Origin of the sequence: Dactylosporangium sp. NPDC049525 (assembly GCF_040676755.1) — a bacterium.
Classification (GTDB): Bacteria; Actinomycetota; Actinomycetes; order Mycobacteriales; family Micromonosporaceae; genus Dactylosporangium.
In genome coordinates this window covers 55,310-111,701 of sequence record NZ_JBFAPO010000029.1, presented here as the reverse complement: position 1 = coordinate 111,701, position 56,392 = coordinate 55,310, and the positions used below count along the sequence as shown (strand labels likewise).

General features: G+C 72.9%; 55 protein-coding genes and 1 pseudogene (2 of these 56 cut by a window edge). 43 read left to right on the top strand and 13 right to left on the bottom strand.

The window, feature by feature from the left end; all coding sequences use genetic code 11:
- The 4 genes from AB0K00_RS33870 to AB0K00_RS33855 form a co-directional block, all read right to left on the bottom strand.
- Nucleotides 1-1,193: the 5' portion of a TIR domain-containing protein gene (locus AB0K00_RS33870; RefSeq protein WP_363528864.1), read on the bottom strand. Its footprint begins 637 nt before the window's first position; 1,193 of the gene's 1,830 nt are visible here — the first part of the coding sequence; its start codon is at nt 1,191-1,193; its stop codon lies off the left edge, out of view.
- 81 nt (nt 1,194-1,274) lie between these two features.
- Nucleotides 1,275-1,967 carry a hypothetical protein gene (locus tag AB0K00_RS33865; RefSeq protein ID WP_363528861.1) on the bottom strand — a complete coding sequence of 231 codons (693 nt, stop codon included), beginning with the start codon at nt 1,965-1,967 and terminating at the stop codon, nt 1,275-1,277.
- Nucleotides 1,968-2,024: 57 nt separating this feature from the next.
- Nucleotides 2,025-3,173, bottom strand: a complete 1,149-nt coding sequence (locus tag AB0K00_RS33860) for a hypothetical protein (protein ID WP_363528859.1) — start codon at nt 3,171-3,173, stop codon at nt 2,025-2,027.
- Nucleotides 3,160-3,699 (bottom strand): SigE family RNA polymerase sigma factor, encoded by a 540-nt coding sequence (locus AB0K00_RS33855; protein ID WP_363528856.1) that lies wholly within the window; start codon nt 3,697-3,699, stop codon nt 3,160-3,162. Before AB0K00_RS33855 ends, AB0K00_RS33860 begins: the two co-directional genes overlap by 14 nt.
- A gap of 181 nt (nt 3,700-3,880) precedes the next feature.
- Here AB0K00_RS33855 and AB0K00_RS33850 point away from each other — a divergent pair, with 181 nt between their 5' ends.
- Nucleotides 3,881-5,059 (top strand): MFS transporter, encoded by a 1,179-nt coding sequence (locus AB0K00_RS33850; RefSeq protein ID WP_363528853.1) that lies wholly within the window; start codon nt 3,881-3,883, stop codon nt 5,057-5,059.
- Between the two features lie 141 nt (nt 5,060-5,200).
- Entirely contained in the window at nt 5,201-5,359 is a 159-nt protein-coding gene (locus AB0K00_RS33845; protein WP_363528850.1) for a hypothetical protein, read from the top strand.
- Nucleotides 5,360-5,372: 13 nt separating this feature from the next.
- Here the strand turns inward: AB0K00_RS33845 and AB0K00_RS33840 are convergent, their stop codons facing one another.
- Complete coding sequence (locus AB0K00_RS33840) at nt 5,373-5,867, bottom strand: MarR family winged helix-turn-helix transcriptional regulator (RefSeq protein WP_363528847.1); 495 nt, start codon at nt 5,865-5,867, stop codon at nt 5,373-5,375.
- A 78-nt stretch (nt 5,868-5,945) separates the two neighbouring features.
- Here AB0K00_RS33840 and AB0K00_RS33835 point away from each other — a divergent pair.
- The 7 genes and pseudogenes from AB0K00_RS33835 to AB0K00_RS33805 form a co-directional block, all read left to right on the top strand.
- Nucleotides 5,946-6,241 (top strand): annotated as a pseudogene (locus tag AB0K00_RS33835) (hypothetical protein); the annotation flags it as partial.
- Nucleotides 6,238-7,059, top strand: a complete 822-nt coding sequence (locus AB0K00_RS33830; protein ID WP_363528844.1) for an LLM class flavin-dependent oxidoreductase — start codon at nt 6,238-6,240, stop codon at nt 7,057-7,059. The pseudogene AB0K00_RS33835 and the gene AB0K00_RS33830, both read left to right, overlap by 4 nt.
- Before the next feature lie 209 nt (nt 7,060-7,268).
- Nucleotides 7,269-8,486, top strand: coding sequence for an ABC transporter substrate-binding protein (locus AB0K00_RS33825; protein WP_363528841.1), 1,218 nt, complete (start codon nt 7,269-7,271; stop codon nt 8,484-8,486).
- A 39-nt stretch (nt 8,487-8,525) separates the two neighbouring features.
- Nucleotides 8,526-9,401: a branched-chain amino acid ABC transporter permease gene (locus tag AB0K00_RS33820; protein WP_363528838.1), complete on the top strand. Its 876-nt coding sequence runs from the start codon at nt 8,526-8,528 to the stop codon at nt 9,399-9,401.
- On the top strand, nt 9,398-10,348 hold the full coding sequence (locus tag AB0K00_RS33815; RefSeq protein ID WP_363528835.1) for a branched-chain amino acid ABC transporter permease: 951 nt from the start codon (nt 9,398-9,400) through the stop codon (nt 10,346-10,348). Before AB0K00_RS33820 ends, AB0K00_RS33815 begins: the two co-directional genes overlap by 4 nt.
- A complete protein-coding gene (locus AB0K00_RS33810; protein ID WP_363528832.1) occupies nt 10,341-11,165 on the top strand; it encodes an ATP-binding cassette domain-containing protein in 825 nt (274 codons plus the stop codon). Before AB0K00_RS33815 ends, AB0K00_RS33810 begins: the two co-directional genes overlap by 8 nt.
- Nucleotides 11,152-11,871 (top strand): ATP-binding cassette domain-containing protein, encoded by a 720-nt coding sequence (locus AB0K00_RS33805; protein ID WP_363528829.1) that lies wholly within the window; start codon nt 11,152-11,154, stop codon nt 11,869-11,871. Before AB0K00_RS33810 ends, AB0K00_RS33805 begins: the two co-directional genes overlap by 14 nt.
- A 125-nt stretch (nt 11,872-11,996) precedes the next feature.
- On the opposite strand, the gene AB0K00_RS33800 is transcribed toward AB0K00_RS33805, so the two are convergent.
- The gene (locus AB0K00_RS33800) at nt 11,997-12,590 is read right to left on the bottom strand and encodes a TetR/AcrR family transcriptional regulator (RefSeq protein WP_363528826.1); all 594 of its coding nucleotides are present in this window, start codon (nt 12,588-12,590) and stop codon (nt 11,997-11,999) included.
- 179 nt (nt 12,591-12,769) lie between these two features.
- Here AB0K00_RS33800 and AB0K00_RS33795 point away from each other — a divergent pair, with 179 nt between their 5' ends.
- The 3 genes from AB0K00_RS33795 to AB0K00_RS33785 are packed head-to-tail and all read left to right on the top strand — an operon-like array spanning nt 12,770 to nt 16,244.
- Complete coding sequence (locus tag AB0K00_RS33795; protein ID WP_363528823.1) at nt 12,770-13,564, top strand: SDR family oxidoreductase; 795 nt, start codon at nt 12,770-12,772, stop codon at nt 13,562-13,564.
- 2 nt (nt 13,565-13,566) lie between these two features.
- Entirely contained in the window at nt 13,567-14,694 is a 1,128-nt protein-coding gene (locus AB0K00_RS33790) for a DUF5938 domain-containing protein (RefSeq protein ID WP_363528820.1), read from the top strand.
- A 5-nt stretch (nt 14,695-14,699) separates the two neighbouring features.
- Nucleotides 14,700-16,244 (top strand): AMP-binding protein, encoded by a 1,545-nt coding sequence (locus tag AB0K00_RS33785; RefSeq protein ID WP_363528817.1) that lies wholly within the window; start codon nt 14,700-14,702, stop codon nt 16,242-16,244.
- 53 nt (nt 16,245-16,297) lie between these two features.
- On the opposite strand, the gene AB0K00_RS33780 is transcribed toward AB0K00_RS33785, so the two are convergent.
- Entirely contained in the window at nt 16,298-17,041 is a 744-nt protein-coding gene (locus tag AB0K00_RS33780; protein ID WP_363528814.1) for an SDR family oxidoreductase, read from the bottom strand.
- Between the two features lie 41 nt (nt 17,042-17,082).
- Here AB0K00_RS33780 and AB0K00_RS33775 point away from each other — a divergent pair, with 41 nt between their 5' ends.
- Genes AB0K00_RS33775 through AB0K00_RS33750 form a run of 6 tightly spaced genes read left to right on the top strand, consistent with a single transcriptional unit; the run spans nt 17,083 to nt 24,126 of the window.
- A complete protein-coding gene (locus AB0K00_RS33775; protein WP_363528811.1) occupies nt 17,083-17,949 on the top strand; it encodes an LLM class F420-dependent oxidoreductase in 867 nt (288 codons plus the stop codon).
- The gene (locus AB0K00_RS33770; protein WP_363528809.1) at nt 17,946-18,791 is read left to right on the top strand and encodes an SDR family oxidoreductase; all 846 of its coding nucleotides are present in this window, start codon (nt 17,946-17,948) and stop codon (nt 18,789-18,791) included. Before AB0K00_RS33775 ends, AB0K00_RS33770 begins: the two co-directional genes overlap by 4 nt.
- On the top strand, nt 18,781-19,941 hold the full coding sequence (locus AB0K00_RS33765; protein ID WP_363528806.1) for an acyl-CoA dehydrogenase family protein: 1,161 nt from the start codon (nt 18,781-18,783) through the stop codon (nt 19,939-19,941). Before AB0K00_RS33770 ends, AB0K00_RS33765 begins: the two co-directional genes overlap by 11 nt.
- Nucleotides 19,938-20,921, top strand: coding sequence for an acyl-CoA dehydrogenase family protein (locus tag AB0K00_RS33760; protein ID WP_363528803.1), 984 nt, complete (start codon nt 19,938-19,940; stop codon nt 20,919-20,921). Before AB0K00_RS33765 ends, AB0K00_RS33760 begins: the two co-directional genes overlap by 4 nt.
- 58 nt (nt 20,922-20,979) lie before the next feature.
- Nucleotides 20,980-23,364: a hypothetical protein gene (locus AB0K00_RS33755; RefSeq protein ID WP_363528800.1), complete on the top strand. Its 2,385-nt coding sequence runs from the start codon at nt 20,980-20,982 to the stop codon at nt 23,362-23,364.
- Nucleotides 23,365-23,409: 45 nt separating this feature from the next.
- A complete protein-coding gene (locus AB0K00_RS33750) occupies nt 23,410-24,126 on the top strand; it encodes a permease-like cell division protein FtsX (protein ID WP_363528797.1) in 717 nt (238 codons plus the stop codon).
- A 16-nt stretch (nt 24,127-24,142) separates the two neighbouring features.
- On the opposite strand, the gene AB0K00_RS33745 is transcribed toward AB0K00_RS33750, so the two are convergent.
- Entirely contained in the window at nt 24,143-26,269 is a 2,127-nt protein-coding gene (locus AB0K00_RS33745) for an MMPL family transporter (RefSeq protein WP_363528794.1), read from the bottom strand.
- A 122-nt stretch (nt 26,270-26,391) separates the two neighbouring features.
- Between AB0K00_RS33745 and AB0K00_RS33740 the strand changes: the two genes are divergently transcribed.
- On the top strand, nt 26,392-27,117 hold the full coding sequence (locus AB0K00_RS33740; protein ID WP_363528791.1) for a TetR/AcrR family transcriptional regulator: 726 nt from the start codon (nt 26,392-26,394) through the stop codon (nt 27,115-27,117).
- Between the two features lie 10 nt (nt 27,118-27,127).
- On the opposite strand, the gene AB0K00_RS33735 is transcribed toward AB0K00_RS33740, so the two are convergent.
- Together AB0K00_RS33735 and AB0K00_RS33730 are read right to left on the bottom strand one after the other, a co-directional pair.
- Nucleotides 27,128-27,895, bottom strand: coding sequence for an SDR family oxidoreductase (locus AB0K00_RS33735; protein WP_363528788.1), 768 nt, complete (start codon nt 27,893-27,895; stop codon nt 27,128-27,130).
- Nucleotides 27,870-29,021: an acetyl-CoA C-acetyltransferase gene (locus AB0K00_RS33730; protein ID WP_363528785.1), complete on the bottom strand. Its 1,152-nt coding sequence runs from the start codon at nt 29,019-29,021 to the stop codon at nt 27,870-27,872. The genes AB0K00_RS33735 and AB0K00_RS33730 overlap by 26 nt, the downstream gene beginning before the upstream one ends.
- A gap of 46 nt (nt 29,022-29,067) precedes the next feature.
- Here AB0K00_RS33730 and AB0K00_RS33725 point away from each other — a divergent pair, with 46 nt between their 5' ends.
- Genes AB0K00_RS33725 through AB0K00_RS33710 form a run of 4 tightly spaced genes read left to right on the top strand, consistent with a single transcriptional unit; the run spans nt 29,068 to nt 33,274 of the window.
- On the top strand, nt 29,068-30,558 hold the full coding sequence (locus tag AB0K00_RS33725) for a FadD3 family acyl-CoA ligase (protein ID WP_363528782.1): 1,491 nt from the start codon (nt 29,068-29,070) through the stop codon (nt 30,556-30,558).
- Nucleotides 30,555-31,217, top strand: a complete 663-nt coding sequence (locus AB0K00_RS33720) for an SDR family oxidoreductase (protein ID WP_363528780.1) — start codon at nt 30,555-30,557, stop codon at nt 31,215-31,217. Before AB0K00_RS33725 ends, AB0K00_RS33720 begins: the two co-directional genes overlap by 4 nt.
- A 9-nt stretch (nt 31,218-31,226) precedes the next feature.
- Nucleotides 31,227-32,420 (top strand): acetyl-CoA C-acetyltransferase, encoded by a 1,194-nt coding sequence (locus AB0K00_RS33715; protein WP_363528777.1) that lies wholly within the window; start codon nt 31,227-31,229, stop codon nt 32,418-32,420.
- Nucleotides 32,420-33,274, top strand: coding sequence for an SDR family oxidoreductase (locus AB0K00_RS33710; protein WP_363528774.1), 855 nt, complete (start codon nt 32,420-32,422; stop codon nt 33,272-33,274). Before AB0K00_RS33715 ends, AB0K00_RS33710 begins: the two co-directional genes overlap by 1 nt.
- Nucleotides 33,275-33,331: 57 nt before the next feature.
- On the opposite strand, the gene AB0K00_RS33705 is transcribed toward AB0K00_RS33710, so the two are convergent.
- Nucleotides 33,332-33,721, bottom strand: coding sequence for a hypothetical protein (locus AB0K00_RS33705; RefSeq protein WP_363528919.1), 390 nt, complete (start codon nt 33,719-33,721; stop codon nt 33,332-33,334).
- Nucleotides 33,722-33,783: 62 nt separating this feature from the next.
- Nucleotides 33,784-34,188, bottom strand: a complete 405-nt coding sequence (locus AB0K00_RS33700; RefSeq protein ID WP_363528771.1) for a RidA family protein — start codon at nt 34,186-34,188, stop codon at nt 33,784-33,786.
- 273 nt (nt 34,189-34,461) lie between these two features.
- Between AB0K00_RS33700 and AB0K00_RS33695 the strand changes: the two genes are divergently transcribed.
- A complete protein-coding gene (locus AB0K00_RS33695; RefSeq protein WP_363528768.1) occupies nt 34,462-36,261 on the top strand; it encodes an Hsp70 family protein in 1,800 nt (599 codons plus the stop codon).
- 6 nt (nt 36,262-36,267) lie between these two features.
- Here AB0K00_RS33695 and AB0K00_RS33690 read toward each other — a convergent pair whose 3' ends face one another.
- Complete coding sequence (locus AB0K00_RS33690) at nt 36,268-36,858, bottom strand: TetR/AcrR family transcriptional regulator (RefSeq protein WP_363528765.1); 591 nt, start codon at nt 36,856-36,858, stop codon at nt 36,268-36,270.
- Nucleotides 36,859-37,029: 171 nt separating this feature from the next.
- On the opposite strand from AB0K00_RS33690, the gene AB0K00_RS33685 reads away from it, so the two are divergent.
- The 19 genes from AB0K00_RS33685 to AB0K00_RS33595 form a co-directional block, all read left to right on the top strand.
- Entirely contained in the window at nt 37,030-37,845 is an 816-nt protein-coding gene (locus AB0K00_RS33685; RefSeq protein WP_363528762.1) for a CoA-transferase, read from the top strand.
- Nucleotides 37,842-38,594 carry a CoA-transferase gene (locus tag AB0K00_RS33680; protein WP_363528759.1) on the top strand — a complete coding sequence of 251 codons (753 nt, stop codon included), beginning with the start codon at nt 37,842-37,844 and terminating at the stop codon, nt 38,592-38,594. The genes AB0K00_RS33685 and AB0K00_RS33680 overlap by 4 nt, the downstream gene beginning before the upstream one ends.
- Nucleotides 38,591-39,640, top strand: a complete 1,050-nt coding sequence (locus AB0K00_RS33675; RefSeq protein WP_363528757.1) for a nitronate monooxygenase family protein — start codon at nt 38,591-38,593, stop codon at nt 39,638-39,640. The genes AB0K00_RS33680 and AB0K00_RS33675 overlap by 4 nt, the downstream gene beginning before the upstream one ends.
- Nucleotides 39,640-40,281: a gamma carbonic anhydrase family protein gene (locus AB0K00_RS33670; RefSeq protein WP_363528754.1), complete on the top strand. Its 642-nt coding sequence runs from the start codon at nt 39,640-39,642 to the stop codon at nt 40,279-40,281. The genes AB0K00_RS33675 and AB0K00_RS33670 overlap by 1 nt, the downstream gene beginning before the upstream one ends.
- A 2-nt stretch (nt 40,282-40,283) precedes the next feature.
- Nucleotides 40,284-41,039, top strand: a complete 756-nt coding sequence (locus AB0K00_RS33665) for an SDR family oxidoreductase (RefSeq protein WP_363528751.1) — start codon at nt 40,284-40,286, stop codon at nt 41,037-41,039.
- A gap of 9 nt (nt 41,040-41,048) precedes the next feature.
- Nucleotides 41,049-41,474: a MaoC family dehydratase N-terminal domain-containing protein gene (locus AB0K00_RS33660; RefSeq protein ID WP_363528749.1), complete on the top strand. Its 426-nt coding sequence runs from the start codon at nt 41,049-41,051 to the stop codon at nt 41,472-41,474.
- The gene (locus AB0K00_RS33655; protein WP_363528746.1) at nt 41,471-41,845 is read left to right on the top strand and encodes a MaoC/PaaZ C-terminal domain-containing protein; all 375 of its coding nucleotides are present in this window, start codon (nt 41,471-41,473) and stop codon (nt 41,843-41,845) included. Before AB0K00_RS33660 ends, AB0K00_RS33655 begins: the two co-directional genes overlap by 4 nt.
- A complete protein-coding gene (locus AB0K00_RS33650; RefSeq protein WP_363528744.1) occupies nt 41,842-42,576 on the top strand; it encodes an enoyl-CoA hydratase family protein in 735 nt (244 codons plus the stop codon). Before AB0K00_RS33655 ends, AB0K00_RS33650 begins: the two co-directional genes overlap by 4 nt.
- A 74-nt stretch (nt 42,577-42,650) precedes the next feature.
- Nucleotides 42,651-43,784 (top strand): acyl-CoA dehydrogenase family protein, encoded by a 1,134-nt coding sequence (locus AB0K00_RS33645; protein ID WP_363528916.1) that lies wholly within the window; start codon nt 42,651-42,653, stop codon nt 43,782-43,784.
- Between the two features lie 10 nt (nt 43,785-43,794).
- On the top strand, nt 43,795-44,673 hold the full coding sequence (locus AB0K00_RS33640) for an acyl-CoA dehydrogenase family protein (protein WP_363528741.1): 879 nt from the start codon (nt 43,795-43,797) through the stop codon (nt 44,671-44,673).
- The gene (locus tag AB0K00_RS33635) at nt 44,670-45,515 is read left to right on the top strand and encodes an enoyl-CoA hydratase (protein WP_363528738.1); all 846 of its coding nucleotides are present in this window, start codon (nt 44,670-44,672) and stop codon (nt 45,513-45,515) included. Before AB0K00_RS33640 ends, AB0K00_RS33635 begins: the two co-directional genes overlap by 4 nt.
- A complete protein-coding gene (locus AB0K00_RS33630; RefSeq protein WP_363528735.1) occupies nt 45,515-46,240 on the top strand; it encodes an SDR family NAD(P)-dependent oxidoreductase in 726 nt (241 codons plus the stop codon). Before AB0K00_RS33635 ends, AB0K00_RS33630 begins: the two co-directional genes overlap by 1 nt.
- Nucleotides 46,233-47,771, top strand: a complete 1,539-nt coding sequence (locus AB0K00_RS33625) for a class I adenylate-forming enzyme family protein (RefSeq protein ID WP_363528732.1) — start codon at nt 46,233-46,235, stop codon at nt 47,769-47,771. Before AB0K00_RS33630 ends, AB0K00_RS33625 begins: the two co-directional genes overlap by 8 nt.
- 96 nt (nt 47,772-47,867) lie before the next feature.
- Nucleotides 47,868-48,647, top strand: a complete 780-nt coding sequence (locus tag AB0K00_RS33620; protein ID WP_363528729.1) for an MBL fold metallo-hydrolase — start codon at nt 47,868-47,870, stop codon at nt 48,645-48,647.
- A gap of 162 nt (nt 48,648-48,809) precedes the next feature.
- Nucleotides 48,810-49,619: an alpha/beta hydrolase gene (locus tag AB0K00_RS33615; protein ID WP_363528727.1), complete on the top strand. Its 810-nt coding sequence runs from the start codon at nt 48,810-48,812 to the stop codon at nt 49,617-49,619.
- Between the two features lie 89 nt (nt 49,620-49,708).
- Entirely contained in the window at nt 49,709-50,506 is a 798-nt protein-coding gene (locus tag AB0K00_RS33610; RefSeq protein ID WP_363528725.1) for an alpha/beta hydrolase, read from the top strand.
- Between the two features lie 96 nt (nt 50,507-50,602).
- Nucleotides 50,603-53,365, top strand: a complete 2,763-nt coding sequence (locus tag AB0K00_RS33605) for an AAA family ATPase (RefSeq protein ID WP_363528722.1) — start codon at nt 50,603-50,605, stop codon at nt 53,363-53,365.
- A gap of 96 nt (nt 53,366-53,461) precedes the next feature.
- Nucleotides 53,462-56,218 (top strand): AAA family ATPase, encoded by a 2,757-nt coding sequence (locus tag AB0K00_RS33600; RefSeq protein ID WP_363528720.1) that lies wholly within the window; start codon nt 53,462-53,464, stop codon nt 56,216-56,218.
- A 9-nt stretch (nt 56,219-56,227) separates the two neighbouring features.
- On the top strand, nt 56,228-56,392 hold the 5' end (the start) of the coding sequence (locus AB0K00_RS33595) for a lanthionine synthetase LanC family protein (protein WP_363528717.1). Its footprint extends 1,146 nt past the window's final position; only the first 165 of its 1,311 coding nucleotides appear in the window; the start codon lies at nt 56,228-56,230; its stop codon lies beyond the right edge, outside the window.

Here is a 56,392-nt window from a genome sequence, read left to right as displayed (position 1 = left end):
CCGCCCACCAGGAAGGCGGTGACAGGGGCGCTGCCGACGCGCGCCTCCTGCAGCAGGTCGTCGCATACACGCCGGACCAGCCGGACGATCGGGTCGATGACCTCGTCGAGCAGCGCCTGGGTATCCTGGGCGGTGAGCATCAGCGTCCGGGGATCGCCGTCGGCCTCCTCAATCAGCCGGCGCCGCACCGCCGCCGGCACCATCGGCCACAGCCGGGTGAGATCCAGGTAGACGGGACTGACGACCTCCGGCCGGCCACCGCTGCCAGGAGCGACCGCGACGAACGGTCTGGCCTTCTCCCACTGGCCTTCCAGCTCGCTGACCAGATCGCGGTATTCCCGCTCCAGGTGTTCGACCAGGGTCGGGCTGAGCCGCCGGGGCAGCAGCCGTGTCCGGAAGGCGCGGTTGACGTCCGGCGCGCCGAGCGCCACACCGGCGCCGCCGGCGCCGATCTCGGCCAGCCGCACCTTCCCGTCGTCGAAGACGCCGCTGAACGCGGAGATCTCGGTGGTGGCGCCACAGTCGACGACCATGAACCGGTGCTCGCCGATCCGAGACACCGCGCGGGCGCTGCCCTTGTCGGCGTCCAGGATGCCGTACACGGCGGCGGCCTCCGGCTCGGTCACGACGAAGATCGTGTCGGCGGCGCCGAGCCCGGCCTCCTCGGCGGCCCGGCGCAGGCCCAGCTTCTGAGCATCGGTCCAGACCGCCGGCACCGTGAGACACCACCGGATGTCCTCCGCGGTCAGACGGAGGTCGAGCGCCCCGAGCGCCGCCACCGTCTGATCCCGCATGTACCGCAGGATCGACGGGATCAACCTGCCCAGCGTCCGATCCGACCCGAGGTCGACGATGCCCTCGCTGCGGGCCATCGCGCGGAGCTCTGCGCGGCTGCTCAACGCCGCCTTGAACGCGGACGCGTAGCCGTGCAGGCCAAGGTCCTCCCGCCGGGCCGGGGAGTTCAACTGCCACAGCTCAGCGGCCTCGTAGCCCCACGCAACCGGCTGCAGGTCCCGGTCGACGACCACCGCGGAGAGGGTCTTGGCCCCCCGTACGGGCGCCTTCGGCCAGTCGTACCGCGAGACCATCTGCCGCGTGCGCGGGTCGTCGTTGTCGGGGGTGACGAGCGTGTACGCGAACCCGGTGCCGTGTGTGCCGAAGTCGATCGCGGCAACCACCTTCGACGCCCTCATCGAGCCCATTGTTACGGCCCGACGCTCCTCAGGCGAGCCCCCACACGGCCAGAACCGCGCCGGGCGCGGCAGCGGCCCGGGTCAGTCGGTGCTGGTGTCGTAGGGCAGGCTCTTCGATCCGGGCGCCGCGAACCGCACCCCGAAGGCCCAATGGTCCGGGTTCGCCGGATCGTCCGGGTAGTTGATCCCGAGCCGTTTCCAGAAGTCGACGAAGACCCACGGATCGTCGAGGTGGAACTGGTCGTCGGGCCACGCCTTGACGCCGTGCGGCGGTGCTCCGAGCAGCCTGGCCCATACCCGCCGCAGTGGTCGGGGCCGGGCGAAGTACGGCGCGATCTCCTCCGTGCGCCGCTCGAACACCGCCGCCACGACCGCGGCGTCGCCGGCCCACCGGTGTCTCGCCTCGGCCAGGGTGGTCAGTTCGGAGGTCTGGCCGTCGGGGTCGGAGGCGTACCGGTCCCGCACCTCACCGCAGTCGAACGCCATGTGGTTCCAGTCGTCGCCGTCGTAGTACTCGGCCAGGCTGGCCACCACGCCCAGCTCCCCGGACAGCCACCGGGTCGCCTTGGCCGGCCCGGCGAAGGAGCGCGGCCAGTCCACGACCGACCAGCCGTCGTCCGGGTGCCCCACCGAGGCGACGTCCGACCTGTCGCCCGCGCCGGTCGGGACCACCTCGGCCGGGACACCATGACCGGCGGCATACCGGACGACGGCGTCCGCGACGGCCCGCGAATCGGTGCACCGCAGCGCGGCGATGTGGATGAACCCGCCCATGATCATGACGGTACGCCCGCATCCGGCGCCGCGTTGAGCAACCGCCGGTTCGTCGGCCTACCCCGGTCTGCCCAGCAGGTGGTCGAGGACGCCGTCGAGCTCGGTGGAGGGCGGGGCGCCGTCGAAGTCGAAGGTCACCACCGGGCAGGTGTCGCGGGTGGCGCGCACCTCGCGGGTCTCGCCGAGCACGTCGCGCAGCAGCAGCACGTCCACCGTCCTCGGCTCGGCCGAGCAGTGCAGGTACGGGACCTCGCCGAGCGCTTTCTTCGACACCGCCTCGACCGCCGTGGCCGCGTCGGCCGCGACGCCGCGGTCGGTGACTTCGCGGGTGCGGTCCCAGGTGCCGTCGGCGCCGCGCACGTACCGGCATGCGGTGACGACCGCCAGCGGCACCGGCAGGTAGCGGTGATCCTGCCCGTGGGAGTAGACCCAGACGTCGGAGACCGGCTGCGGGTCGTACCGCGCGTTGGCCGGGCCGGTGGTGAGCCGCTGGACGCAACTGGCCGCGGGCACGTCGGCCGGCCTCGCCACCGCGAGCTCCTGCGCCGTGTACCGGACGTCGAACGCCTCGACCGCGGTGCCGCCCTGGTAGCGGGTGACCGCGCCGCGCCGGACGAACCCGCAGCCGTTGGAGAGCTCGACCGCCGCCTTCGTGCCGTCGCTGTACTCCAGGGTGAGGTAGCCGCCGCCGTCGCCGCCCGTGAAGCAGGGGTCGATGTCGCTGGTCGGCAGGCCGTTGAGCACGGTGATCAGACCGGCGACGTCGCGGGTCAGGACGAGCCGCCGCGGCGGCCCGGGGCGTTCGGTGTTCAGCTCGGGCACCGGGTTGTAGCGGCACAGGACCGCGCGGACCGCGCCGGGCGGGGCCACGTCGCCGGGCGCGGTGGACGGCAGCGCCCAGTTGCCGCCCTCGAACAGCGGCGGCGCCGCCGGGCAGTCGCCGGCCTCCGGCCGGTTCGGTCCGGCCGTGCCGGTGGTGTCCGGTCCGGCGATCTCGTGCGCGTCCGGGCGGGTGGTGGCGACCACGGCGGCGCCGCCGGTCAGGATGAGGGCCACGGCCGCCGCGGTCAGCGCGCCGGTCAGGACCCGCCGGCGACGCACCCGCCGGCCGACCGCGGCCAGCCGGTCCGGTGGCGTCGCGAGGTCGGGCACCAGCGCGTCGAGGAGCCTGCCGATGTCACGGCCGTCGCCGTCAGGATGCGTCATGGTGCTCGACTCCCTCGTCGGTGAGCAGCGCCCGCACGGCGGCGTCCGCCCGCAGCGCCTGCAGGGCCCGGAAGGCCAGGGTCTTCACGGTGCCCTCGGAGCACCCGAGCAGTTCGGCCGTTTCGGCGACGGTGCGGTCCTCGACGTACCGCAGCACGACGACCGCCCGTTGCCGCCCGGTGAGGCGGGCGAGCGCACGGCGCAACCCGTCGCGTCCGGCCGAGTCGGCGGCGACGTCCTCGCTGCTGGCCCGCTCCGGCGGCGCCGCGCTGGGCAGTTCACCCCGCCAGTGCCGCCGCCACCAGCTCGAGTACGTGGTGAACAGCACCCGCCGGACGTACCCCTCCGGATTGCTGCCTCCGGCGATCCTGTCCCAATGCTGCCAGCTGCGGGCGAGGGCGGTCTGCAGGAGGTCCTCGGCCCGCCCGGCGTCACCGGTCAACAGCCACGCGGCGCGCAGGAGCACGTGGGAACGCGCGGCCACGAACTCGGCGAAGCCTTCGGGTGGTGCGGGTGCTCGGGTCATCCGGTTCCTCCTGCCAGTACAACCGGATGGGCCCCGCCGTCGGTTGACAGGCTCGCTGTTACGTTCGCGGTGCGGTGCGTCGCAGTTGGCGCCGCGAGCAGCTCGTGGTGAAGGTCGGCGGTCCAGGCGTTCGCGGCGGCGTGGGTCTTCGGTGCTGCCCGCGGGGGTGGCAGGAGGTTTCGTGACTTCGTCCTCGACGGCGCCGCCGGCCCGGCGGATGTGGCCGCTGTATGCAGCGGGCTTCACCACGGCGTTCGGCGCGCACAGCATCGCCGCGAACCTCGGCGGGTTCTCGGCGGACGCGGTCACGTCGCTGCTGGTGCTGGGCGGGCTGCTGGCGGTGTATGACGGCGCCGAGGTGTTGCTGAAGCCGGTCTTCGGCAGCCTGGCCGATCGGGTCGGTGCCCGCCCGGTGCTGCTCGGTGGGTTGATCGCGTTCGCGGCCGCGTCGGCGGTGTACGTGGTCGCGGACAGTCCGAGCTGGCTGTGGGCGGCGCGGCTGGGGCAGGGCGCGGCGGCGTCGGCGTTCTCGCCCGCGGCGTCGGCGCTCGTCGTCCGGCTCAACCCGGCGGCGAGGCACGGGCGGGCGTTCGGCTCCTACGGCTTCTACAAGTCGATCGGCTACACGCTCGGCCCGCTGCTCGGCGGGTTGGTGGTGTGGGTGGGTGGGCTGCGGTTGCTGTTCGCGGTCCTCATGGTGCTGGGCGCGGCGGTGGCGCTGTGGGCGGTGGTCGCGGTGCCGGTGGTCGTGCCGTTGCCGAAGGCGCGGCAGACGGTGCTGGATCTCGTGCGGCGGCTGACCGATCGGGCGTTCCTGGCCCCGACCGGTGCTCTGGCGGCGGCGACGGCGGCACTGTCGGTCGGGGTGGGGTTCCTGCCCGTTTTCGGCCGGGCGGCCGGGTTGGGCACGGTCGCCACCGGCGCTGCGGTGTCGGTGCTGGCCGCGTGCGCCGCCCTCGTCCAGCCGGCGGCCGGCCGCGCTCTCGACGACGGGCGGCTCACGTCGCGCACGGGCCTCGGTGCGGGGCTGGCGGTCACGGCCGCTGGGCTGGGGTCTGCGCTGCTCCCGGGCCTGCTCGGGGTGCTGGTCGCCGCGGTGCTGATCGGGGCGGGGACGGGGTTGATCACGCCGCTGGGGTTCGCGGCGCTGGCCGCGAGGACCCCGCCGGAGCGGCTTGGGCAGACGATGGGGTCGGCGGAGCTCGGCCGGGAGCTCGGCGACGCGGGCGGGCCGCTGTTCGTGGCTGCCGTCGCGTCCGCCGCTACCCTCAGCGCCGGGTTCGCGGCCCTCGCGGTGGTGCTGGCGTTCGGTGCGGCGACGGCGTTCGCCGTGCGTGACGCCCCGGCGCCGAGGTCTTGACCGGGGCATTTACGTGGCGGTGGCGACGGCGATCGGCGGGCGATCAGTAGTCGCGGGCGGTTCCTCGTGGAGTGGCGTCAGCGTCTGCTGTCGACCGATGAGGTCCTGGTGGACGGCTTCTCGATCGCAAGGTCGGACTTCTTGGACGAAATGCTCTACCGCGGGTCGTACTCCTTCTCGCTGGCGAGCGACGGCGTCCCGGTCAAGTTTCGCCTGACGATCAGAAAGCGGCCGTTCTACCGCGGCCTCGCCTCGTTCGTGCTCGCCACTGCCGACGGCGAGGTCTACAAGGAGCCGTGAGGCCGGGCCGCGGTCAGGTGGGCTTGCGGCGGCGTGGGGGAGTCGGGGGAGTCGCCTCGGTCAGGTGGGCGAGGACCTTGTCGGCGATGCGGCCGAGGGCGGCCACGTCGTGCTCGTCGAGGACGTCGATGAAGTGCCGGCGGACCGAGGCGACGTGATGGATCGCCGCCGCCTGGACGATCTCCCAGCCGGCGTCGGTCAGCGCCACCGTCGCGCCGCGGCCGTCGTCGGCGGAGCCGCCGCGGGCCACCAGGCCGCGCTGCTCCATCCGGCTGACCTGATGTGACAGCCGGCTCACCGACCAGCGGATCGACGCGGCCAGCTCGCCGAGGCGCAGCTGCCGGCCGGGAGCCTCCGACACGGACGTGAGCACGTCGTAGTCGGCGTCGGACAGGCCGGAGTCGGCGCCGAGGTCGCGGGTCAGCTGCAGGTCGAGCAGGTTGCGCATGCGGCGGTACCCGCGCCAGGTGTGCATCTCGGCGTCGGTGAGCCAGCGCGGTTCGGTCATGCGCCAAGCGTACGAGATCTGTTTGACATGTCAAGCAGAACGGACGTAGCGTGTTTGACATGTCAAGCAAGCACGGAAGGCTGCGTCGCCAACGCGGTCGCCACCGGGCTCTACGTCGGCGCCGGGCTCGGACCCGGGCCGCGGGACGGGCTCATGACCGGGCTCGCCGCTCGCGGTCACTCGCTGCGACTGGTCCGCACCCTGATCGAGGTGGCGGTGCTCGGCGCCGGCTGGCTGCTCGGCGGCACCGTCGGCCTCGGCACGTTGCGTACGCCCTCGCCATCGGCCCGCTCGTGGGCTGGTTCATGCCACGGCTCAAGGTCCGTGTTCCCGTCGAAAAAGCCACCATAGCCATACAGAAGGAGCGAACATGACCATCTTCGGAATCGACATCCCCGCCTCGACGACCGTGGACCCGGTCGCCGCCGCCCGCGCCGCGGAGGACCTCGGCTACGACTTCGTCTCCACCTCCGATCACCCCAGCGGCACCGACCCGAGCAACGAGACCTGGACGATGCTCACCTGGATGGCGGCGCACACGTCCCGGATCGGCGTCATGCCGCGGGTGCTCGGCGTGCCGTACCGCAATCCCGCGATGGTCGCCAAGATGGCCGAGACCCTCGACCGGCTCTCCGGCGGCCGGCTGATCCTCGGCCTGGGTGGCGGCGCGTCCGACGAGGAGTTCCGCGCGTTCGGCATCGCCGTGCCGTCGCCACGGGACAAGGTCGACGGGCTGGCCGAGGCCATCGAGCTCGTCCGCGGGCTGTGGACGGAGCCGGCGCTCACGTACCCGGGGCGCCTGCACCACGCGGTGGCCGCGCCGCTGGAGCCGAAGCCCGCCCGGCGGATCCCGATCTGGGTCGGCACGTTCGGCCCGCGCGCCCTGGCCGTCACCGGCCGCCTGGCCGACGGGTGGATGCCGTCGCTCGGGTACGCACCCCTGGACGAGCTGCCGCGGATGCGGGACCGCATCGCCGCCGCGGCGGAGAGCGCCGGCCGCGACCCGGGCGACATCACCTACGCCCTGAACGTCGAGGTGCCCGCCGACGAAACGCCGGAGCGGGTCGCCGAACGGCTGTGCGGGCTCACCCGGATGGGCTTCACCGTGCTCAACCTGAAGCCGTCCGGCCCCAGCCGGGACGAGTTGGTCGAACGCCTGGCCCGTGAGGTCCTGCCGGCCGTGAAGGAGTAGGAGCGGCCCGCCGATTTTGACGGTTCTGTTACGCCCGTGCGTCCCCTGTGTTCTTGACACCCACCGCGCCCGTGGCCAAGATGTATAAACCAAGCGCTTGTTAGGTTTATGACGACGACCACAGTACGAGGCCACACGGCCGGGCGGCGTTCGCCACGAACACTCCTCCTGAGGCTGACGATTCGTATAATTCCGTGACAGGGGTACAAATGGGCGTTTCATCGACGATTCGCATCGTCAGCTGTCTCGCGCTGGCGGCGCTGACCGTCGCCGGCTGCGGCAACAAGGCGGGGGACGACAAGCCGAGCAACGGCACCGCCTCCGGCGCTCCGATCATCATCGGTCTCGACGAGGACAGCACCGGCTCGGGCGCCTCCTACAGCACCATCGCCGGCAAGACGATCCGGCTGGCGATCCAGGACGTCAACGACAAGGGTGGCGTGCTCGGCCGCCCGCTGCAACTGGTGGTCGAGAACGACGAGTCGGACCCGACCAAGGTGCCGGCCGTCCTGCAGAAGCTCGCCAGCCAGGGCGCCAAGGCCCTCTTCCTGCAGAGCGGCAGCGCCGCCATCCTCCAGGCGAAGTCGACGCTCACCCAGCTCGGCCTGCCCGCCATCGCGCCCACCGGCGTCACCGCCACGCTCGTCTCACCGCCGGACAACGAGCTCATCTACATGCTCGCCAACACCACGACGGACTGGGCCTCCGTCTACTGCGGCGCCTTCAAGGCCGCCAACATCACCAAGATCGGCGTGCTCACCGACGACACCACCACCATCGCCGCGCTTGACAAGGCGCTGCTGCCGGCGCTGTCGTGCGTGCAGATCGTGGCCACCGAGAAGGGCGCGGCCAACGCCTCCGACCTGTCCGCGCAGGTCGCCCGGCTCAAGAACGCCAACCCCGACGCGGTCCTGGTGACCAGCGTCGGCGGTGCCTTCGAGGTGCTCGCCCAGAACACCCTGGGCAGCCAGATGAAGGCCACGAAGCGCTTCTCGCTCGCGTCCATCGGCAACCAGCCCTCGTCGTGGAAGCTGGCCGCCCCGGGCGCCCTGGAGGGCCTCATCTTCATGGGCTCCATCAACACGGCCAACCCGCGCACCCAGACGCTCGTCAAGCTGCTTCAGGACAAGTACGGCAAGGACTACGACATCACCGCCTACGACGCCCAGGCCTGGGACTCGGTGCAGGTGCTCAAGCAGGCGATCGAGAAGGCCGGCGGGGTCGACGACTCCAAGAAGCTCAACGAGGCCATCCAGAGCATCAAGGGCTACCCGGCCACCTTCGGCCAGGCCAACTTCACCCTGTCCTTCGGCGCCGACAAGCACCTGGGCGCGGACGGGCCGTGCGGTCTGTCGCTGATCGAGTTCGGCGCGGACAACAAGCCCAAGGGCCCCTGGGCCACCTTCCAGCCGCCGTGCGCAAAGTAAGCCACCGAAGCAAGCAACGGCAGTAGGGAGGTAACAGGTATGGGCCAGCTGCAGCTGTGGTTGTCCGCCCTCGAGATGGGGTGTTTCTTCGGCCTGCTCGCGCTGGCCTACTACCTGGTCCTTGTGGGCGCCGGGTTCTTCAACTTCGCGATTGGGCCGTATGCGATGGTCGGCGGCCTTTGCACGTCGTACCTGGTGCTCTACGAGGACATGAACGTGTGGGTGGCCGCGGCGGTGGCGATCACCGCCGCCGCGGGGCTCGCCGTCGTCACCGAGCTGGTGGTGGTCCGCCCGGTGCAACGGCGCTCCGGCGGCGGCGAACTGCCCGCGCTGGTCGCCGTCGCGGCGGTGCTCTTCGCGATCCAGCAGCTCGGCGGGTACCTGTTCGGCTACACCACGTTGCCCGGGCAGAACGTGTTGACGTTCGACCCGGTGACCGTCGGCGACACGGTGATCCAGCCCAGTACGCTGGTGCTGATCGCGTTCACCGTCGTCGCGTTCGCCGGGCTGGCGGTGTGGATCCGCAGCACCCGCTCCGGCCGGCTGCTGCGCGCCGTCGGGGACAGCACCCACGCCGCCCGGCTGCTCGGCCTGCCCGTCAACCGGGTGCGGCTGATCGCGTTCGTGCTGTCGGGCCTGCTCGCCGGGATCACTGGGCTGCTGTTCGCGCCGAAGGCCGGCGTCAGCTCCCTGTCGGGGCTCAGCTGGGCCCTGTCGGGCTTCCTCGCCATGGTCGTCGGCGGCACCGGCTCGGTGTGGGCGCCGCTCGTCGGCGGGCTGCTGCTCGGCGCGGTCGAGGTCTTCGTCCCCTACTACTTCGGCGGCCAGTCGCACGTGTACGGGCTGCTGATCGTCGCCCTGGTGTTCTTCGCCCTCAAACCGAGCGGCCTGTTCGTGCGGAGGGTACGAGCATGAAACGCATCCCCGGCTCCTTCGGCCTGCTGGGCGGTGTCATCGGCGCGGTGCTGATCCTGCTCTGGGTCGGCGCCGATGGCTACAAGCAGACCCTGGTCACCACGACCGCCACCTACGCGCTGATCGCACTCGGCATGTACGTGCCCTACCTGATGGCCGGGTCGCTGTCGATGGCCTACGGCGCCTACGCCGGCATCGGCGGCTACGCGGTCGGGCTGATCTCCAGCAAGAGCGGCCTGCCGCTGGTCGTCGCGTGGATCGTCGGGCCGATCGTCGCGGCCGCCGTTGCCGTGCTGCTCGGGCTGGCCACCCGGCGGTTGTCCGGCTTCTTCCTCGCCGCGGTGACGCTGCTGTTCGGCATGGCGTTCACCGCCTGGCTGGTGGACGCCGAGGGCATCTCCGGCGGCTCGGCCGGCCTCGGCAGCCTCCGCAAGCTCAACATCCTCGGCTGGCAGCCCGACCACTACGACGTCGTCGTCGGCTCCACCGTGGTCGTGTGCGTCATCGCGTTCCTGCTCGACCGGCTGCGGATGTCGCCGTGGGGCGTGATCGTGCGGACCATGCGCGACGCGCCCCGCGCGGTGGAGGCCGCCGGCGTGCGGGTGCCGGTGATGAACCTGGTGTCCCTCGCCATCGGCGCCGCCATCGCGGCGGTCGGCGGCGGCCTGTTCACCTACTCCGCCGGCAGCGTCACCCCGGACACGTTCACCCTCAACCTGGTGTTCCTGGCCATCTTCATGCCGCTCATCGGCGGCTCGGCCACCCCGTGGGGCGCCGTCCTCGGCGCGGTCATCGCGGTCGAGCTCACCTTGAACTTCCCCGCCGTGGAGACCAGCGGCACGCTGATCCTCGCCCTCGGGGTCCTCGTCATCCTGCTCGTCGCACCGCAGGGCGTGATCGGATATGCGAGCAAACTCGCCAAACTCGCGGGAGGACGCCGTGGCTGAGACGCTCCTCGTCGGAACCGGCCTCACCAAACGCTACGGCGGGGTCACCGCCCTGCAGGACGTGTCGTTCTCGCTCACCGCCGGCGAGGTCCTCGGCCTCGTGGGGCCCAACGGCGCCGGCAAGACGACCCTGGTCGACCTCATCTCCGGCGCGCAGCCGGCCACCGAGGGCTCCCTGACGCTGCGCGGGCAGCGCCTCGCCGGCCCCGCGTCCCGGCGCGCCAAGGCCGGGCTGGCCCGCACCTTCCAGTACCCGCAGCTCGCCCTCGAGCTCACCGTCGCGGAGAACCTGCTGCTCGGCCGGGTCGCCCGGAGGCACGGCACCATCTGGCAGATGATCGCCGGCTCGTTCAGCGGGGCGCTGCGTCCCTATCCGGCCGCCGACACCGCCGCTGTCGCCGCGATCGCCGAGGAGCTCGGCATCGACCGCCTCGACCGGCCCGCCGGCGACCTGTCCCTGGGCGAGCAGCGCCTCGTCGAGGTCGGCCGCGCCCTCGGCCAGGACCCCCTCGTGCTGCTGCTCGACGAGCCGTTCGCCGGCTCCGACGCGGCCGGCGTCACCGGCATCTCCGAGGTCGTGCGCACCGTGCAGCGCCGCGGCCACGCGGTCATCCTCGTCGACCACAACGTCGACCTCGTCGCCGGCCTGGTCGACCGGATCATGCTGCTGGACCGCGGGCAGTCGGTGTTCGACGGCTCGCCCCGCGAATGCCTCGACAGCCCGCAGATGCAGCAGGTGTACTTCGGCGTCACCGAAGAAGCGCCCGAAAGCACTGTTGAAGACGCTCCTGAGGAGGTCGACCGTGTCGGCTCATGAGCTGCGCCTGGAAGGGCTGACCGTCCGGTACGGGCACGCCAGCGCCGTCGCCGGCGTGGACGTCGTCGCGCCCGGCGGCGTGATCACGGCCCTGGTCGGGCCGAACGGCGCCGGCAAGAGCAGCGCCCTGCTCGCCGCGTACGGCTCCGTCGCCGCGACCGGCCGGGTGTTCCTCGACGGCGAGGACGTCAGCAAGCTCAAGCCCGCCGCCCGGGCCCGCGCCGGGATCGCCGTCGTGCCCCAGGGCCGCCAGCTGTTCCCGAAGCTCAACGTCGTGGACAACCTGCAGGTCATGGCGGAGCTGCTGCGGCTGCCGCGCAGCGCGGTGCAGACCGCGATCGACCGCTTCCCGATCCTGCGGACCCGGATGAAGAGCCTCGTCGGCGTGCTGTCCGGCGGCGAGCAGCAGATGCTCGTCGTGTCCCGGGCACTGATGGGCTCGCCGCGGGTGCTGCTGCTGGACGAGATGATGACCGGGCTCGCTCCGCTCGTCGTGCAGGAGCTGCTGCGCACCGTCACCCAGCTCGCCGGCGAGGGCGTCGCGGTGCTCATGGCGGAGCCCGCCCTCGGCGCGGTCCGCGGCGCCGTCGACCGCGGCTACGTCCTGGTCCGCGGCGAGGTCGTCGCGACCCGCGAGGACGGCGGCGCGGCCCTCGACGACGAGTACCGCACCCGCATGGGCGTGCTGAAAACGGCGGCGCACTGACCGCTGTACCCTCCTGCGCGTGGGCGCGGACGCCGAGGTATAGCCGCCGCTACCGGCACACGGTGGTGCCCGGCCCGATCGACCTGATCGGCGGCGCCGGGCCCACCCCGTGGTAGTTCGGCTGCTCAGCGTTTGAGCATGAGCGGCATCACCGCGTGGACCTGGTCGACGAGGGTGGCGAGCGACTCGGGGTGCCCGCCGACGTGTTCCAGCAGCGCCTGCTGGAACAGCCCGTCCAGCATGCCGTAGGCGACCTGAGGTTCCAGCGCCGCCGGTCGGTCGGCGAGTTCGGCATACCGGCTCACGACCCGCCAGATCATCTCCTGGAGCGTCCTGTCGATCGAGGTGACGGCCTCGCGGAGCTGCTCCTCGAACATGCTCTGGGTGCGCAGGTCATACCAGAGGCGGTGCATCGGTGCCTCGTCGCGGATCGTCTCGGCGAGCTTGTCCGCGAACGCGTCGAGCAGGCCGTCCGCGGTGGTGGCGTCGGCGATGACGGAGTCGTAGCGGGTGACGCAGCGTGCCTTGTAGTAGCGGACGCTGTGGATGACCAGCTCCAGCTTGTCCTGGAAGTAGTAGTGCACGACACCGTGGCTGAACGGGGAGTTGTTCGCGATCTCCCGCAGGGTGGTGCGCGCATACCCGAGCTCGCCCAGGGTCTTGAGCGCCGACTCGGCGAGCTGGTCACGACGCGCGTCGAACTTGTCCACGGCGCGCATGGCGCCTCGGCGCGCGGTCTGAGCTGGGGCCACCCCCGCATCCTAGGCGTTCGATCCGGGTTCTGGCCACCTGTCCAACTTTCGTTGGACACACGTCAAGGTTTCTCTTGACAAGCGTCAAGACGCGGGACTGTGATGGGGGTCTCAACCCCGCCGCACACCCCCTGGGAGAGCACCCCATGACCCAACTTGATCTGAACGGACGCAGGGCACTGGTGACGGGCGCCGCCCAGGGCCTGGGTGAGGGCATGGCCCGGGCGCTGGCCGCCGCCGGCGCGAAGGTCGTCGTCGCCGACCTGCAACAGGACCTGGGCCCGAAGGTGGCCGAGTCGCTCGGCGAAGGGCACGGCTTCGTGCACCTCGACGTCACCGACGACGCCGGCTGGGAGAGCGCCGTCGCTCAGGCCACCGAGCTGCTCGGCGGCCTGGACATCCTCGTCAACAACGCCGGCATCGAGATCACCAGCCTGCTCGTCGACCTGGACGCCGCGGCCGCCCGCAGGCAGCTCGAGGTGAACCTGCTCGGCACGGCGCTCGGCATCAAGCACGCGTTCCGCACTATGCGCCCGGGCGGCCCGGCCGGCTCCGGCGGCGTGGTCATCAACGTGGCCTCGGTCGCCGCGACCATCGCGTTCCCCGGCATCGGCGTGTACTCGGCCACCAAGTCCGGCGTCGACCGGCTCACCCGCGTCGCCGCGATGGAGTCCGGCAAGCTCGGCTACGGCGTGCGGGTCAACTGCGTCTACCCCGGCCTGGTCCCGACCGCGATGGGCGCCGGGCTGGCCAACGACGTCGCCCGCATCGGCCTGTTCGGCTCGCCGGAGGAGGCGGTCGGCGCGGTCATCGGACTCACCCCGTCGGGCCGGCTCGGCGAGGTCGCCGACATGGCCGCCGCGGTGGTCTTCCTGGCCTCCGACGCGGCGAGCTTCATCAACGGGGTCGGCCTGCCCGTCGACGGCGGAATGGGGATGTGACCATGGGAAACAAGCCCGTCGTCGTCTACGGCGCGTCCGGCTACACCGGCCGGCTGATCTGCGAATACCTGCGCGAGTACAACGTCCCGTTCATCGCCGCCGGCCGCAACGCGGGCAAGCTCAAGGCCGCGATGGAGGCGAACGTGGCCGGCATCGAGACGGCCGACTACGAGATCGTCGAGGTCGGGCACGACGCCGAGGCGCTGCGGGACCTCTTCGCCGGCGCCGAGGTCGTGTGCAACACCGTCGGCCCGTTCGCCAAGCTCGGCCCCTCGGTGGTCGAGGCGTGCCTGGCCACCGGCACCCACTACCTCGACACCACCGGTGAGCAGGACTGGCTCATCACCTGCGACGAGCAGTACGGCGCCGCCTTCGCCGCCGCCGGCCTGCTGCTGGCACCCGGCGTCGCCCACATGTACACCACCGGCGAGATCGCGGCGGAGCTGTGCCTGGAGCGGCCCGGCCTGGACACCCTCGACATCGCGGTGTTCTGGGGCGGCAGCCCGACGGTCGCGTCGACCCTCACGATCCTCGTCAACGCCGCGCTCGCCGGCGCCTTCCACCTCGAACAGAACCGGTACGTCCCGTGGGACCCGGACGCCGGGCTCTACCAGCTCGTCATTCCCGGCCAGCACGAGCTCGCGCTGGCCCTGCCCTGGGGCGGCACGTCGCATCCGGTCTGGTACCGGCGCGACCCGCGGGTCGCCAACGTCAAGGTGCTCGGCGGCGTGTTCAACCGGCCGCTGATGCTGGGCGTCCCGCAGATCGTGGCCGCCGCCGTCGAGGCGACGAAGGACCTGCCGCCCGACGAGCAGTACGCCGCGCTGACGGCCACCGCCGCGCAGGTGATGAACCAGATGCCGCCCCGGGAGAACCCGCGGGTCAACAAGTCCCTGGACTCGGTGCACGCATCCGGGCCGCTCGGCCGGGCGCACTGCGTGATCCACGGCAACTCCAACTACAAGCAGACCGGCCTGCTGCAGGCGTACGCGGCGTACTCGCTGCTGCAGCGCGCGCCGAAACGCACCGGCTTCGCCTCGGGCTGCCAGGCGTTCGGGCACCGCGAGCTGCTCGGCGTGCTCAGCAGCTTCGGGCTGGTCCGCGAACCCGTCGTCACCGTCGGGAGCTGATCGCCGTGCGGCTGGTCGACTACCTGGACAAGGGCGCGTCGCTCGACGCCGGCGCGCCCTGCCTGACCACCGACGGGCGGAGCCGCTCCTACGCCGAGGTGCAGCAGCTCAGCCGAAGGATCGCGGGCGCCCTGGCGGCGCGGGGCGTGCGCCCCGGCGACCGGGTCGCGATCCTGTCGGCCAACGATCCGACGGCCTTCAGCTGCGTGTTCGGCATCAGCCGGGCCGGTGCCGTGTGGTGCCCGATCAACCCGCGCAACGAGGCGGCCGAGAACCGCGAACTGCTCGACCTGTTCGGCTGTGTCGCGCTGATCTTCCAGGGGAAGTTCGCCGCGCTGGTCGGGCAGATCCGCGCCGACCTGCCGGACCTCACCACGCTGGTCTGCCTCGACGGCGCGGTCGACGCGGACGGCGCGGTCGAGGGCGCGCTGGGCTGGGAGGAGTTCCTCGCCCTCGGCGGCACGCCCGTGGACGAGCCGGCCCATGACGACCTGGCGATGATCGTCGGGACCGGCGGGACCACCGGGCGGCCCAAGGGCGTCGAGTTGACCGCGACGAACATCGAGACGATGACGGCCATCACGCTGATGAGCTACCCGTTCGACGGCCGCCCGGTCTACCTCGCCCTCGCGCCGCTCACCCACGCCGCGGGCGTGCTGTGCTTCCCGGTGCTGGCACTGGGTGGCGAGATCGTCGTGATGCGCGGCCCCGGGATCGGCGTCTTCCTGGACCTGATCCAGACCCATCGGGTCACGCACACGTTCCTGCCGCCCACGCTGATCTACATGCTGCTCGCCCACGAGTGCCTCGACGACACGGACCTGTCGTCGCTGCAGTGCTTCTGGTACGGCGCCGCGCCGATCTCGCCCGCCCGCCTCGAGGAAGCGCTCCGGCGGATCGGCCCGGTCATGGCGCAGCTGTTCGGTCAGACCGAGGCACCCATGATGATCTCCACCATGGCACCGCGGGACCATTTCCGCCCCGACGGCACGATCGCCACCGAGCGGCTCGCCTCCGCCGGCCGGCCCACACCGCTGGTCACGGTCGCGATCATGGGGGACGACGGCGCGCTGAAGGGCCGGCGGGAGACCGGCGAGATCGTCGTGCGCGGCTCGCTGGTCATGCGCGGGTACCACCACGACCCGGCGGCCACCGCGGCGGCGTCGGCGCACGGCTGGCACCACACCGGCGACATCGGCTACCTGGATGAGGACAACTACCTGTTCATCGTCGACCGCGCCAAGGACATGGTGATCACCGGCGGCTTCAACGTCTACTCCACCGAGGTCGAGCAGGCGATCATGCGGCATCCCGCCGTGCAGGACTGCGCCGTCGTCGGGCTGCCGGACGACAAGTGGGGCGAACGGGTCACCGCCGTGGTCCAGCTGCGCGCCGGGCACTCCGCCGATCCGTCGGAGATCGGGTCGTTCGTCCGCGAGCGGATCGGCGCGGTGAAGACCCCCAAGCAGATCGAGATCTGGCCGGACCTGCCCCGGTCCAAGGTCGGCAAGGTCCTGAAACGCGACATCAAGGCCACCCTGACGTCCTGATCGTGCGAGCGGCTGTTGAAAGGTCGTACGAGCCGGCTGTGGAAAGGGCGCCGTCAGGCGGCGTAACCGCCGTCGACGTCGAGCTTCTGGCCGGTGATGAACCGGGCCCGGTCGCTGGCGAGGAAGCACACCGCCTCGGCCACGTCCGCGGCCGTGCCGAACATCCGCAGCGGGATGTTGGCCCGCGTCACCTCCAGGGCGCGCTCGTCCAGGTCGCCGTCGGCGATGAGCCGGACCGCCATGCCGTCGGTGAGCATGCCCGGTCCCACGCAGTTCGCCCGCACACCGAAGCGTCCCTCCTCGGCGGCGATCCCGCGTACCAACGCCTCCACCGCCGCCTTCGGGGCCGCGGAAAGGCCGTCGCGGACGGGAAACCGGCGGGTGGCGGCGGTGGTGACCGCGACCAGGCTGCCCCGCGACTCGCGCAGCCGGGGCAGTGTGGCGGCGAGGATGTTGAAGAACCCGGCCACGTCGTCGGTGAGCTGTGCGGAGAACCGCTCCGGCGCGACCCGGCTCAGGTGCAGCATCGGTACATGAGGACCGGCGGCATGCACGAGCGTGTGCACGACCGGTGCGGCGTCGATCAGCGCCGCGCACGACGCCGGGTCGCTCAGCTCGACCCGGTGCGCGGTCGCGTCCGGAAGTTCGGCGGCGAGGGCCTCTGCCGCTGCGGCGTTGCCCCGGTACGCCAGCAGCACGCGGCTGCCCCGGGCGGCGAGGAGGCGGGCGACGGCGGTGCCGATGCCACCCGTGGCACCGGTGACGACGGCGACGCCCTTGCGGAACCTGAAATCCATGCGCTTACGCTACCAAGCAAGCGTTTGGTAGAGTACCCGTCGTGGAGCTGAAACTCGGGATCATGCCCGTTCTCGGCGGCACCGGCGCCGCCGATCCCGCCACCACCGCCCGCTTCGTCCGGCTCATCGAGGACCTCGGCTGCGAGTCGGTCTGGGCCGTCGAACACGTCGTGGTGCCCGACGACTACACCTCCGCCTACCCCTACGACCCGGGCGGCCGGATGAGCCTCGGCGCCGGCGACGACATCCCCGACCCGCTGCACTGGCTCACCTTCGCCGCCGCGCACACCACCAGGCTGCGCCTGGGCACCGCCATGCTCATCCTGCCCGAGCACCACCCCGTCGACCTCGCGAAACGCCTCGCCACCGTCGACGTGCTCAGCGGCGGGCGGCTCCTGGCCGGCATCGGCGTCGGCTGGCTGCGCGAGGAGTACGACGCCGTCGGCGTGCCGTTCGAGGAGCGCGGCGCCCGCGCCGACGACTACCTCGCCGCCATGCAGGCCCTGTGGACCCAGGCGCCGGCCAGCCACACCGGCCGGTTCGTGTCGTTCCAGGGCGTGCACAGCCGCCCCCGGCCCACCCGCCCCGGCGGCGTGCCGATCGTCGTCGGCGGGCACTCCATGGCCGCCGTGCGCCGCGCCGCCCGCTTCGGCAGCGGCTGGTATCCCCTCGGCGTCACCGGCGACCGGTTCGCCGAACTGCGCACCGCCCTCGCCGCCGAGTGCACCGCCGCCGGCCGCACCATCGACGACGTCGAGATCACCATGCGGGCCCCCGGCAACGTGGGGGACCTGGAGACGCTGCGCTCCCTCGGCGTCGCCCGGGTCGTCATCCGCGCGGACCCGAACGACCCCGTCGGCGTCCGCGACAAGGTCCGCCGCTACCAACGAGAGGTGCTGCGCGTATGAGGTCCGTCATCATCACCGGCGCCGCCCAGGGCCTCGGCCGCGCGCACGCCCTCGCGTTCGCCGAGGCCGGCGCCCAGCTGGTCCTCAACGACCTGGACGCCGACGCCCTCGCCGCCGTCGCCGACGAGACCGGCGCGGTGGCGTTCCCCGGCGACATCGCCGACTGGGACTTCGCCGCCGCCCTCATCGGCAAGGCCGTCGCCGAACACGGCCGCCTCGACGCCCTCGTCAACAACGCCGGCCTGGCCCGCGACCGGATGGTCGTCAACCTCGCCGAGGACGAGTGGGACGCCGTCATGCGGGTCAACCTCAAGGGCACCGCCGCCCCGCTGCGGCACGCCGCCGCGCACTGGCGGGCCCGGTCCAAGGCCGGCGAGGACGTCGCCGCCCGGGTCGTCAACACCACCTCCGGCGCCGGGCTCATGGGCAGCGTCGGGCAGGCCAGCTACAGCGCCGCCAAGGCCGGGATCGCCGCACTGACCCAGGTCGCCGCCGCAGAACTGGCCCGCTACGGCGTCACCGTCAACGCCATCGCCCCCAGCGCCCGCACCGCCATGACCGAGGTCGTGTTCGCCGACGCCATGCGCGCCCCCGACGACGGCTTCGACGCGATGGCCCCGGACAACGTGTCCCCCCTCGTCGTCTGGCTCGCCGGCGCCGACAGCGGCGACGTGACCGGCCGCGTCTTCGAGATCTCCGGCGGCAGCGTCAGCGTCGCCGGCGGCTGGCAGCACGGCGAGACCCGCGACGCCGGCCGCCGCTGGCACCCCGACGAGCTCGGCCCCGTCGTGCGCGACCTGCTGTCGCGCGCCCCAGCCCCGGTGGCCGTCTATGGCGCCTGAGATCTCCCTGCGCGCGGCCGACATCCGCGCGTGGCTGCGCGAGCACCTGACCGGCGAGTTCGCCCCGCTCGTCGGCACCGGCGGCCCCGGCCGCGAACACGAACACCTCGACCTGCGCGCCAAGTGGGAGCGGGTGCTGGGCGCCGCCGGCTGGATCGGCCTCGGCTGGCCCGCACCGTACGGCCGCGGCGCCAGCATCGCCGAGCAGGTGGTGTTCTTCGAGGAGTACGCCCGCGCCGGCGGCCCCGGCCGGCTCAGCCACATCGGCGAATACCTGCTCGCGCCGACCCTCATCGCGCACGGCACCGACGCGCAGCGGGACCGGTTCCTGCCGCCGATCGCCCGCGCCGAGGAGCTGTGGTGCCAGGGCTACTCCGAGCCCGGCGCCGGCTCCGACCTCGCCGGCGTGCGCACCCGCGCGACCCTCGCCGACGGCCGGTGGCGGGTCACCGGCCAGAAGGTGTGGACGTCCCTCGCGCACGTCGCCGACTGGTGCTTCGTCCTCGCCCGCACCGACCCCGCCGCGGCCCGCAAGGCCGGCCTGTCCTACCTGCTGGTGCCGATGCGGCAACCCGGGGTGGAGGTGCGGCCCATCATGCAGCTGACGGGCACGTCGGAGTTCAACGAGGTCTTCTTCGACGGCGCCGTCACCGACGCCGACCTGGTCGTCGGCGCGCCGGGCGACGGCTGGCGGGTCGCCACCAGCACCCTGTCCTACGAACGCGGCGTCGCCACCCTCGGCCAGCAGCTCGGCTTCGCCCGGGAACTCGCCGCCGTCGTGGCCACCGCCCGCGCCAACGGCACCTTCGACGACCCCGTCGTCGCGGACCGCATCGCCGACGCCTGGGCCGGGCTGCAGGGCCTGCGCCACCACGCGCTGCGGGCACTGTCGGGCACCGCACCGGACCCGACCGGCGCATCGGTGGCGAAACTCCTGTGGGCCGGCTGGCACCAGCGCCTCGGCGAGCTCGCCATGGACGTCGGCGGCGCCGCCTCCACGGTTGCTGCGGCGGCGCCGTACGAGCTGACCGACGCCCAGCGCCTGTTCCTGTTCACCCGCGCCGACACCATCTACGGCGGCTCCGACGAGATCCAGCGCAACATCGTCGCCGACCAGATCCTCGGCCGAGTCCCGCGAGGCATCCGATGACCGACCAGCCGTCCACAATGGACGCCGAACACGCCGCCCTGCGCGACAGCGTCGCCGCGTTCTTCGGTACCGGCGCCGACTGGGAACGGCTCACCGGCGAACTGGGCCTCACCGCGCTCGCGATCGCGGAGGAACACGGCGGGTTCGGCGCGTCACTGGTCGAGCTCGGCATCGTCCTGGAGGAGGCCGGCGCCGCGCTGCTCACCCTGCCGCTGCTGTCCACCACCGTCGCCGCCCTCGCCCTCGACCCGCACCTGCCGGCCGCCGCGGCGCTGCTGCCCGCCCTCGCCGCCGGCGACCTGATCGGCACCCTCGCCCTCGACGGCGACTGCACCGCCCGCCCCGACGGCGACGGGTTCGTCCTGGACGGCTCGTTCACCCACGTCCTGGACGCCGACACGGCAGGGGTCGTCCTGGTGTCCGACGGGACCGCGCTGTACGCCGTCACCGACCCCGACGTGCGCCCGCAACCCACCCTGGACCAGACCCGCGGCCAGGGCACCCTCGTGCTGTGGCAGGCACCCGCCCGCCTCGTGTCCCACGACGCCGCGCACGCCCGGGACCTGCTGCACGCCGCCCTCGCCGCCGAGTCCGTCGGCGTCGCCCGCGCCTCCCTGCGCCTCACCGTCGAGCACCTGCGCACCCGCGAACAGTTCGGCGTGCCCCTGGCCACCTTCCAGGCGCTGCGGCACCGCGTCGCCGACCTGCACGTCCAGCTCGAACAGGCCGTGTCATCCGTCTGGTACGCCCTGCGCGCCGCCGGCACTCCCGACTTCCCGACCGCCGCACCCCTGGCAAAACTCATCGCCACGGAAGCCGCGTGGACCGTGGCCCGCGCATCGATCCAGCTGCTCGGCGGCATCGGCTTCACCTGGGAGCACGACGCCCACCGCTACCTGAAGCGCGCCACCACCAACCGCCTCCTCGCCGACGACCCCACCACCCTCCGCCGCCTCCTCCTGACCCGCGCCGACCTGTGAGTTGACACCGCCATTTGCCGTCTGCGGTAATCGATAGGTGACTGAGCGTCGAGAAGGCATGCTCCTGCGGGCGCTCGACGTTTCGAACGTACTGGGGACGACCGTCCTGATCACCTGGCTCCCGGCGGTGGTCGTCGGCGGCATCACGGGGGAATCGTCGCCGTGGCCCTCGGTGCTGATGCTGGTCCTCGGGCCGGTATACCTGGTCGTGATGGCCGGGCTGTACCGGCAGAACGAGGCGCCGGTGACGTCGCGGCTGCTGGCCCGGGTGCGGCACGAGATGCCGACGGGCAACCACGAGTACGTCCTGTATCTGCGTTCCTTCCTCGTCGACCGGGTGCTGGCCGGGCAGGACCCGGTCGGTGGCGCGAACTTCATGACGACCCTGGCCAGCTACTTCGGCATCCGCCACCCCCGTCGGCTCGAAAATCCGTGGGAAAGCCGCATCACCGACCTGCTCGGGCGGCTCGGGCCGGTGGTGGCGGTCGGCCGCCCCGGCGAGCCCCTGCCGCCGCTGGGCGCGAAGCGCGTCTACCTGCGCCCGCCGGCCGGCCGGACCTGGAAGGACGAGGTCAGCGAGGCCATCCGATCCGCCCGGCTGGTCGCCATCGTTGCGGCGGTCAGCGAGGATCCCGGCACCGCGGAAGGCACGCTGTGGGAGTACACCGAAGCCCTGCGCCTCCTCCCGCCTGAGCAGGTGGTCCTGGTCGCCTGTGGTGGCCGGGAAGCCTACGAGCGCTTCCGCGTGAGAGCCGCCGAGTATCACCGCAAGCGGGCTGGGGCGCTGCCGCCGTTGCCGGTGCTTCCGGACTGGCCGGAGCCACGGCGACCCGGGAAGGCGCGAGCCGGCTTCCCGTTCCATGGGGTCGTGCGTTTCCGCACCGGCTGGGCCGCCGAGTTCGTGCACTTCGACACCACCACGGTGCGCGGTCCCACCCCCTTCGCGCGCTGGCGCAAGGCGGAGCGGACCTCGGTGGAGCCCTGGCTGGAAGACTGCGAGCAACGGCTGCCTGGGACCGCCGTGCGTCCCATGAAGATCCGTTTGCATTGGAATCTCAAGGTCCTGCTGGCACTTCCCTTCGTCGTGCTCGGGTCCGTCCTGGCCTTGCGCTCGGATGACATGTCTGCGGCAACCGTGGCAACGGGATGCGTCGCGTTCATCTACATGGCGCTCACCGTGGTGAGGATCGCCGCGACGATCCGGGACGCAGGCCGCAGCGATGTGCGAGTCCGGTTGCCGGCCGACGTGAGCGACGTCGGCGTTGACAGTTCCGTCGCGAGCTATCTCGTGGTCGGATTCACGTTGCGCTGGCCCGGGCGTTCCGGGCTTGGTCTGGCCGATTTCGCCTTCTACCGTGACATGGACCGCCGGGAGGTCGACGCGCCGCGTGGCCCGTTCTGGCGCGTGAAGACGTTGCAGCGGCCGGTGCCCTTTCTCGATGATCCGGAGCAGGTCGCCGTCCATTCCGTGCAGGGTCGCCAGGTTTTTGTCGTTCATCCCGTGCGGTTGGCGGTTGTCGCCGAACGCGACGCGGCCGTGACGAGCGACCAGTTCATCCAACGGGTCATGAACCGCACTGCCGGCACCGTCGGCGTGGTGGTGGGGTATCCCGTGGCCATCATCTTCCAGGCTCACACGCTCGGCATACGTCTCGCCCTCGGCGCGCTCGGTGTGCTCAGCCTGGTGAGCATGCGAGCCGGCCGGCGCCGGACGCTGCGCAGGCTCGGCCAGATACGCTGGCGCCCCCGCATTCCCGCTGATCTGTACCGGGACCCGTGCGTGCTCTACCTTCGACCGCACACCGACGACCCCGACCTGGATCTCGACCTCAACGAGATCCTGTCCTCCGTGGGCCTGTTCCGGGTCGGATACCGGCAGGACACCCCACCGCCGCGGAGGAACCTGGGCTGGCTGCCGCTTCCCGAGGACGGCCGGCTGCTCACGACGGCGCTGCCGAACTGCAAGCTGGTCGTGGTGCTCACGACCGGAACGGATCCGGCGACGCTTCAGCAGGTGACCGAGGCCGTCCGCCAGCTCGAACCGTCCCGTCTGCTGCTGTTCATCCCGTCGGCGACATCCGACGAGGAGTACACCCGCTTCCGCGACGCCACCGCAGACGCGTTCGCGGAACGCGGCGCCGCACTTCCCGGGAACCTACCGCCCCAGGCACCGCCCGGCGCCGAGCCGCCCATCCGCGGGGTGATCCACTTCACCGACGACTGGTCACCCACCGTCGTGAGCCTGGTGCCCCAGTCCACCGACGTCCCCCGCGGGGCGCAGTTGCTCAGCATCCAGGCGAAACTGCGACCGATCCTTGCGGGGCTACCGGCCGAGACGCCGGTCCACCTGCCGGAGCCCCGCACAGCCGACGACGACCGGCCGGTCGGAGCGGACCAGAGCGGTGCTGCCGTGCCCTCCTCGCCGCTCGCCCACGACGCCTGAGGCGAGGGGCAGCGGGCGGGCCGCCGTCGATCTACTGTGGCCGGCGTGTTCCGCAACTTCGCGACCGTGGTCGTGCTCGTCCTGTTCGCCGTGCCGGTGTCCGCCTGCAGCGGCGATGACCCTGATCCGTTGCCCGTCAGCGTCTCCGCCTACCTGAAGGGCGACGCGGAGCCGGCGGCGGTCGAGGCGCGCATCCGCGCGGTGCCGACGGTGACGAGCGTTGCGTTCGTCAGCAGGCAGGAGGCATACGAGCAGTTCACGAAGACCTTCAAGGACGACCCGGACCTGATCGCCTCCACGAAGCCGGAGGTCATGCCGCAGTACTTCACCGTGGTCGTCACCGAGGGGTCGGTCGGCGAGGCGGTGCAGCTGGTGATCGGCACGCTCGACGGGGTCGAGCAGACCTCACTCGCCAGCGGCGCCGGTGACGTCGACCGGCTCGAGCAGGCGGGGGTCCTGGTGCGGCTGACCGCCGGGGTCACCGACGAGCAGCGCGCCGCCGTCGAGAACCTGGTTCGGAGGCTGCCGCGGACGGAGCCGGCCAGGTACGAGACCGGCGAGCAGACCAAGGCCCGGCTCCTGCAACGGTGCAAGGGCAAGGGCGACCTGGCCGCGTCGCTGGAACGGGTCCCCGCCGGCGACATCCCCGCCTCGTTCCGGTTCCGCGTCGGCCTGCACGGCGGCAAGATCCCGCAGCTGTCAGACCTGCAGCACCTCGCCGGGGTGGCGGCGATGCTCATCGTGCCCGTCGAGGTGGTCTGAGCAAGGCGACGAGTGGTCACGGTGTGGCTGAGCGGGCCGGTTCGCGGTCCACCGGGGTGGTCGTCGGTGCGGGGGAGGACTCGCGGATGCCGAAGCGGCGGTAGACGCGCAGCAGCGGCGCCGGCAGCCACCAGTTGGCGCGGCCGAGCAGGCGCATCGTTGCCGGCACCAGCAGGGCCCGCACGATGGTCGCGTCGACCACCAGGGCGATGATCATGCCGACACCGATCATCTTGATGAACGAGATGCCGCCGGTGGCGAAGCCGCCGACCACGACGATGAGCAGCAGGGCGGCCGAGGTGATGATGGCGCCGGTGCGCTGCAGGCCGGTGGCGACCGCCGCGGTGTTGTCGCCGGTGCGGTCCCACTCCTCGCGGACCCGTGACAGCAGGAACACCTCGTAGTCGGTGGACAGTCCGAAGAGGACGGCGAGGATGAGCACGAGCTGGCTCGCCTCCAGATCGCCGGTCGCGGTGAAGCCCAGGACGTCGCTGAGGTGCCCGTCCTGGAAGATCCAGACGATGGCGCCGAACGAGGCGCCGATCGACACCAGGTTCATGAGCACGGCCTTGATCGGCAGGACGAGCGAGCCGAACGCGAGGAACAGCAGCAGCATCGTGCCGGCCGCGGCGACGAGGGCCATGTACGGCAGCCGGCCGCCCAGGCTGTGCAGGCGGTCCTCGACCTCGGCCGCCGCGCCGCCGACCAGCACCTGGGCGCCGGGCGGTGCCGGCAGCGCCCGGACGTCCACGACCAGGCGCCGGTTCAGGGGGCCGGCGTAGCCGACCGAGATGACCGACGACGCGCCCTTGGTGGCGGTGACGGTCGCCCGCGTCACCCCGTCGAGGCGGCCGACGTCGCCGGCGAACGCGTCCGCGGCGGCCCGGTCGGCGCCGCTGACCAGCACGGTGAGGGTGCCCTCGCCGCCGCCCGGGAACTCAGCGTCGAGGCGTTCGGACACCACCCGGCTGGAGGTGCCCGCCGGTAGGACGCGTTCGTCGGCGGCGCCGAACTCCGCGCGCAGGAACGGCGACGCGAGGATGCCGAGCACGGCGACGACGGCCACGATGACCGGGACGGGACGGCGCATGACGGCGTGCGCGATGCGGGCCCACACGCCACCGGTGGTGCTGCGGTCCCGTTGCGGCAGCGGTACCCGCAGCGCGTTGATCCGGGTGCCCAAAATCGCCAGGACGGCGGGCAGGACGGTGAGCGCGACGAGCATCCCGACCAGGACCGCGGCCATCCCGCCCAGGCCCATGGACCGCAGGAACGCCTGTGGGAACAGCAGCAGGCTGGACAGCGCGAACGCCACGGTGAGCCCGGACACCAGCACCGTGCGCCCGGCCGTGGCGAGGGTGCGGGCGATCGCCTGCGGAACGGCGTGGCCGGCGGCGAGCTCCTCGCGGAAGCGGCTGACCACGAACAGCGCATAGTCCACGGCCATGCCGAGGCCCATCAGCGTGATGATGTTCAGCGCGAAAACGGACACCTCGGTGACGGAGGCGAGCAGGCGGGTGACGATGAAGGCGCCGAGGATCGCGAGCCCGCCGACCAGCAGTGGCATCATCGCCGCCACCACGCTGCGGAAGACCAGGATCAGCAGGACCAGCAGGATCGGCATGGACAGCAGCTCGGCGTGGCCGATGTCCTTGCCGACCTGGTCGCTGACGTCGGCGAAGATCGCGGTGTGCCCGCCGACCTCGGTGTCGATGCCGGCGCCGGTCGCGCGCAGGTCGGGGCGGATCGCCTTGAAGTCCTCGTCGTTGTCGGCGGTCCGCATCGTGATCGCGGCGTAGGTCGCGTGCCGGTCGGCGGAGACCAGCGCGGGGCTGCCGGTGTCGTAGAACGACACCACCCGGGCGACCTCGGCGCGCTGGCGGACCCTGGCCAGGGCGTCCTGCACCGCGCCCTGGAACCGCGGGTCGTCCACCGTGAGGTCCGCCGACGTGTACAGCGCGACGACGTCGGCGTCCTGCCGGCCGATCTCGGCGACGATCCGCTCGCGGGCGCGCACCGACTCGCTGCCGGGGTCGTCGAACCCGTTGCTGCTCAGCGTGCCGAGGACGCCGGTGCCCCAGAGCGCGCCGAGGACCGCGAGCGCGATCCCGGCGGCGAGCACCGCCCAGCGTGTACGCACCACGTTCCGGCCCCACCATGCGAGCATGTCTTCCCCCAGCTCCGCCGTACGATGGACACGATGTCCACTTCAGTGAACACCGTTCACTCTGTCACTGGCGTTCGCGCTAGTCAACGGGAGAAACATTGACGACACCGCCCACCCGCCGGGAACGGGTCCGCGCGGCGACGGTCGAGGAGATCAAGCAGACCGCCCGGGCGCTGCTCGTGAAGGACGGCGTTGCCGGCCTGTCGCTGCGGGCGATCGCGCGCGAGATGGGCATGGTGCCGGCCGCGCTCTACCGGTACTTCCCGAGCATGGAAGCCCTGATGGAGGCCGTCACCGGCGACCTGTACGACGACACCCGCAACCACCTGGAGCGGGCCCGGGACGCCGCGCCCTCCGACGATCCCGGCGCCCGGCTCGACGCGGTGTGCCGGGCGCTGCGCCGCTGGGCTCTCGAGCATCCCGCCGAGTTCGGCATCATCTTCGGCACGCCGCTGCCGCTCACCGGCGACGCGCACCTGGACCCCACCCACGTCGACAGCCCGGCGCACCAGGCCGGCGACCGGTTCGCCACCGTGTTCAGCACGCTGTTCGCCGAGATCTGGATGCGGGCGCCGTTTCCCGCGCCGGCACCCGATGAGGTCCCGCCGGCGCTGCGCGCCCAGCTGCAGGCCTACGTGGACCGGATGCCGGTGCCGGTGCCGGTCGGCGCCGCCCAGGTGGCGCTGTCGTGCTGGATCCGCCTCTACGGGATGATCGCCCTCGAGGCGTACGGGCATCTGCACTTCGCCCTGACCGACCCCGAGCCGATGTTCGAGCTCGAGCTCGCCTCCGGGCTGCGCCGCCTCGGCGTCGTCGCGAGCTGATCCGCGAGGGTCAGGGCGTCTCGGGGCGGGCGGCGTCGGCGTAGCGGGGCAGCTGCCCGCCGCCGTCCACGAGGAGGCTCGCCCCGGTCAGGTATGCCGCGAGGGGCGAGGCCAGCAGCAGCACCGCGTCCGCGATGTCGGCCGGGGTCGCCATGCGGCCCATCGGGACGGTCGCGGCAACCGCGGCGAGGGCGGCCTCGTCGCCGTAGTGCGCGGCGTTGTCGTCGGTGCGCACCACGCCGGCGGTGACGGTGTTGACTCGGACCTTCGGCGCCCACTCCAGGGCCAGGGCGCGGGTGAGGGTCTCGAGGCCGGCCTTGGCGGCGGCGTACGCGGCGGTGCCCGGCGCGGGCCGCAGCGCGGAGACGCTGCCGATGTTGACGATGAGCCCGCCGCCGGGCTGGGCCTGCATGACCGCGTTCGCGGCCTGCGAGACGAAGAACGGCGCGAGCAGGTTGAGCCGGACCACGGCGGTCACCAGGTTCGGCGACACCGTCGCGGCCGGTACGGCGGGGGAGCCGCCCGCGTTGTTGACGAGCAGGTCGAGGCGGCCGAACCGGTCGACGGCGGCCGTGACGACGGCGGCGGCCTCGGCCGGCTCGCGCACGTCGGCGGCGGCGAAGACCACCCCGGGCGGCAGGTCGGTGGGTTCGCGGCGGCCGCAGACCAGGACCTGATAGCCGGCGGCGGCCAGCCGCGCGGCGATCTCCCGCCCGATGCCGCGGGTCCCGCCGGTGACCAGCGCGGCGGGTTCAGAGCCGTTCGACGATGGTGACATTGGCCGTCCCCCCGCCCTCGCACATGGTCTGCAGCCCGTACCGGCCGCCGGTGTCCTCCAAGGCGTGCAGCAGCGTCGTCATCAGCCGGGCACCGGTCGCGCCGAGCGGGTGCCCGAGCGCGACGGCGCCGCCGTGTACGTTGACGCGCGACGGGTCGGCGCCGGTCTCCCGCTGCCAGGCGAGGACCACCGGCACGAACGCCTCGTTGATCTCGACCAGGTCGATGTCGTCGATGGTGAGGCCGCTGCGCCGCAGGGCGTGCGCGGTCGCCGGGATCGGGCCGGTGAGCATGTACACGGGGTCGTCGGCACGGACGCTGAGGTGGTGGACGCGGGCGCGGGGGCGCAGGCCGTGGGTGCGCACCGCGTCCGCCGAGGCGACCAGCAGCGCCGCGGCGCCGTCGGAGATCTGGCTGGCGAGGGCCGCGGTGACGACCCCACCGGGGGTGAGCGTCGGCAGGCCCGCCATCTTCTCCAGGGAGGTGTCCGGGCGTGGCCCCTCGTCGGCGGTCACGTCGCCGAGCGGCACCGTCTCGCGCGTGAACCGGCCCGCGGCCCGGGCGGCGACCGCCTTGCGATGGCTGTCCAGGGCGTACACCTCCATCTCCGAGCGCCCGAGGGACCATTTCGCGGCGATCAGCTCCGCGGCCCGGAACTGGCTGATCTCCTGGTCACCGTAGCGGCGCTGCCAGCCGGCGGAGCCGCGGAACGGGTCGTCGAAGCCGTACGCCCGGCCGGCCAGCATCGCGGCGGAGATCGGGATCGCGCTCATGTTCTGCACGCCGCCGGCGACGACGAGGTCGGCGGTGCCCGACATGACTGCCTGGGCGGCGAAGTGCAGCGCCTGCTGGGAGGAGCCGCACTGCCGGTCGACCGTGACGCCGGGGACCGCGTCGGGCAGGCCGGCGGCGAGCCAGGAGGTGCGGGCGATGTTGCCGGCCTGCGGGCCGATCGCGTCGACGCAGCCGAAGATGACGTCGTCGACGGCGGCCGGGTCGACGCCGCTGCGGTCCATGAGCGCGGTCAGCACGTGCGCGCCGAGGTCGGCGGGGTGCACGCCGGCGAGGCCGCCACCCCGCCGGCCGACCGGGGTGCGCACCGCTTCGACCAGGTAAGCCTCCGTCATGCTCGACACCTTACCAAGCGAGCGCTTGGTTGGTAAGGTGCGTGGCATGGAACCGTTGAGTGCCCGGACGCTGCCGGACCTGGTGCGGGCCGGCGCCGAGCACCACCGCGACCGCGAGGCGATCGTCGACGGAGCGGTCCGGCTCACCTACGCCGGGCTGGCCGAGGAGGTCGCACGGTTCGCCGGGGCCCTTGCCGCCAGAGGTGTCGGCAAGGGCGACCGGGTCGCGCTGTGGGCACCGAACTCGTGGCGGTGGATCGTGGCCGCGCTCGGCGTCGTCACCGCCGGCGGCGTCCTGGTGCCGCTGAACACCCGCTTCAAGGGCCCCGAGGCCGGTTACATCCTGGCCCGCAGCGGCGCCCGGCTGCTGCTGGTCGACGACGGGTTCCTCGGCAACCGCTATGTCGACTCCCTGGTCGGTCAGGATCTTCCGGATTTGTCGGACATCGTAATCCTGGGCGAATGGGACGCATTCGTCAGCCGTACCGCCGAGGTCGCCGCCGATGTGCGGCCCGATGACCTGTCGGACCTGTTCTTCACCTCCGGCACCACCGGGCGGCCCAAGGGTGCCATGCTCACGCACCGGCAGAGCACCCAGGTGTACGTCGCCTGGAGCGAGCTCGCCGACCTGCGCGCCGGGGACCGGTACCTGCTGGTCAACCCGTGCTTCAACACCTTCGGCTACAAGGCCGGCGTGATCGCCTGCCTGCTGCGCGGCGCCACCATCGTGCCGCAGCCGGTGTTCGACGTCGCAGCTTCGCTGCGGCTGATCGAGCAGGAGCGGATCACCGTGCTGCCCGGCCCGCCCACCCTGTACACCTCGATGCTGGACCATCCGGACCGGCCCTTGCGCGACCTGTCCAGCCTCCGGGTCGCCGTCACCGGCGCCACGACGGTCCCGGTGGTCATGATCGAGCGGCTCCGTGAGGAGCTGAAGCTCGGCACCGTCCTCACCGCCTACGGGCTCACCGAGTCCTGCGGCACCGCGACGATGTGCCGCCCCGACGACGATGCCGTCACCGTGTCGACCACCTGCGGCGCCGCGATCGACGGCGTCGAGGTCGCCGTCGACCCGGTCAGCTCCGAGGTGCTCGTGCGCGGGTACAACGTGATGCTCGGCTACTGGCAGGACCCGGCGGCGACCGCCGACGCGATCGACGCCGACGGCTGGCTGCACACCGGCGACATCGGCGCCCTCGACGACCGCGGCTACCTGCGCATCACCGACCGGCTCAAGGACCTGTTCATCGTCGGCGGCTTCAACGTCTACCCGGCCGAGATCGAGCAGGTCCTGGCCCGGCACGAGGCGGTGGGCGAGGTCGCGGTCATCGGCGTGCCCGACGAGCGCCTCGGCGAGGTCGCCCGCGCCTACATCGTCCCGCGACCCGGCCATCTCGCGTCGGAGGAGGAACTCGCCGTGTACTGCAAGGAACGGCTCGCCAACTACAAGCTGCCCCGCTCCTACGTGTTCCTGGAAGCGTTGCCGCGCAACGCCAGCGGCAAGGTGCTCAAGACGGCCCTGCGCGGTGCGGCATGACGGACTCCGTCATCGTCACCGGTGGGGCCAGCGGGATCGGCGCCGCGATCGTCCGCCTCGCGGCGTCGCAGGGGCTGCGGCCGGTCGTGTGGGACCTCACCCCGACCGACGGCGGGTTCGTCGTCGACGTCCGCGATCCTTCCGCGGTCGCTGCCGCGCTCGAGGCGAGCGGGCCGGCGCGGTACCTCGTCAACAATGCCGGCCCGGCCAGCGGCGGCGCGCCACTCGGCTTCGTCGAGGGCGTCACCGCGACCGTCGGCAGCGTCGAGGCGGTCACCGCCGCCTGGCTGGCGACCGGCCCGCCCGCGGACGCCGCACTGGTCAACGTCGCCTCCGTCGCCGGGAACCTCGTCGGCACCGACTCGGCGTGGTACTCCGCCGGCAAGGCCGCCATCGCCGGCTACACCCGCCACCTCGCGACGCGGCTGGCGCCCGCGGTCCGTGCGAACGCCGTCGCACCCGGGTTCATCGACACACCGCGGATGGCGGGCTTCGGCGAGACGGCGCTCGGCCGGGACCTCATCGCCCGCAACCCGATGCGCCGCGCCGGACGCCCCGAGGACGTTGCCGCCGCCGTGCTGTTCCTGCTCTCCCCGTCCGCCGCTTACATCAACGGCGTCCTGCTGCCCGTCGACGGTGGCTGGACCGTGTCCCAGTAGAGGAAGGCCATGCCAGAAGCCGTCATTGTCTCGGCCGTGCGCTCGCCGATCGGCCGCGCCTACAAGGGAACGCTCACCGGCGTGCGCGCCGACGACCTCGCCGCGCAGATCGTGCGCCTGGCCCTGGACCGCGTCCCTGCCCTGGACCCGAGCACGCTGGACGACCTGATCCTCGGCTGCGCGCAACCGGCCGGCGAGCAGGGGTACAACCTCGGCCGGCAGGTCGCCATGCACCTCGGCTACGACATGGTGCCCGGGACCACCGTCAACCGGTACTGCGCCTCGTCGCTGCAGGCGATCCGGATGGCCTTCCACGCGATCAAGGCAGGGGAGGGGCACGCGTTCGTCGCCGCCGGCGTCGAGGTCGTCTCGCACTACCCCGCGGGCAAGGCCGACGGCATGCCCGGCACCCGCAACCCACGCTTCGACGGCCTCGTCGGCTCCCGGCCGTGGTCCGACCCGCGGTCGCGCGGCGAACTGCCCGACGTGTACATGGCCATGGGGGAGACCGCCGAGAACGTCGCCGAGCTGTGCGGGATCACCCGCGGGGAGCAGGACGAGTTCGCGGTGCGCAGCCAGAACAACGCCGAGAAGGCCCTCGCCGACGGCTTCTGGGACCGCGACATCACCCCGGTCACTCTGCCCGACGGCACCGTGCTGCGCTCCGACGACGGCCCGCGCGCCGGCGTGACGCTGGAGAAGGTCTCGGCGCTGCAGCCGGCGTTCCGCCCCGACGGCACCGTCACCGCCGCCAACTGCTGCCCGCTCAACGACGGCGCCGCCGCCCTGGTCGTGATGAGTTCCTCCCGCGCCGCTGAGCTCGGGCTGACCCCTCTGGCCAGGATCGTCAGCACCGGCGTGTCCGCGCTCAGCCCCGAGATCATGGGCCTCGGCCCGGTCGAGGCGACCCGCCGCGCCCTCGCGAACGCGGGCATGACCATCGGCGACATCGACCTGGTCGAGATCAACGAGGCGTTCGCCGCGCAGGTGATCCCGGCGTACCGCCAGATGGGCGCCCCGCTCGACCGGGTGAACGTGCACGGCGGCGCGATCGCGGTCGGGCATCCGTTCGGCATGACCGGCGCCCGCATCGCCACCACCCTGCTCAACGGCCTCGTGCACCGGGACGCCCAGTTCGGCCTGGAAACCATGTGCACCGCCGGCGGCCAGGGCATGGCCATGGTGATCGAGCGGCTCGCCTGATGGGCGCCCTGTCCGGCAAAGCAGTCGTCGTCACCGGCGCGGGCCGGGGCCTCGGCGCCGCCTACGCCCGCCTCGCCGCAGCTGAGGGGGCGGCGGTGCTCGTCAACGACGTCGACGCCGACCTCGCTCAGGCGGTCGCGGCGGAGATCACCGCCGCCGGCGGCGAGGCCCTCGCGGCGGCCGGCACCATCGGCACCTGGGACGGCGCCGGCGACGTGGTCGCCCGGTGCGTCTCGGCGTTCGGCGCGATCGACGGCCTGGTCAACAACGCCGGGATCTTCCGCCTCGCCCACCCGGCGGTGCAGGACCCGGACGAGTTCCGCGCCGTGGTGGAGGTGAACCTGCTGGGCACGGCGTACTGCGGCCTGCACGCGATCCGGGCGATGCTGGCGCAGGGCGGCGGGTCCGTGGTGAACGTGACGTCGGGTGCGCACGCGGGGTCGGCGGCGATGGGCGCGTACGGGGCCAGCAAGGGCGGCGTCGCGTCGCTCACCTACTGCTGGGCGGCAGACCTGATCGGCACCGGCGTGCGGGTCAACGCCGTCTCCCCGAACGCGCACACCCGCATGGCCGACACGTTCGAGGCGTACCTGGGCGCCGACGCTCAGGGCCAGAACGTGCACAAGCCACCGTCGCAGAACGCCCCGGCGGTCATCTACCTGCTCTCCGACGCGGCGGCGGGCCTGCACGGCCAGGTGGTCCGCATCGACGGCGACGAACTGTCGATGATCGCCCACCCCGTCGTGCAGGGCACCGGCGCCCAGGACCCCGAATGGACAGTGGAGAAGGTCGCGGCGGCGTTCGCGGCCGGCGCCGTCGGCCCGATCAGCCCCGTCGGCCTCCACCGCGCCTGATCCGACGGGGGCACGGGAGTGGCTGGTCGCGTGGCTGAAGCGGTCGCCGGCGTGACGTCACCAGTCGCGCCACTCGCCGGCCGCCTCGTCGACGCCACGGCGTTGGAGCAGCGCCTCGAGGTCGATGCCCGCGTCGGTGAGCACGTCCTCGATGTACTCGCTCAGCTCCTCCCGGCTGATGGTCTCGATGGGGTGGCCGTGATCTGCGTCGATGTCGTTGAGCGCCAGCACGACCCGCTCGACCGCGGCCCACACGGCCTCGTCCGTCGGCGGGTCCAGGCTCGCGACCTCCAGCTCGTATGCCTCCAACGCCACGTCGACCGCGGCGACGAAGGCCGGCGGGAACGCCTGCAGCGCGTACGCCTCGTCCCGCGACAACGTCCCTTCGGCGACCGCCGCCTCCTGCTCCACCGTCTCCCGCCGCCACCGATGCGTCAGTCGTTCCATCACAGCGACAGCGTAGGCGGCGCGCGAGGATCACCGGGTCTCGGGCAGTCCGCGCCGGGCCGTCAGTCCGGCAGCGCGGCGGTGAGGTCGACCTCGACGAGCTGCCCCTGGTAGCCGAGCGCCGCGACACCCACCAGCGTGCTCGCCGTGGTGAAGGCCGGCGCCAGCGGCGAGGCAGTGAGGTGCCGCCAGACGGCGGCCAGGACGGTGCTGTCCGGGCTGACCACATAGATGACCGATCGCACCACGTCGGCCGGGCCGGCGCCGGCCGCATCCAGGACCGCCAGGCAGTTGACGATCACCTGCGCGGTCTGCGCACCGTAGTCACCGGGCTCGCCGACCACCGTGCCCGTCAGGTCGAGCGGGCACTGGCCGGCAAGGTGCACGAGCCGGCCGGCGGGCGAGATCGTCACGTGGCTGTAGCCGGCCGTCGCGTGCACCGTGGGGGGATTCAACCGCTCGATCACCTGCCCATCATCCCGGACAGCACTCGCCCGCTTCGGTGGTCGCCGCGCTCGACCGGCGGAGCTCCGCGATGCCGCCGAGGTGTGGGCGGGCGACTGGCGGGAGGGCGTCACGCACGGGTACTGGCCCGGCCTGCCCGGACGGCTTGAGAAATGTGCAAGGTGGCGTATATCCCGGCTGAAACGGATGAGCGACACCACTGAACGGGCCGCCTAGACTCGCCGCAGTCCGTTGGTCCGCCGCCGGTTGGAGTGGCTCGCGTGCAACGTTGGAACATGGCCGTGGACTACGGCAGCAGCTTCACGTGCGCGGCGATGGCGGTCGACGGCGGGCCGGCCGAGGTCCTCGAGATCGACAACAGCCGGTATCTGCCGTCGGTGGTCTGCCTGGCCGAGAACGGCGAGCTGCTGACCGGTCGCGACGCGGTGCAGGAGGCCGGCGTGTTCCCACGCCGGGCCGAGCTGCATCCCAAGCGGGCGCTCGTGACCAGTGCCGCGATCCGCCTCGGCGACCGGACCGTCGAGACCGTCGAGCTCGCCGCGGCCACGCTGCGCCGGGTTACGGCCGAGGCGGTCCGCCGCATGGGTTCGCCGCCGGACCGCCTGGTGCTCACCCACCCGGCCGCCTGGTCCGCGGGGGAGACCGCCAGACTCGCCGAGGCCGCCGCCCGCGCCGGCCTGCCGGCCCCGCTGCTGCTGCCCGAGCCGGTCGCCGCCGCGGTCTGCTACGCCACCCAGCCGGGCGCCCGCCCTGTCCCGCCCGGCGGCAACATCGCGGTGTACGACCTCGGCGGCGGCACCTTCGACACCGCCGTCCTGCGCCGGACGCCGGACGGCGGGTTCGAGGTCTGCGGTCCGGTCGGCGGCGACCCGCATTTCGGCGGCGAGGACCTGAGCCGGGCGCTGCGCGACCTGGTCGCCGGCCACGTCCGCCACGACAACGACGACGCCGAGGCCTGGGACCGGCTGTGGTCGGACCCGACGGTGACCGGCCAGCAGCTGCGGGCGACCCAGCTGGGGCAGCTCGGGCAGGCCAAGGAGTCCCTGTCCGGCCGCACCACGGTCATGGTCCCGGTCCACGGTGTCGACAGCCCGGTCCGGCTGACCCGCGCCGAGTTCGAGGCCGCGATCGAGGACGCTCTCCAGGCGACGGTCGAGGAACTGGTCCGCACGGTCGCGGCGGCGGGGCTGCGCCCCGAGCAGCTGGCGGCCATCTACCTGACCGGCGGGTCGAGCCGCATCCCGCGCGTCGCCGACCTGATCGCCGCGCGCACCAGCATCCTGCCGACCGCGTACGGCGACCCGAAGGCGGTCGTCTGCCTCGGCGCCCTCGCCGCGCTGCGGCTACGACCCGAACCGGCGACCCTGCCCGTGCGGGCCGCCGCACCGGCCGGGCCGACCGCGTCGACCGCGGCAACGACGTCGACCGCGTCGACCGCAGCGACGGCGTCGACCGCGTCGACCGCGTCGTCCAGGTCGACCGCGCTCATGCGTCCCGGCCGGCGGCCGTGGTGGCGCGGGCGCAGCCGGCTGGTCGCGGCCGGGACCGTGGCCGCGCTCGTCATCGCGGGGACGGTCGGCTACGCGGTCGCCGGCCGGGGTGGTGGCAGCGACGACAACGCGGGCCCGGACGTCGTGGTGACCGTCACCGCCGACCCGACGGCCGATCCGGCGCACGAACGGCTCAAGGGCATGATCAACGACGACCTGGTCTCGGTGTCCAGCTGCACCACGTACAAGTCCGACGGCGAGAACGTCACGGCCGCGATCAGTTGCGACCTCGACCCGCCCCTGGACAAGAAGCTCCTCGTGCTGTCGTTCAGCGGGTCGGATGCCGTGGTCGCCTACATGAACGACCACGCGGACAACGTCAAGAACGGCGCCGGCGACTGCACCACCGGCAAGGCCTCGAAGGGCACCTGGCCGCATGGGCGGGAGGCCTGCTACACCAAGGACGGGACCTTCTGGGTGTTCTGGAGCTATACGGACGAGCGCATTGTCGCCCGCATCGGCGACATCAGTGCGAAGGTGGCGGCCGACTGGTTCGACGACTACCGCACCAAGCTGCTGAAGTGAGCCGGGTCAACGCGTCTTGGCCAGGCCGTCCAGGAACAGTGAGGTGCAGTCCTCGGCGAGGCGGGTGATCGGATACGCCGCGGTGGGTTTGAACCAGCGCACCGACAGCCAGACGGCGTCACGCATGAGCCGGTAGAGGATCTTGGGGTCCAGGTCGTCGCGGATGACGCCCTCGGCGATGCCCGCCTCGATCACCGACAGCCAGGTCTGCTGGACCTCCTTGCCGGCGGTGCGCAGATATCCGAACCGTTCGATCTGGGTCAGGTAGTTGACGTCGTTCTGGTAGATCTCGGTGGCGTGCGGGTGCGCCTCGACGACCTCGAGCGAGGCCACGATGAGGTCGTGCAGGCGGGTCCGCGGGTGACTCTCGCCGTCCAGCACGCGCTTGTAGCGGGTGCGCAGGTCTTCCAGATAGGAGGTCACGATCTCGTCGACCATGGCTTCCTTGGACTCGAAGTGGTGATACAGGCTGCCGGACAGGATGCCGGCCTCGTCGGCGATCTCCCGCACCGTCGTGGCCGACACGCCCTTGCGGGCGAACAGCGCCGCGGCGCTGGCGAGAATCCGTTCGCGTCGATCCCCAGGCTCTCGCGCCATCCCGCTCTTCCTCACCGATGTCGTTGTGCAGCCTCGTCTATCCCGGTCGCACCAGGAGTCTACGTGGACCGCGGCCGTGAGATACGGCTCGGACGCGAGTGTAGCGTAATCAAGCAAGCGCTTGGTACGTTCACCGGGCAAGGTCCAGCCTGCGCGGTGAAGAAGGCGGCGATGGCGAACAAGCAGATGACCGAAGACGAGGTCGTGGCACAGCTGCGCTCGGGCATGACGATCGGGATCGGCGGCTGGGGATCCAGACGCAAGCCGATGTCCCTGGTGCGCGCGATCCTGCGCTCCGACCTCACCGACCTGACCATCGTCAGCTACGGCGGCCCCGACGTGGGCCTGCTGCTGGCCGCGAAGAAGGTCCGCCACCTGGTGTACGGGTTCGTGTCGCTGGACACGATCCCACTCGAGCCGCATTTCCGGGCTGCCCGGCAGGCCGGCGCGGTGGAGGTGACCGAATACGACGAGGGCATGCTGCGCTGGGCGCTGTACGCCGCGGCCTGCCGGCTGCCGTTCATGCCCAGCCGGGCCGGCCTCGGCTCCGACGTGCTGAAGGTCAACCCCGGCCTGCGCACGGTCGCCTCGCCGTACGGCGACGAGGAACTGGTCGCGATCCCGGCGGTGCGCCTCGACGCGGCCCTGGTCCACCTCAACCGGGCCGACGTGCACGGCAACGCCCAGTACCTGGGGCCCGACCCGTACTTCGACGACCTGTTCTGCACGGCGGCCGACAAGGCGTACGTGTCGTGCGAGCAGATCGTCGACACCGCCGAGCTGACCCGCACCGCCCCGGTGCAGTCGCTGCTGCTGCAGCGGTGGATGGTGCACGGCGTGGTCGAGGCGCCCCGCGGGGCGCATTTCACCTCGTGCGTCCCCGACTACGAGCGGGACGAGGCGTTCCAGCGCGAATACGTGCAGGCCGCCGCCGACCCGCAGGCGTGGGCCGCGTTCTACGACCGGTACCTGGGGGTCCCCGCATGAGCACTGTCACGCGTGCCGAGGTCTGCGTCGTCGCGTGCGCCGAGGTGTGGCGCGGCGACGGCGAGATCCTGGCCAGCCCGATCGGCCTGGTGCCGATGATCGCGGCCCGGCTGGCCCGCGCCACCTTCTCGCCCGACCTGCTGCTGTCCGACGGCGAGGCGTACCTCGCCCAGGGCACCTGGGCGATCGGCGGCACCCCGCCCGTCATCGAGGGCTGGATCCCGTTCCGGGCCGTGTTCGACCTGCTCTACACCGGCCGCCGGCACGTGATGATGGGCCCCAGCCAGATCGACCGCTACGGCAACGCCAACATCTCCGCCATCGGCGACTTCGCCCGCCCCACCCGGGCGCTGCTCGGCGTCCGCGGCGCGCCCGGCAACACCGTCAACCATCCCACCAGCTACTGGGTGCCGCGGCACGGGCACCGCTCGTTCGTCGCCGCGGTCGACATGGTCAGCGGCGTCGGCTACGACCGCGCCGCCGCGAACCCGGCCGCGGGCCGCTATCACGAGATCCGCCGGGTGGTGAGCAACCTCGGCGTGTTCGACTTCGGTACCGACGACCACCGGATGCGCCTGGTCTCGGTGCACCCCGGCGTGAGCGTCGACGAGGTCCGCACCGCCACCGGCTTCGACCTCGACATTCCCGCTGACGTGCCGCAGACCCGGCTGCCCACCGACGCGGAACTCGCCCTGATCCGCGACGTCATCGACCCCGCGAACGCCCGCTCGCGGGAGGTGGAGGGGTGAGTGCCCTGCGGACGCCGATCTGCGAGCTGTTCGGCGTCCGGTACCCCATCGTCCAGACCGGCATGGGCTGGGTCTCCGACGCCCAGCTCACGGCCGCCACCGCGAACGCGGGCGGGCTCGGCATCCTCGCCAGCGCCACCCTGTCCTACGAGGAACTGGTCACCGCGGTCGCCGACGTGCGGAAGCTGACAGACGCGCCGTTCGGGGTCAACCTTCGCGCCGACGCTCCGGATGCCGCAAAGCGCGCGGATCTGCTCATCCGGGAAGGTGTACGGGTGGCCTCGTTCGCCCTGGCGCCGAAGCCCGAGCTGATCGAGCGGCTCAAGGCCGCCGGGGTGGTGGTCGTGCCGTCCGTCGGCGCGCGCCGCCACGCGGAGAAGGTCGCCGCCTGGGGCGTGGACGCCGTCGTCGTGCAGGGCGGCGAGGGCGGCGGGCACACCGGCCCGGTGCCCACCAGCCTGCTGCTGCCCCAGGTCGTCGACGCCGTCGACATCCCGGTCATCGCCGCCGGCGGCTTCTTCGACGGCCGCGGCCTGGTCGCCGCCCTCGCCTACGGCGCCGCCGGGATCGCGATGGGCACCAGGTTCCTGCTCACCAGCGACAGCCCGGTCGGCGCGGCGGTGAAGCAGCGGTACCTCGACGCCACCGTCACCGACACCGTCGTCACCGCCGCCCTCGACGGCGTCCCGCAGCGGGTCCTGCGCACCCCGTTCGTCGACGGGCTCGGCGAGACCGGGGCGCTTCGGCGCCTCCCGCGCGCGGTCCGCAACGCGCAGGCGCTGCGCAAGCTGTCCGGCCGGTCGTGGCTGAGCATGCTGCGCGAGGGCCGGGCCATGCGCGGCAGCCACGACCTGCGCCTCGGCCAGCTCGTCCTTGCCGCCAACACCCCGATGCTCATCCGCGCCGCCATGGTCGACGGCCGCGCCGACGCCGGCGTCATGGCCACCGGCCAGGTCGCCGGGCTCATCGACGACCTGCCCAGCTGTGCGGAGCTCATCGAGCGGATCATGGCCGAGGCCGCGGACACGTTGAAGCGGCTCGCCTGATGCCCGCCTACGCGATCGAGGACGTCATCCCGGTCGTGCACCCGACCGCATACGTCCACCCGACCGCCGTGCTCATCGGCGACGTGCACGTGGGTGCCGGCTGCTACGTCGGCCCCCTCGCCAGCCTGCGCGGCGACTTCGGCCGGATCGTCCTGTCGGCCGGCTCGAACGTCCAGGACTCCTGTGTGCTGCACACGTTCCCCGGCACCGTCACGACGCTCGGCCCGAACGGGCACGTCGGGCACGGTGCGGTCCTGCACGGCTGCCGGGTCGGCGAGGGCGCCCTCATCGGCATCAACGCGGTCGTGCTGGACGGCGCCGAGGTCGGCGAGTTCGCGTTCGTCGGGGCGCACTCCCTGGTCAGGGCCGAGTTCGTGGTGCCGCCGAGGACCCTGGCGGCCGGCGCCCCGGCGAAGGTCGTGCGGGACCTGACGGATGTGGAGCTGGCCTGGAAGGCGCACGGGACCGGGGTGTACCAGGCCCTCGCGGTGCGCAGCCGCGACTCGCTGCGCGCGGTCACGCCGCTGCCGCAGGAGGAGCCGGACCGGCCGCGGCTGTCGACATCGGCGGCGACCGCCGTCCCGCTCGATCAGGCCCGGCGTGCCTCTGGTGGACCAAGCAAGCGCTTGGTAGAGTCGTGACCATGCCGAACAGGACGCAGGGCCACGGGCTGCTCGCCGGTCGCACCGTGCTGGTGACCGCCGCCGCGGGCACCGGCATCGGCTTCGCCACCGCCGAGCGGTGCGTCGAGGAGGGCGCCAGGGTCGTCGTCTCCGACCGGCACGAGCGCCGCCTCGCCGAGGCCGCCGACCGCCTCGGCGTGCTCGGCGTGCCGTGCGACGTCACCGACCAGGCGCAGGTCGAGCACCTGTTCGCCACCGTCGTCGAACACTTCGGCGGTGGTCTGGACGTCCTGGTCAACAACGCCGGGCTCGGTGGCACCGCCGCCGTCGTCGACATGACCGACGAGCAGTGGAGCACCGTCCTGGACGTCACGCTCACCGGTACCTTCCGCTGTACCCGGGCCGCGCTGCGACACATGATCCCGCGCGGCACCGGGGCGATCGTCAACAACGCCTCCGTCATCGGCTGGCGGGCGCAGGAAGGTCAGGCGCACTACGCCGCGGCGAAGGCCGGCGTCATGGCGCTCACCCGCTGCTCCGCCCTCGAGGCGGCGCACGCCGGGGTGCGGGTCAACGCCGTCGCACCGAGCCTGGCGATGCACCCGCACCTGGCCAAGGTCACCACCGACGAGCTGCTCGCCGAGCTGTCGACCCGGGAGGCGTTCGGGCGGCCCGCGGAGCCGTGGGAGGTCGCCAACGTGATCGTGTTCCTGGCCAGCGAGTACAGCTCGTACATGACCGGCGAGGTCGTCTCCGTCAGCAGCCAACACCCCTAGGAGCCCGGCATGGTCGATGACAGCGCCGTCGGGGTCACCGGCGAGCCGTTCACCCTCGACGTCGAACGCGGCAAGATCCGCGAGTTCGCCCGGGCCACCGGTTCGACGAACCCCTCGTACCTGCAGGCGGAGCGCCCCGTGATCCCGCCGACGTTCCTCACCACCGCGTTCTTCTGGCAGACCGGCGACGCCGACCCCTGGCAGGCGGTCGCGATGGACCAGCGCAAAGGGCTGCACGCCGAGCAGGAGTTCGTGTTCCACGGCCCGCCGCCGCGCGCCGGCGACCGGCTCACCGGCCGGTCCCGGATCGAGTCCGTGACCCGCAAGGAGGGCCGCAGCGGCGTGCTCACCTTCGCGGTGATGGTCACCGAGTTCCACGACGAGACCGGCCGGCACGTCGCCACCGCCCGCCTCACGGGGGTCGAGACCGCATGACCGCGTTCGTCTACGGCCCGCTGACCCGCACGGACCTGGTGCGCTACCAGGGCGCGTCCGGCGACTTCAACCCGATCCACCACGACGAGCCGTTCGCCCTGTCGGCCGGGATGCCGGCACCCCTGTCGCTGGGCATGCTGCAGGCCGGGTTCCTGGCGACCTGGGCCACGGACACGTTCGGCGCCGAGGCGGTCCGCTCGTTCCGGGTCCGCTTCGCCGCCCAGGTCTTCCCCGGCGACACCGTCACCTGCGACGGCACCGTCGTGCGGCAGGACGAGGACAGCTTCGACGTCGAGATGACGTGCACCACCCAGGACGGCACCGTCGCCGTGTACGGCTGGGCCACCTTCACCACGGAGGCAGCAACGTGATCGAGTCCACAGTGGACGACCTCGGGGTGGCCGAGATCGTCATGGCCAACCCGCCGGTGAACGCGCTGCCGGTCGCCGGCTGGTTCGCGCTCGCCGCCGCCCTCGACGCGGCCGGCACCGACCCGGCCGTCCGCGCCGTGGTCCTGCGTGCCGAGGGGCGCGGCTTCAACGCCGGCGTCGACATCAAGGAACTGCAGGCGGCCAAGGACTACGGCGCGCTGGTCGGGGTCAACCGCGGCTGCGCGGCCGCGTTCAGCGCCGTCTACGACTGCCCCGTCCCCGTCATCGCCGCCGTGCACGGCTTCTGCCTCGGCGGCGGCATCGGCCTGGTCGGCAACGCCGACGTCATCGTCGCCGCCGACGACGCCACGTTCGGGCTGCCCGAGGTCGACCGCGGCGCGCTCGGTGCGGCCACCCACCTGTCCAGGCTGGTGCCGCAGCACAAGATGCGGGCCATGATGTACACCTCGGCCACCGCGACCGCCGCGGAGCTGCACGCGTTCGGCTCCGTTCTCACCGTCGTGCCCCGCGCCGAGCTGCGGGCCGCCGCGTTCGCCGTCGCCCACGACATCGCCGCCAAGGACCCCGCCGTCATCCGCGCGGCGAAGGAGTCCCTCAACGGCATCGACCCGTGGGACCCGAAACGCAGCTACCGCTACGAGCAGGGCTTCACTTTCGAGCTCAACCTCACCGGGGTGGCCGACAAGGTCCGGGAGGACTTCGGCCAATGAGCGGCACGGAGCGCAGCGAAGGACCGCTCATCATGGGCACAGCGTTGGATCAGGCCGGCGCCGGAGGCGACGGAATGATCTCCCTGACCGACACGCCCGAGGAGGCGGAGTTCCGGGCGGAGGCCCGCGCGTGGCTGCGCGCGAATGTGCCCGGCCCGCTGCCGTCCGGCGACACCCGCGACGGCTTCGCCGCCCACCTGCACTGGGAACGCGCCCTGTTCGACGCCGGCTGGGCCGTCGTGTCCTGGCCGCGGCGGTACGGCGGGCACGACGCCACCCTGTGGCAGTGGCTGGTCTTCGAGGAGGAGTACTACGCCGCCGGCGCCCCGCAGCGCGTCACCCAGAACGGCATCTTCCTGCTCGCCCCGACCCTGTTCGAGTTCGGCACCCCCGAGCAGCAGGACACGCTGCTGCCCAGGATGGCGGCGGCGCAGGACCTGTGGTGCCAGGGCTGGTCCGAGCCCGGCGCCGGCAGCGACCTCGCCGCCATCAGCAGCCGCGCCGAGGCGGTCGACGGCGGCTGGCGGCTCAACGGGCAGAAGACCTGGACCACCCGCGGCGCGTTCAGCACTCACCTGTTCGGCCTGTTCCGCACCGACCCGACCGCCGCCCGTCACCGCGGCCTCACCTACTTCCTCGTCCCCCTGGACGCCGACGGGGTCACCGTCCGCGGCTTCGGCCGGCTCGACGGCGACGAGGGCTTCGCCGAGGTCTTCTTCGACGACGTGCATGTCGCCGACGACGCCGTCCTCGGCGAGCCCGGCAAGGGCTGGCAGGTCGCCATGTCGACCACCGGCTCCGAACGCGGCCTCACGCTGCGCTCCCCGGGCCGGTTCCTGCACACCGCGCAGCGGCTCGTCGCGCTCGCCGCCGCGCAGGGCGACCGGCTGCGGCCCGCCGTCCGCGAGCGGGTCACCCGCGCCTGGCTGGGCGCCCGTGCGTACCAGCTGTTCACCCTCAACCAGGTCACCGACCTCGTCGAGGGTCGCGCGCCCGGCGCCCGGTCCAGCCTCAACAAGCTGTTCTGGTCACGGCTGGACATCGAGCTGCACGAGATCGCCCTGGAGCTGCTCGGCGGCGACGCGGCCCTCGACTCGCCGTGGACCCGCGGCTTCCAGTTCTCCCTCGCCGGCCCGATCTACGCCGGCACCAACGAGATCCAGCGCAACATCGTCGCCGAGCGGGTGCTCGGGCTGCCCCGAGCGTGAAGGAGCCACCGTGCGGTTCGCGTTGACCGAGGACCAGGTCGCCCTGCGCGACGCGGTGCGGGCGCCGCTCGCCGCGGGCGACTGGGCTGCCATCGGCGAGATGGGCGTGTTCGCCGCGATGACCGACCTGGGTCTCGACGAGACCGACCTGGTGCCGGTCCTCGAGGAGGTCGGGTACGCCGCCGTCGCCCTGCCCGTCACCGCGACCGCGTTCGTCGCGGCGCCGCTGCTGGCCGCGCTCGGCGACGACCGGGCCTTGCGGGTCGCGGTGGCCGGGCCCGGCGGGCTGACGCCGTTCGGCGGCCAGGCCGACCTCATCCTGCACCTCGACGGCGGCGTCGCCCGGATCGGCGGTGCCAGGACCGCCGCGTCCACAGTGGACACCAGCCTCGACGCGGTCGTTTCCGTCGGCGGTGATGTCCTCACCGACGACCCCGCGCTGGTCGGGTCGGCCGCCGCGCGGGCCGCCCTCGGCCACGCCGCCGAGCTCGTCGGGCTCGGCCGGCGGATGCTGGAGCTGACCGTCGGCTACGTCAAGCAGCGGCAGCAGTTCGGCGCGCCCGTCGGCAGCTTCCAGGCCGTCAAGCACCAGCTCGCCGACGCGTACCTCGGCGTGGAGTTCGCCCGCCCCGCCGTGCTCGCCGCCGCCTGGGCGCTGCGCGAAGGCGTGGACGCCGCCGCGGCCGTCGACGGTGCCGTGGTGCTCGCCGCCGACGCCGCGCACGCGATGAGCCGCGCCGCGATCCAGTGCCACGGCGCCATCGGCTACACCGTCGAGTACGAACTGCACCGCTACGCCAAACGCGCCTGGGCCCTCGCCGCGCTCGCCGCCCCCGGCGACCGGCTCGACGCGCTCGCCACCACGATCGGCCTGAAGGGACAGCCATGAGCGACGAGGACGAGGTCGTCCGGTACCGCACCGAAGGCCCGGTGGCGGTCGTGACGATGCACCGGCCGCAGTACCGCAACGCGCAGAACTCCGCGATGACCTACGCGCTCGACGATGCGCTGTACCGCGCCGCCGACGACGACGAGGTCAAGGTCATCGTCCTCACGGGGGAGGGCAAACACTTCTCCGCCGGGCACGACATCGGCACCCCCGGCCGGGACGTCGACACCACGTTCCCACGCCGCGCCGGCCTGTGGTGGGACCACGTCGGCAAACCCGGTGCGGAGAGCCGTTTCGCCCGCGAGTCCGAGGTGTACCTCGGCATGTGCCGGCGCTGGCGGGAGCTGCCGAAGCCGACCATCGCCGCCGTCCAGGGCGCCTGCATCGCCGGCGGGCTGATGCTCGCCTGGTGCTGCGACCTCATCGTCGCCGCCGACGACGCGTTCTTCGCCGACCCGGTCGTGCGGATGGGCATCCCCGGCGTCGAGTACTTCGCCCACCCGTGGGTGATGGGCCCCCGCCACGCCAAGGAGTTCCTGTTCCTCGGCGAACGCGTGTACGCCGACCGCGCCCTGCAGCTCGGCATGATCAACCGGGTGGTGCCGCGCGCCGACCTGGAGTCGTCCACGATGGACATCGCCCAGCGGATCGCGCAGATGCCCCGCCTCGGCCTCGCCCTGACGAAGAAGGCCGTCAACCAGGCCGAGGACCTGATGGGGCTGCGCGCCGGCATGGACTCCGTGTTCGGCCTGCACCACGTCGCGCACGCGCACAACGCCGAGGTGGGTCAGGACTCCCTCGCGGGGCACGACGCGAGGTCCATGCGCGACGGCGGTCGCTGATGCCGCACCGGTACGACGGCCGCGTCGCCCTGGTCACCGGCGCGGCCTCCGGCATCGGCCGGGCCACCGCCGCCCGCCTGCGCGACGAGGGCGCCCGCGTCGCCGGCCTCGACGTCGCGCCCGTGGACCTCGACGGCGTGCACGGTATCCGCTGCGACCTGCGCGACGAGGACCAGGTCGCTTCCGCGGTCGCCGAGGCGGTCCGGTGGGGTGGCCGGATCGACCTCCTGGCGAACGTCGCCGGGGTCGCCGCCTCTGCGCACACCACGGACGTCACCCTCGCCGAGTGGAACCGGATCCTGGCGGTGAACCTCACCGGCACGTTCCTCGCCTGCCGGGCCGCGCTGCCGCACCTGATCGCCGCGGGCGGCGCGATCGTCAACGTCGCGTCGCTCGCCGGGGTGCGCGGCTGGCGGTACAGCGCCGCGTACTCCGCCGCGAAGGGCGGGGTCGTCGCGCTCACCCGGGCTCTCGCCGTGGAGTACGCGCCGGACGGGGTGCGGGTCGCCTGCGTCTGCCCCGGCTCCGTCGACACCCCGCTGAAGCGGGACCTGGTGCCCGCGCCGGACCAGGACCCGCGGCTGGCCGGGCACGCCCGGGCGCTGCTCGACCCGCCGGTCGCCGACCCGGCCGAGGTCGCCGCCGCCATCGCGTACCTGGGCTCGGCCGAGGCGCGCTTCGCCACCGGTGCCGTGCTCCGCCTCGACGGGGGCGCCGGTGTCTGAGTACCCACCGGACGTCGTCGCCGCCCACCACGCCGCCGGCGACTGGACCGCCGACACGATCGCCGCGCTCGTCGCCCGCAACGACCCGGCGAAGGTCGCGTTCGTCGCGCCCGAGGGCACCTTCACCTGGGGCGACTACGACGCGCTGTCGTCCCGCCTGGCCCGGTCCTATGTGGACGCCGGGTTCGTGCCGGGGGACCGGCTCGCCGTCCTGCTCACCGGCGGCGCGCTCACCCACGTCGCCTACCTCGCCGCGCAGAAGGCCGGCCTGGTCACCGTCGGCATCGGCCCGCGCGCCGGCGACGCCGAGATCACCCACCTCCTGGCGAAGACCGGCGCGGCCGGGCTCGCCACCGCCCCGTCGCACCGCGGCCGCCCCGGCGCCTCGATCGCGGCGCGCTGCGGCGCGCCCAGGCACGTGGTGCTCGACCTGGACGCACTGCCTCTTGCTGCGCATGCCGGGCCCGGGCTCGGCGCGGACGACCTGTTCTTCGTCAACTCCACGTCCGGCACCACCGGGCTGCCGAAATGCGTCCGGCAGACGATGAACAACCGCAAGTACTTCGGGCCCCTCGCCCACGCCGCCGGCAACTTCGGCGACCACGAGGTCTTTGCCAGCGTGCTGCCCGCACCGTACGGCTTCGGCCTGTGGAGCGCCCACGTTGTGCCCGCCATGTACGGCTACCCGACCGTGCTCACCGCCGAGTTCGACGCCGCCGAGACCCTCCGGCTCATCGAGGAGCACCGGGTCACCGTGCTGTGCGCCGTCACCGCCCAGTTCATCATGCTGCTGAACTCTCCGGCGTTCGCCACCACGGACCTGTCGTCGCTGCGGGTCATGTTCACCGGCGGGGAACGGGTCCCGGTTGCCCGGGCCCGCGAGTTCGAGGAGCGGACCGGCTGCGCGGTGCTGCAGTTCTACGGCTCCAACGAGGCCGGCCCCCTGTCGGTGACCACCGTGGACGATCCGCAGGTCGCCCGCCTGACCACCGCCGGCCGTCCGATCCCCGGCGCGCGCCTGCGGCTCCTGGCCGAGGGCGCCGACGTCCCAGGCGGACCCGGCCAGGTGGCGGCGAGCGGGCCCGGCTGCACCCCCGGCTACCTCGACGACGACGCCGCGAACGCCGCCCTGTTCCGCCCCGACGGCTGGCTGCTCACCGGCGACGTCGCCACCGTCGACGCCGACGGCTACCTGTCCATCACCGGCCGGATCGCGGACTTCATCATCCGCGGCGGCCACAACGTCAGCGCCCTGGTCGTCGAGGAGGCGGTCGGCGGCCACCCCGCGGTCGCGCAGGCCGCCGTCGTCGCCGTCGCCGACCCCGTCCTCGGCGAACGGGTCTGCGCCTACGTCGTCACCCGCTCGCCGCTGACCCTCGACACGCTGCGCACGCACCTGGACGCGACCGGCGTGTCGAAGCAGAACTGGCCCGAGTACCTGGTCACCCTGCCGTCACTACCCCTCGGCACCGGCGGCAAGGTCGACAAGGCCGCGCTGCGCAAGGACGCGGCCCAACGTTTCACCGGCTGACGCAGTCAACCGACGGATGCGTTCCGCCCCGCGGGCGTGCAATGTCGGGTGCAACGCCGACGCGAGGTGAGGACGACGCCGTTGAAGGACGTACGCGTGACGCACATCGGGGGCCCGACGGTCCTCATCGAGGTGGCCGGCTGGCGCATCCTCACCGACCCGACCTTCGACCCGCCGGGCCGCCGGTACTCCTTCGGCTGGGGCACCAGCTCCCGCAAGCGGTCCGGCCCCACCGTCGGACCGGACGAGCTCGGTCCGGTCGACGTGGTGCTGCTGAGCCACGAGCACCACGCCGACAACCTCGACGACCGCGGCCGCGCCCTGCTCGGCGGGGCGCCGGTCGTCGTCACCACCCGGGCCGGGGCCCGCCGGCTCGGCCGCACCACGCGCGAGGCGCGCGGCCTGCGCCCCTGGGACGAGACCGTCCTGGACGCCCCCGACCGGCCGCGGATCACGGTCACCGCCACCCCGTGCCGGCACGGGCCGCCGCTGAGCCGGCCGATCGCCGGACCGGTCGTCGGGTTCGCGCTGCGGTGGCCGGGCCAGGAGCACGGCGTCCTGTGGATCACCGGCGACACGGTCCTCTTCCACGGCGTGCGGCAGGTGCCGCAGCGCATGACCGTCGACACGATGGTGCTGCACCTCGGCGCGGTCCGGTTCCCGCTCACCGGACCCCTGCACTACAGCCTCACCGCCGACGAGGCCGTGCAGCTGTGCACGCTGGTCCAGCCGCGCACCATCATCCCCGTGCACTACGAGGGCTGGTCGCACTTCAGCCAGGGTCGCGACGCGGTCGAGCGCGCATTCGCCGCCGCCCCCGACTCCCTCGGCGAGCGCCTGCACTGGCTCCCGCTGCGCCCCGCCGGCACGGTGTAGTCCCGCTCGATCGCGGTGCCGGCCGACTACGGGGAGCGAATGGGCCGGGCGGCACCTCAGCGATACGTAACTCGGCACGACCGTCAACCTACTGATGCATCCGCGGTGCTCGTTCCCGCAGCGTGGTGGCCAACACCAAGCGACGCTGAGGGGAACCACATCATGCCGACCACCCGCCGGACACTCATCACCGCATCCGCGGCGCTGGCCACCGGAGCCCTCGTCGGGGCACCGGCGGCCGAGGCGCAGACCCGCCCGCCGGTCAGGACGAAACCGACCGTGGTGCTCGTGCACGGCGCGTTCGCCGACGCGTCCGGCTGGAACGACGTCGCCCGCATCCTGCAGCGCGACGGCTACCCGGTGCTCGCCCCGGCCAACCCGCTGCGCAGTGTCTCCGCGGACTCGGCGTACCTGGCGAGCATCCTGGCCACAGTGCCCGGCCCGCTGGTCCTCGTCGCCCACTCCTACGGCGGGATGGTCATCACGAACGCGGCGCTGGGCAACCCGAACGTCCAGGCACTCGTCTATGTGGCGGCGTTCGCGCCCGACCAGGGCGAGACGCTGCAGGGGCTGCAGCTGAAGTACCCGGGCAGCAAGCTCGGCGAGGCCGCGCTGGACTTCCGGCCCTACCCGACCGCCGACGGCGTCGGCAGCGTCGACGGCTACGTCAAGACCGACGTGTTCCGTGACGTGTTCGCCGGGGACCTGCCCCGCTCGACCACCGACCTGATGGCCGCGACGCAGCGGCCTGGCGACGTGCACACCCTGCGGGAGCCCTCCGGCGCGCCGGCCTGGAAGACCGTTCCCTCCTGGTACCTGGTGGCGCGCAACGACAACCTGATCCCCGCCGCCGCGCAGCGGTTCATGGCCCAGCGGGCCGGTGCCCGGGTCACCGAGGTCAACGCGTCGCACGTCGCGATGATCTCGCAGCCGCGGGTCACCGCCGACGTCATCAAGCACGCCGCCCGCTGAGACGGCCGCGTCCTGTACGGCACCACCACCGGCACCCACCAGGACCGGCTGGGTGCGGACCTCCTCGAACTCCTGAAGGGCTGAGACACATGGCACCCGACACGATCGTCCTCGTCCACGGCTTCTGGGTCACCCCGCGCAGCTGGGAGGACTGGATCACGCACTACGAGCAGAAGGGCTTCCGGGTCGTCGCGCCCGCCTACCCCGGTTTCGAGGTCGAGGTCGAGGCACTCAACGCCGACCCGTCCGTCATCGAGAAGCTCACCGCCCACGAGGTCATCGACCACCTCATCGGCGTCGTCAAAGCCCTGCCCACCCCGCCGATCATCATGGGCCACTCCGCCGGCGGCGCGTTCACCCAGGTCCTCATCGACCGCGGCCTGGGTGCGTCGGCCGTCGCGCTGAACTCCGCGCCGACCGAGGGCGTGAAGGTGACGCCGCTGTCGCAGATCCGCTCCACGTTCCCGGTGCTGAAGAGCCCGGCGAACCGGCACCGGGCGGTCCCGCTGACCCTGGAGCAGTGGACGTACGCGTTCACCAACACGTTCACCCCCGAGGAGTCGAAGCGGCTGTACGAGCGCTACGCCATCCCGGCGTCCGGCGGCATCCTGTGGGACAGCGTCCTGGCGAACTTCATCCCCGGTCCGCAGGACATCGCCGTCAACTACCACAATGCGGCCCGGGTCCCGCTGCTGTTCATCTCCGGCTCGGTCGATCACATCATGCCGCCGAGCGTCCAGCGTTCCAACGCCAAGCATTACAAGGCCGACGGTCTCATCACCGAGATCAAGGAGTACGAAGGCTACGCACATCTGCTGCCCGCGCAGGCCGGCTGGCAGGACATCGCCGACCATGCCCTGGACTGGGCCCTGCGCCACGCCAGATGACGACCGGGTGAGGGCCCCGATGGCATGATGCGCTGATGCAGGGGGAGCAGGCGGTGAGCGGCGTGCACCACGTGGTGCACGCCGCCGTCGCACGTGGTGACTGACGTGGTCCCGCCCGGGCCCGCCGCGGGTCCGCTCGTCGGCCGGGACACCGAGCAGCAGCTGGTCGCCGCGCTGCTGCGGTCGGCCCGCGACCGGCGCGGCGCGGCACTGCTCGTCACCGGCGACGCGGGCATCGGCAAGACCGCCCTCATGGAGGCCGCCGTCGCCGGTCCGATCGGGTTCCAGGTCCTGCGCCTGAACGGCTACGAGGCGGAGTCGACGATGCCGTTCGCCGCGGTCCACCGCCTGGTGATCGCGCTGCGTGAGCACGTCGGGACCCTGCCGCGACGGCAGCAGACCGCATTGAGCGTCGCGTGCGGCGAGGACGGACCGCCGCCCGACCGGTTCCTCGTCGGGCTCGGCGTCCTGGGCCTGCTCGCCGCCGCCGGGTCGGTGCAGCCCGTCGTCTGCGCCGTCGACGACGCCCACCTGCTCGACGCTGAGTCGTTGGACGCCCTCGCCGTGGTGGCGCGGCGCCTGGAGGCCGAGTCCGTCGCGCTGCTCCTCGCGGCCCGCGACGACCCGGCCGTGACCGGCCGGTTGGCCGGCGTGGGATCGCTGCGGCTGACCGGCCTGCCCGCCGAACCCGCGGCGCGGCTGCTGGCATCCGTGCTGGGCACGCCCGTCGATCCGGTGACCGCCGCACGGATCGTGGAGGCGACCGGCGGGAACCCCCTCGCGCTGGTCGACCTGGCGAACGAGCTGACCGTCCGGGAACTCACCGGGACCGGCGTCTTCGACGAACCGGTCCCGGTCGGCCGCCGGCTGGAGGCGTTCTACCTGCGGCAGGTCCGCCGCGCGGCAGCCGACCTGCAACGGTGGCTGCTGCTCGCCGCCGCCGACCCGACCGGCGACGTGGCACTGATCCGGGCCGCCGCCGCCCGGCTCGGACTCGCGCACGTCGCCGGCGACGAACCGGACGCGGCCGGCCTGGTGGAGCTCGGCGCCACCGTGCGGTTCCGGCACCCGTTGGTGCGGTCGGCGACCTATGCCGGGGCCACCGGCCCCGAACGCCGCCGGACCCATCAGGCGCTGTCGGCCGCCGCGGACGGCCTGGCGCTGGCCGAACTCGCCGCCTGGCACGCCGCGAAAGCGACCGTCGGCCCGGACGCCGACGTGGCCGACCGGCTCGAAGCGGTCGCCAACCGGGCAGGGCAGCGCGGCGGGTTCAGATCGCGGGCCAGCCTGCTGACGCAGGCGTCCGGGCTGACCCCGCCGGGGCCGGTCAAGGACGGCCGGCTCGTCATGGCGGCCGAGGCGGCGATGACCGCCGGCGCCGCCGGCCTCGCCGACAGCCTGATGGGTGAGGTCGACGAGGCGACACTGGACCCGGCCGGCCGTGGCCGGCTGATCACGGTCCGGGTCAACCACGCCTTCCTCACCGCGGACCCCACCGTCCTGCGCAGCCCGGCGGACATGATCGCAGCGGCCGGCGCGTTCCATGGGCTGGACCCGGCGGCGGAGCAGCACGCGTTGATCAAGGCGTTCGGGCACGCGGTCACCGTCGACCGGCTGGGCACGGCGGTGCCGCTGACCGAGCTGGGCCACCGTCTGATGGCCGGTGCCGCGCTGCGGGACGGCGTGGCCGGCACGATCCTGCGGGCGCTGGGCACGTACGTGCTGCGGCCCTACCCGGAGGCTGTGCCCGCGCTGCGCGCCGCCGTCGCGGCCCTCGACGGGACCGGTCCGGCCGACCTGCTGCGGTTCGGTCCGATCGGGGTGGCGGTGACGGCCGCCCTGTGGGACGAGACGGCGATGCGCCGCTGCCTGCAGCGCACCGAGGCGGCCGCGCGGGACCTGGGCTCGGTCTACCTGCTCGACTCGATCCTGTGGCTGCGGTCGCTGAGCGCCTTGCGTACCGAGACGCCGCGGGCGGCGCAGCGGCACGCCGATCAGGCCCGCGAGCTGCGCCGGGCGATGGGCAACGACGCCGGCAGCATCGTCAACGTCGCGCTGCTGACCTGGTCGGGCCACCCGCGCTCGCAGGTCGAGGCGATCATCGAACAGGCCCGGGCCACCGGCTTCGGCGCGGTGTACGCGTCCGGGGTCGGCGCCCTCGCGGCCCAGGACCTCGCCGCCGGGCACTACCGCGCCGCGTACGTGCGGCTCAAGCCGCTCGTCGACGAGCCGTTCCTGCAGGCGACACCGCTGGACTACCCGGACTTCGTCGAGGCGGCCGCACGGGCGGGGCAGGTCGCGCAGGCCGAGGCGTTCGCGACGAGACTGGAGGCGTTCGCGTCGGCCAGCGGCGCCGCCTGGGCGCGTGGCGTGGCCCACCGTTCCCGGGCCCTCGTGTCCGCCGACGAGCTGGCCGAGGCCCACTACACCGCGGCGATCGCCACGTTCGCGCCGACGGTCCTGGCGATCGAGCTGGGCCGGGCCCACCTGCTCTACGGCGAGTGGCTGCGCCGGATGCGGCGGCGCAAGGACGCCCGCGAGCAGCTGCGGCGGGCGTTGGTGCTCTTCGACGACGGCGACGCACCCGCGTTCGCACAGCGCGCCCGCGGTGAGCTGGAGGCCACCGGCGAACGGCCGGCCGGCCCGGCCGGGGCGGGACACGGTCTGACCCCGCAGGAGATGGCCGTTGCCCGGCTCGCCGCGACCGGCAACACCAACGCGGAGGTCGGCGCCATGCTGTTCATCAGCGCCAACACCGTCGACTACCACCTGCGCAAGGTCTTCCAGAAGCTCGCCATCACCTCCCGCCGGCAGCTCGCGGCCCGCTTCGGAGACACGGCCCATGGCGACGCGTCCTGAGGACTACGAGCACCACGTGGTCCAAAGCCCGGCACCCCGGACGGAGGCTGCGGGGGCGAAGCATCACCGTCGCCGCTGAAGGAGGTCGTCGCGTCCATGCTGGAGCCGGGCGTCAGCCAGCAGGTGATCCACGGCAGGGACGGCGAACTGGCCGCCATCGAGCGCCTGCTGCTCGACGCGCGGGCCAACCGCGGTGCGGCACTCGTCGTGCGGGGCCACGCCGGGATCGGCAAGACCGTGCTGCTCACCGCCGCCCGCCGGTACGCCACCGAGGCCGGGATGGCGGTGCTGGCCACCAACGGCGCGGAGGCGGAGTCGGCGCTGCCGTTCGCCGGGCTGCACCAGCTCCTGGCCCCGCTGCTGGACAACCTGCGGTCACTCACCCCGCACCTGGAGCAGACCCTGCGTAGCGCGTTCGGCCGACAGGGCGCCCGACCCGACCTGTTCACCATCGGGCTCGCGGTGCTGGAGCTGCTCGGCGACCGGGCCGCCGGCACCCCACTGCTGATCCTGGCCGAGGACGCGCACTGGCTGGACCCGGAGACCCTCGACGTGCTCGTCTTCGTCGCGCGGCGGATCACCGTCGAGCCGATCGCCGCGGTCATGGCTGCCCGCGCCCAGTATCCGCACGTGCTCGCCGGGACCGGCATCGGCCAGCTGCACCTCGGCGAGCTCGGCGACGACGCCGCGCGGCGGGTGCTGCACGACTGCGCTCCGGACCTCCCGGCGGGGCTGCGCGAGCGAATCCTGGCCGAGGCGGCGGGCAACCCCCTCGCTCTCGTCGAGCTGCCCTGGTGCGTCGCGGCCGGCACCCCCGACGACCTGGCCGAGTCGCTGCCGCTCAACGAACGCCTGGAGAGCGCGTTCGCGGACCGGTTCGCGCAGCTGCCCGCGGCGACCCGTGCGGTGGTCGCCGCGTTCTCCGCCGACACCAGTTGCGCGTTACCGGTGTTGCTTGCCGCCGCCGGGACGCTGACCGGGGCCGCGGTCGCCGCTGACAGCGTTCAGCCGGCGATCGACGCCGGGCTGCTGGAGATCTACTCGCGCCGACTGCGGTTCCGGCACCCGCTGGTGCGTTCGGCCGTGTACCGCCGCGTCGATGACTTCGCCCGGCTGACGATCCACGCAGTCCTGGCCGACGCGTTCGCCGGTGACCCGGACCGGCGGGCGTGGCACCGCAGCGCCGCGACGCTCGGACCGGACGAGGACGTCAGCGCAGACCTGGAGGCGGCCGCCGGGCGCGCGCTGGAACGCGGCGCGCCGGGCGTGGCCATCACCGACCTGGACCGCGCCGCGGAGCTCACCGGCGCCGCGGCGCGACGGTCGTCGTTGCTGCTGCGGGCCGCGGAGATCGCCGCGCAACTGCACGACCGTGACACCGCGGTGCATCTGGTCGGCAAGGCCGACCCCGCGCAGGGCGACGCCGCCGACCGGGGCCGGCTGGCGCTGGTCAGCGACGTCGTCGAGCCCGGCGACGTGCGCGACACCGGCCGCATCGACGCGCTGTGCGACCTCGCCGTGGCGGCGCACGCGGCCGGGGACACGGACCTCGCGGCCGCGCTGTGCTGGCGGGCCGCCTCGCGCTGCTGGTGGGCGAGCCTGCCGTCGGACATCGGCGGGCGGATCACCGCCGTCCTCGACAAGCTCGGCCTCGCCGCGAGCGACCCCAGGACCCTTGCCATCGCCGCCTACGCCCAGCCGGACGTGCTCGGCGCCGGGGTCCTGCGGCAGCTGCCGTCGCTCGTCCCGGACCGCACCGACATCGACGGCATGTGTTTGCTCGGCGGGGCGGCGCTGGTCCTCGGCGACTTCGTCACCGCGTCGTCGTTCCTGGGCACCGCGGCCGCGGGGTACCGGTCGCAGGGCCGGGCGGCGCTGCTGGCCCGCAGCCTGTCATCCACCGGCTTCATCCGGCTCTGGCTGGGCAGGTGGCCGGCGGTCCGGGCGGACCTGCAGGAGGCGGAAACCCTCGCGGAGGAGACCGGCGACCACTTCTGGGTCGTCGCGGCCCGGGCCAGCCAGGCGCTGCACCAGGCGATGTGCGGCAACAGCGGTGCCGCCTTCCAGCTCGCCGACGCCGTGCTGGCCAGCCCGCTCGTCGTGGGTGTGCGGTTCGCCGCGGCGGCCGCCCAGCACGCCCGCGGCGTCGCGGCGAACGCCGCCGGCCGGCACGACGAGGCGCTCGACACGCTCAGCCGGGTCTTCGACCCGGACGATGCGAGGTTTCACCTCGACATGTCGGGATGGGCGCTGCCGGACCTTGCCGACGCCGCGGTCCGATCGGGCCGCCAGGACGCCGTGGAAGCCATCATCGGGCGGGCCACGCGGCGCGCGTCCCGGTTTCCGTCCCCGATGCTGCACCGTTCGCTCGCCTACGCCAACGCCGTGCTGGCCCCGGAGGACGATGCCGGCCCGGCGTTCGAGGATGCCCTGGCGATGGACCTGAGCGTGTGGCCGGTGCATCGGGCGCGGCTGGATCTCGCGTACGGGGCGTGGTTGCGGCGGCGCAAGCGGATCCTGGAGTCGCGGGTGCCATTGCGGTCGGCTCGGGACGGTTTCGATGTGCTCGGTGCCGCGGCGTGGGGGCGGCTGGCGCGGGAGGAGTTGCGGGCGGCCGGTGAGGAGAGCGCGGGCCGGGCGTTGCCGTCACGTGAGCAGTTGACGGCGCAGGAGCTGCAGACGGCGATGCTGGCCGCGGCCGGGCTCAGCAACCGCGAGATCGGGCAGCGGCTGTTCGTGTCGCACCGCACGGTCAGCTCCCACCTGTACCGCGTCTATCCGAAACTCGGCGTCACCGGCCGGTCCCAGCTGCGCGCGGCACTCGACGCGTTGGCGCAGCACCCGCCGCGATAGCGTGGCGGGATGGGCAACGCTGCGACGTACCGGGAGCTGGGGGAGGCGGCCTGGGCGTGGACGCTCGGCCACGTGCACCACGACGAGGGCGGCCCGTGGCTGACCGAGCGGGTCACCGACGGCGAACCGAAACCGGCGAGCGCCCGCGACTGCTTCTACGACGGTGTCGCCGGT

Coding starts and splice junctions, on each gene's coding strand:
- AB0K00_RS33855 (WP_363528856.1), bottom strand. CDS start 3,699: ATGACCCGAGCACCCGCACCACCCGAAGGCTTCGCCGAGTTCGTGGCC.
- AB0K00_RS33645 (WP_363528916.1), top strand. CDS start 42,651: ATGATCTCCCTGACCGACACGCCCGAGGAGGCGGAGTTCCGGGCGGAG.
- AB0K00_RS33610 (WP_363528725.1), top strand. CDS start 49,709: ATGGCACCCGACACGATCGTCCTCGTCCACGGCTTCTGGGTCACCCCG.
- AB0K00_RS33695 (WP_363528768.1), top strand. CDS start 34,462: ATGGCCGTGGACTACGGCAGCAGCTTCACGTGCGCGGCGATGGCGGTC.
- AB0K00_RS33820 (WP_363528838.1), top strand. CDS start 8,526: ATGGGCCAGCTGCAGCTGTGGTTGTCCGCCCTCGAGATGGGGTGTTTC.
- AB0K00_RS33720 (WP_363528780.1), top strand. CDS start 30,555: ATGACGGACTCCGTCATCGTCACCGGTGGGGCCAGCGGGATCGGCGCC.
- AB0K00_RS33840 (WP_363528847.1), bottom strand. CDS start 5,867: ATGACCGAACCGCGCTGGCTCACCGACGCCGAGATGCACACCTGGCGC.
- AB0K00_RS33660 (WP_363528749.1), top strand. CDS start 41,049: ATGGTCGATGACAGCGCCGTCGGGGTCACCGGCGAGCCGTTCACCCTC.
- AB0K00_RS33760 (WP_363528803.1), top strand. CDS start 19,938: ATGACCGACCAGCCGTCCACAATGGACGCCGAACACGCCGCCCTGCGC.
- AB0K00_RS33635 (WP_363528738.1), top strand. CDS start 44,670: ATGAGCGACGAGGACGAGGTCGTCCGGTACCGCACCGAAGGCCCGGTG.
- AB0K00_RS33615 (WP_363528727.1), top strand. CDS start 48,810: ATGCCGACCACCCGCCGGACACTCATCACCGCATCCGCGGCGCTGGCC.
- AB0K00_RS33800 (WP_363528826.1), bottom strand. CDS start 12,590: ATGCGCGCCGTGGACAAGTTCGACGCGCGTCGTGACCAGCTCGCCGAG.
- AB0K00_RS33705 (WP_363528919.1), bottom strand. CDS start 33,721: ATGGAACGACTGACGCATCGGTGGCGGCGGGAGACGGTGGAGCAGGAG.
- AB0K00_RS33765 (WP_363528806.1), top strand. CDS start 18,781: ATGGCGCCTGAGATCTCCCTGCGCGCGGCCGACATCCGCGCGTGGCTG.
- AB0K00_RS33690 (WP_363528765.1), bottom strand. CDS start 36,858: ATGGCGCGAGAGCCTGGGGATCGACGCGAACGGATTCTCGCCAGCGCC.
- AB0K00_RS33630 (WP_363528735.1), top strand. CDS start 45,515: ATGCCGCACCGGTACGACGGCCGCGTCGCCCTGGTCACCGGCGCGGCC.
- AB0K00_RS33670 (WP_363528754.1), top strand. CDS start 39,640: ATGCCCGCCTACGCGATCGAGGACGTCATCCCGGTCGTGCACCCGACC.
- AB0K00_RS33685 (WP_363528762.1), top strand. CDS start 37,030: ATGGCGAACAAGCAGATGACCGAAGACGAGGTCGTGGCACAGCTGCGC.
- AB0K00_RS33865 (WP_363528861.1), bottom strand. CDS start 1,967: ATGGGCGGGTTCATCCACATCGCCGCGCTGCGGTGCACCGATTCGCGG.
- AB0K00_RS33600 (WP_363528720.1), top strand. CDS start 53,462: ATGCTGGAGCCGGGCGTCAGCCAGCAGGTGATCCACGGCAGGGACGGC.
- AB0K00_RS33725 (WP_363528782.1), top strand. CDS start 29,068: ATGGAACCGTTGAGTGCCCGGACGCTGCCGGACCTGGTGCGGGCCGGC.
- AB0K00_RS33815 (WP_363528835.1), top strand. CDS start 9,398: ATGAAACGCATCCCCGGCTCCTTCGGCCTGCTGGGCGGTGTCATCGGC.
- AB0K00_RS33795 (WP_363528823.1), top strand. CDS start 12,770: ATGACCCAACTTGATCTGAACGGACGCAGGGCACTGGTGACGGGCGCC.
- AB0K00_RS33790 (WP_363528820.1), top strand. CDS start 13,567: ATGGGAAACAAGCCCGTCGTCGTCTACGGCGCGTCCGGCTACACCGGC.
- AB0K00_RS33730 (WP_363528785.1), bottom strand. CDS start 29,021: ATGACGGAGGCTTACCTGGTCGAAGCGGTGCGCACCCCGGTCGGCCGG.
- AB0K00_RS33830 (WP_363528844.1), top strand. CDS start 6,238: ATGACCATCTTCGGAATCGACATCCCCGCCTCGACGACCGTGGACCCG.
- AB0K00_RS33860 (WP_363528859.1), bottom strand. CDS start 3,173: ATGACGCATCCTGACGGCGACGGCCGTGACATCGGCAGGCTCCTCGAC.
- AB0K00_RS33655 (WP_363528746.1), top strand. CDS start 41,471: ATGACCGCGTTCGTCTACGGCCCGCTGACCCGCACGGACCTGGTGCGC.
- AB0K00_RS33755 (WP_363528800.1), top strand. CDS start 20,980: ATGCTCCTGCGGGCGCTCGACGTTTCGAACGTACTGGGGACGACCGTC.
- AB0K00_RS33780 (WP_363528814.1), bottom strand. CDS start 17,041: ATGGATTTCAGGTTCCGCAAGGGCGTCGCCGTCGTCACCGGTGCCACG.
- AB0K00_RS33710 (WP_363528774.1), top strand. CDS start 32,420: ATGGGCGCCCTGTCCGGCAAAGCAGTCGTCGTCACCGGCGCGGGCCGG.
- AB0K00_RS33770 (WP_363528809.1), top strand. CDS start 17,946: ATGAGGTCCGTCATCATCACCGGCGCCGCCCAGGGCCTCGGCCGCGCG.
- AB0K00_RS33825 (WP_363528841.1), top strand. CDS start 7,269: ATGGGCGTTTCATCGACGATTCGCATCGTCAGCTGTCTCGCGCTGGCG.
- AB0K00_RS33735 (WP_363528788.1), bottom strand. CDS start 27,895: ATGTCACCATCGTCGAACGGCTCTGAACCCGCCGCGCTGGTCACCGGC.
- AB0K00_RS33665 (WP_363528751.1), top strand. CDS start 40,284: ATGCCGAACAGGACGCAGGGCCACGGGCTGCTCGCCGGTCGCACCGTG.
- AB0K00_RS33715 (WP_363528777.1), top strand. CDS start 31,227: ATGCCAGAAGCCGTCATTGTCTCGGCCGTGCGCTCGCCGATCGGCCGC.
- AB0K00_RS33680 (WP_363528759.1), top strand. CDS start 37,842: ATGAGCACTGTCACGCGTGCCGAGGTCTGCGTCGTCGCGTGCGCCGAG.